At 52.3% G+C, this 57671-nt stretch carries 54 protein-coding genes and 1 pseudogene (1 of these 55 running past the window's edge); 38 read left to right on the top strand and 17 right to left on the bottom strand.

Annotated elements, in window-relative coordinates:
- Together ABYK60_RS04125 and dinG are read right to left on the bottom strand one after the other, a co-directional pair.
- Window positions 1-329: the 5' end (the start) of a TSUP family transporter gene (locus ABYK60_RS04125; protein ID WP_372870664.1), read on the bottom strand. 445 nt of this gene lie to the left of the window's left edge; the window shows 329 of its 774 coding nt (coding positions 1-329); its start codon is at window positions 327-329; the stop codon falls past the left edge of the window.
- An 8-nt stretch (window positions 330-337) separates the two neighbouring features.
- A complete protein-coding gene (gene dinG / locus ABYK60_RS04120; RefSeq protein ID WP_372870689.1) occupies window positions 338-2413 on the bottom strand; it encodes an ATP-dependent DNA helicase DinG in 2076 nt (691 codons plus the stop codon).
- Window positions 2414-2514: 101 nt separating this feature from the next.
- Between dinG and ABYK60_RS04115 the strand changes: the two genes are divergently transcribed.
- The 9 genes from ABYK60_RS04115 to ABYK60_RS04075 all read left to right on the top strand — a co-directional run bounded on the left by ABYK60_RS04115 (window position 2515) and on the right by ABYK60_RS04075 (window position 15715).
- A complete protein-coding gene (locus ABYK60_RS04115) occupies window positions 2515-4947 on the top strand; it encodes a DNA polymerase II (protein WP_372870663.1) in 2433 nt (810 codons plus the stop codon).
- A 214-nt stretch (window positions 4948-5161) separates the two neighbouring features.
- On the top strand, window positions 5162-6370 hold the full coding sequence (locus tag ABYK60_RS04110) for a porin (protein ID WP_372870662.1): 1209 nt from the start codon (window positions 5162-5164) through the stop codon (window positions 6368-6370).
- Window positions 6371-7031: 661 nt separating this feature from the next.
- Window positions 7032-9875, top strand: coding sequence for a TonB-dependent receptor (locus ABYK60_RS04105; RefSeq protein WP_372870661.1), 2844 nt, complete (start codon window positions 7032-7034; stop codon window positions 9873-9875).
- Window positions 9876-10759: 884 nt separating this feature from the next.
- Complete coding sequence (locus tag ABYK60_RS04100; protein ID WP_372870660.1) at window positions 10760-11542, top strand: DUF3450 domain-containing protein; 783 nt, start codon at window positions 10760-10762, stop codon at window positions 11540-11542.
- Complete coding sequence (locus ABYK60_RS04095; RefSeq protein ID WP_372870659.1) at window positions 11542-12897, top strand: MotA/TolQ/ExbB proton channel family protein; 1356 nt, start codon at window positions 11542-11544, stop codon at window positions 12895-12897. Before ABYK60_RS04100 ends, ABYK60_RS04095 begins: the two co-directional genes overlap by 1 nt.
- Complete coding sequence (locus ABYK60_RS04090) at window positions 12897-13424, top strand: MotA/TolQ/ExbB proton channel family protein (protein ID WP_372870658.1); 528 nt, start codon at window positions 12897-12899, stop codon at window positions 13422-13424. Before ABYK60_RS04095 ends, ABYK60_RS04090 begins: the two co-directional genes overlap by 1 nt.
- Before the next feature lie 13 nt (window positions 13425-13437).
- Window positions 13438-13842: an ExbD/TolR family protein gene (locus tag ABYK60_RS04085; protein WP_372870657.1), complete on the top strand. Its 405-nt coding sequence runs from the start codon at window positions 13438-13440 to the stop codon at window positions 13840-13842.
- Between the two features lie 2 nt (window positions 13843-13844).
- Window positions 13845-14459, top strand: a complete 615-nt coding sequence (locus ABYK60_RS04080; RefSeq protein ID WP_372870656.1) for an energy transducer TonB — start codon at window positions 13845-13847, stop codon at window positions 14457-14459.
- A 2-nt stretch (window positions 14460-14461) separates the two neighbouring features.
- Entirely contained in the window at window positions 14462-15715 is a 1254-nt protein-coding gene (locus ABYK60_RS04075) for a tetratricopeptide repeat protein (RefSeq protein ID WP_372870655.1), read from the top strand.
- A 118-nt stretch (window positions 15716-15833) separates the two neighbouring features.
- Here ABYK60_RS04075 and ABYK60_RS04070 read toward each other — a convergent pair whose 3' ends face one another.
- A complete protein-coding gene (locus ABYK60_RS04070; RefSeq protein WP_372870654.1) occupies window positions 15834-16343 on the bottom strand; it encodes a diguanylate cyclase domain-containing protein in 510 nt (169 codons plus the stop codon).
- A gap of 76 nt (window positions 16344-16419) precedes the next feature.
- Here ABYK60_RS04070 and ABYK60_RS04065 point away from each other — a divergent pair, with 76 nt between their 5' ends.
- The 10 genes from ABYK60_RS04065 to ABYK60_RS04020 all read left to right on the top strand — a co-directional run bounded on the left by ABYK60_RS04065 (window position 16420) and on the right by ABYK60_RS04020 (window position 28876).
- Complete coding sequence (locus ABYK60_RS04065; protein WP_372870653.1) at window positions 16420-18243, top strand: DUF885 family protein; 1824 nt, start codon at window positions 16420-16422, stop codon at window positions 18241-18243.
- 128 nt (window positions 18244-18371) lie between these two features.
- Window positions 18372-18650, top strand: a complete 279-nt coding sequence (locus ABYK60_RS04060; RefSeq protein ID WP_372870652.1) for a peptidylprolyl isomerase — start codon at window positions 18372-18374, stop codon at window positions 18648-18650.
- A 92-nt stretch (window positions 18651-18742) separates the two neighbouring features.
- Window positions 18743-19285, top strand: coding sequence for a GNAT family N-acetyltransferase (locus ABYK60_RS04055; RefSeq protein ID WP_372870651.1), 543 nt, complete (start codon window positions 18743-18745; stop codon window positions 19283-19285).
- Window positions 19286-19354: 69 nt separating this feature from the next.
- Window positions 19355-19585 (top strand): RNA-binding S4 domain-containing protein, encoded by a 231-nt coding sequence (locus ABYK60_RS04050; protein ID WP_372870650.1) that lies wholly within the window; start codon window positions 19355-19357, stop codon window positions 19583-19585.
- 10 nt (window positions 19586-19595) lie between these two features.
- Window positions 19596-20006: a ribonuclease E inhibitor RraB gene (locus tag ABYK60_RS04045; protein ID WP_372870649.1), complete on the top strand. Its 411-nt coding sequence runs from the start codon at window positions 19596-19598 to the stop codon at window positions 20004-20006.
- Window positions 20007-20151: 145 nt separating this feature from the next.
- The gene (locus ABYK60_RS04040; RefSeq protein ID WP_372870648.1) at window positions 20152-22134 is read left to right on the top strand and encodes an NERD domain-containing protein kinase family protein; all 1983 of its coding nucleotides are present in this window, start codon (window positions 20152-20154) and stop codon (window positions 22132-22134) included.
- A 168-nt stretch (window positions 22135-22302) separates the two neighbouring features.
- Window positions 22303-23073: a TSUP family transporter gene (locus ABYK60_RS04035; protein ID WP_372870647.1), complete on the top strand. Its 771-nt coding sequence runs from the start codon at window positions 22303-22305 to the stop codon at window positions 23071-23073.
- A gap of 99 nt (window positions 23074-23172) precedes the next feature.
- Complete coding sequence (locus tag ABYK60_RS04030) at window positions 23173-24315, top strand: exonuclease SbcCD subunit D (RefSeq protein ID WP_372870646.1); 1143 nt, start codon at window positions 23173-23175, stop codon at window positions 24313-24315.
- Entirely contained in the window at window positions 24312-27374 is a 3063-nt protein-coding gene (locus ABYK60_RS04025) for an AAA family ATPase (protein WP_372870645.1), read from the top strand. The genes ABYK60_RS04030 and ABYK60_RS04025 overlap by 4 nt, the downstream gene beginning before the upstream one ends.
- Before the next feature lie 326 nt (window positions 27375-27700).
- Window positions 27701-28876 carry a peptidoglycan DD-metalloendopeptidase family protein gene (locus tag ABYK60_RS04020; RefSeq protein WP_372870644.1) on the top strand — a complete coding sequence of 392 codons (1176 nt, stop codon included), beginning with the start codon at window positions 27701-27703 and terminating at the stop codon, window positions 28874-28876.
- Window positions 28877-28963: 87 nt separating this feature from the next.
- Here the strand turns inward: ABYK60_RS04020 and ABYK60_RS04015 are convergent, their stop codons facing one another.
- The 4 genes from ABYK60_RS04015 to ABYK60_RS04000 form a co-directional block, all read right to left on the bottom strand.
- Window positions 28964-29368, bottom strand: a complete 405-nt coding sequence (locus ABYK60_RS04015; protein WP_372870643.1) for a hypothetical protein — start codon at window positions 29366-29368, stop codon at window positions 28964-28966.
- Between the two features lie 162 nt (window positions 29369-29530).
- Entirely contained in the window at window positions 29531-30034 is a 504-nt protein-coding gene (locus ABYK60_RS04010; RefSeq protein ID WP_372870642.1) for a YgjP-like metallopeptidase domain-containing protein, read from the bottom strand.
- Window positions 30031-30468 (bottom strand): DUF3010 family protein, encoded by a 438-nt coding sequence (locus ABYK60_RS04005; RefSeq protein ID WP_372870641.1) that lies wholly within the window; start codon window positions 30466-30468, stop codon window positions 30031-30033. Before ABYK60_RS04005 ends, ABYK60_RS04010 begins: the two co-directional genes overlap by 4 nt.
- Before the next feature lie 54 nt (window positions 30469-30522).
- Window positions 30523-31881 carry a DEAD/DEAH box helicase gene (locus tag ABYK60_RS04000; protein WP_372870640.1) on the bottom strand — a complete coding sequence of 453 codons (1359 nt, stop codon included), beginning with the start codon at window positions 31879-31881 and terminating at the stop codon, window positions 30523-30525.
- A 766-nt stretch (window positions 31882-32647) separates the two neighbouring features.
- Between ABYK60_RS04000 and rssA the strand changes: the two genes are divergently transcribed.
- The 5 genes from rssA (at window position 32648) to ABYK60_RS03975 (ending at window position 38251) form a co-directional block, all read left to right on the top strand.
- Window positions 32648-33586, top strand: a complete 939-nt coding sequence (rssA, locus tag ABYK60_RS03995; protein WP_372870639.1) for a patatin-like phospholipase RssA — start codon at window positions 32648-32650, stop codon at window positions 33584-33586.
- Window positions 33587-33877: 291 nt separating this feature from the next.
- On the top strand, window positions 33878-35995 hold the full coding sequence (gene nrdD / locus ABYK60_RS03990) for an anaerobic ribonucleoside-triphosphate reductase (RefSeq protein WP_372870637.1): 2118 nt from the start codon (window positions 33878-33880) through the stop codon (window positions 35993-35995).
- A 13-nt stretch (window positions 35996-36008) separates the two neighbouring features.
- Window positions 36009-36500: an anaerobic ribonucleoside-triphosphate reductase-activating protein gene (gene nrdG, locus ABYK60_RS03985; RefSeq protein ID WP_372870636.1), complete on the top strand. Its 492-nt coding sequence runs from the start codon at window positions 36009-36011 to the stop codon at window positions 36498-36500.
- A gap of 248 nt (window positions 36501-36748) precedes the next feature.
- On the top strand, window positions 36749-37366 hold the full coding sequence (gene ribA, locus ABYK60_RS03980) for a GTP cyclohydrolase II (RefSeq protein ID WP_372870635.1): 618 nt from the start codon (window positions 36749-36751) through the stop codon (window positions 37364-37366).
- Between the two features lie 78 nt (window positions 37367-37444).
- Window positions 37445-38251 carry a hypothetical protein gene (locus tag ABYK60_RS03975; protein WP_372870634.1) on the top strand — a complete coding sequence of 269 codons (807 nt, stop codon included), beginning with the start codon at window positions 37445-37447 and terminating at the stop codon, window positions 38249-38251.
- Between the two features lie 75 nt (window positions 38252-38326).
- Here the strand turns inward: ABYK60_RS03975 and ABYK60_RS03970 are convergent, their stop codons facing one another.
- The 4 genes from ABYK60_RS03970 to ABYK60_RS03955 form a co-directional block, all read right to left on the bottom strand.
- Window positions 38327-38872, bottom strand: a complete 546-nt coding sequence (locus ABYK60_RS03970) for a VF530 family DNA-binding protein (protein ID WP_372870633.1) — start codon at window positions 38870-38872, stop codon at window positions 38327-38329.
- Window positions 38873-39005: 133 nt separating this feature from the next.
- Window positions 39006-40439, bottom strand: a complete 1434-nt coding sequence (locus ABYK60_RS03965) for a carbon starvation protein A (RefSeq protein ID WP_372870632.1) — start codon at window positions 40437-40439, stop codon at window positions 39006-39008.
- Between the two features lie 121 nt (window positions 40440-40560).
- Window positions 40561-41271 carry a two-component system response regulator BtsR gene (gene btsR, locus ABYK60_RS03960; RefSeq protein WP_372870631.1) on the bottom strand — a complete coding sequence of 237 codons (711 nt, stop codon included), beginning with the start codon at window positions 41269-41271 and terminating at the stop codon, window positions 40561-40563.
- Window positions 41268-42974 carry a LytS/YhcK type 5TM receptor domain-containing protein gene (locus tag ABYK60_RS03955; RefSeq protein ID WP_372870630.1) on the bottom strand — a complete coding sequence of 569 codons (1707 nt, stop codon included), beginning with the start codon at window positions 42972-42974 and terminating at the stop codon, window positions 41268-41270. Before ABYK60_RS03955 ends, btsR begins: the two co-directional genes overlap by 4 nt.
- 128 nt (window positions 42975-43102) lie before the next feature.
- Between ABYK60_RS03955 and ABYK60_RS03950 the strand changes: the two genes are divergently transcribed.
- Complete coding sequence (locus tag ABYK60_RS03950) at window positions 43103-43345, top strand: YecH family metal-binding protein (RefSeq protein WP_372870629.1); 243 nt, start codon at window positions 43103-43105, stop codon at window positions 43343-43345.
- A 73-nt stretch (window positions 43346-43418) separates the two neighbouring features.
- On the opposite strand, the gene ABYK60_RS03945 is transcribed toward ABYK60_RS03950, so the two are convergent.
- From ABYK60_RS03945 to suhB, 6 genes are all read right to left on the bottom strand, one after another.
- Window positions 43419-43766 carry a ribbon-helix-helix domain-containing protein gene (locus ABYK60_RS03945; RefSeq protein WP_372870628.1) on the bottom strand — a complete coding sequence of 116 codons (348 nt, stop codon included), beginning with the start codon at window positions 43764-43766 and terminating at the stop codon, window positions 43419-43421.
- Window positions 43753-44421, bottom strand: coding sequence for an AAA family ATPase (locus ABYK60_RS03940; RefSeq protein ID WP_372870627.1), 669 nt, complete (start codon window positions 44419-44421; stop codon window positions 43753-43755). The genes ABYK60_RS03945 and ABYK60_RS03940 overlap by 14 nt, the downstream gene beginning before the upstream one ends.
- 75 nt (window positions 44422-44496) lie before the next feature.
- The gene (locus ABYK60_RS03935; protein WP_372870626.1) at window positions 44497-44799 is read right to left on the bottom strand and encodes a PilZ domain-containing protein; all 303 of its coding nucleotides are present in this window, start codon (window positions 44797-44799) and stop codon (window positions 44497-44499) included.
- Window positions 44800-44931: 132 nt separating this feature from the next.
- Window positions 44932-45336, bottom strand: coding sequence for a phosphate-starvation-inducible protein PsiE (locus tag ABYK60_RS03930; RefSeq protein ID WP_372870625.1), 405 nt, complete (start codon window positions 45334-45336; stop codon window positions 44932-44934).
- Between the two features lie 120 nt (window positions 45337-45456).
- A complete protein-coding gene (locus ABYK60_RS03925; RefSeq protein WP_372870624.1) occupies window positions 45457-46626 on the bottom strand; it encodes an NnrS family protein in 1170 nt (389 codons plus the stop codon).
- A gap of 130 nt (window positions 46627-46756) precedes the next feature.
- The gene (gene suhB, locus ABYK60_RS03920; protein WP_372870688.1) at window positions 46757-47560 is read right to left on the bottom strand and encodes an inositol-1-monophosphatase; all 804 of its coding nucleotides are present in this window, start codon (window positions 47558-47560) and stop codon (window positions 46757-46759) included.
- Between the two features lie 153 nt (window positions 47561-47713).
- On the opposite strand from suhB, the gene trmJ reads away from it, so the two are divergent.
- From trmJ to ABYK60_RS03855, 13 genes and pseudogenes are all read left to right on the top strand, one after another.
- Window positions 47714-48436 (top strand): tRNA (cytosine(32)/uridine(32)-2'-O)-methyltransferase TrmJ, encoded by a 723-nt coding sequence (trmJ, locus tag ABYK60_RS03915; protein ID WP_372870623.1) that lies wholly within the window; start codon window positions 47714-47716, stop codon window positions 48434-48436.
- A gap of 32 nt (window positions 48437-48468) precedes the next feature.
- Window positions 48469-49290, top strand: a complete 822-nt coding sequence (cysE, locus tag ABYK60_RS03910) for a serine O-acetyltransferase (protein ID WP_372870622.1) — start codon at window positions 48469-48471, stop codon at window positions 49288-49290.
- Between the two features lie 193 nt (window positions 49291-49483).
- Window positions 49484-49945: a Fe-S cluster assembly transcriptional regulator IscR gene (iscR, locus tag ABYK60_RS03905; protein WP_372870621.1), complete on the top strand. Its 462-nt coding sequence runs from the start codon at window positions 49484-49486 to the stop codon at window positions 49943-49945.
- 76 nt (window positions 49946-50021) lie between these two features.
- On the top strand, window positions 50022-51236 hold the full coding sequence (locus tag ABYK60_RS03900) for an IscS subfamily cysteine desulfurase (RefSeq protein WP_372870620.1): 1215 nt from the start codon (window positions 50022-50024) through the stop codon (window positions 51234-51236).
- A gap of 30 nt (window positions 51237-51266) precedes the next feature.
- Window positions 51267-51650, top strand: a complete 384-nt coding sequence (gene iscU / locus ABYK60_RS03895) for a Fe-S cluster assembly scaffold IscU (RefSeq protein ID WP_126166414.1) — start codon at window positions 51267-51269, stop codon at window positions 51648-51650.
- 12 nt (window positions 51651-51662) lie between these two features.
- Entirely contained in the window at window positions 51663-51986 is a 324-nt protein-coding gene (iscA, locus tag ABYK60_RS03890; protein ID WP_126166415.1) for an iron-sulfur cluster assembly protein IscA, read from the top strand.
- Between the two features lie 9 nt (window positions 51987-51995).
- On the top strand, window positions 51996-52520 hold the full coding sequence (gene hscB, locus ABYK60_RS03885; protein WP_372870619.1) for a co-chaperone HscB: 525 nt from the start codon (window positions 51996-51998) through the stop codon (window positions 52518-52520).
- A gap of 57 nt (window positions 52521-52577) precedes the next feature.
- Entirely contained in the window at window positions 52578-54437 is a 1860-nt protein-coding gene (gene hscA / locus ABYK60_RS03880; RefSeq protein WP_372870618.1) for a Fe-S protein assembly chaperone HscA, read from the top strand.
- A 23-nt stretch (window positions 54438-54460) separates the two neighbouring features.
- A complete protein-coding gene (gene fdx, locus ABYK60_RS03875; RefSeq protein ID WP_372870617.1) occupies window positions 54461-54796 on the top strand; it encodes an ISC system 2Fe-2S type ferredoxin in 336 nt (111 codons plus the stop codon).
- 164 nt (window positions 54797-54960) lie between these two features.
- Complete coding sequence (gene rimK, locus ABYK60_RS03870; protein WP_372870616.1) at window positions 54961-55866, top strand: 30S ribosomal protein S6--L-glutamate ligase; 906 nt, start codon at window positions 54961-54963, stop codon at window positions 55864-55866.
- A 151-nt stretch (window positions 55867-56017) separates the two neighbouring features.
- Complete coding sequence (locus tag ABYK60_RS03865; RefSeq protein WP_372870615.1) at window positions 56018-56179, top strand: hypothetical protein; 162 nt, start codon at window positions 56018-56020, stop codon at window positions 56177-56179.
- Window positions 56180-56340: 161 nt separating this feature from the next.
- Window positions 56341-56772 carry a nucleoside-diphosphate kinase gene (gene ndk, locus ABYK60_RS03860; protein ID WP_372870614.1) on the top strand — a complete coding sequence of 144 codons (432 nt, stop codon included), beginning with the start codon at window positions 56341-56343 and terminating at the stop codon, window positions 56770-56772.
- 603 nt (window positions 56773-57375) lie between these two features.
- Window positions 57376-57671, top strand: a pseudogene (locus ABYK60_RS03855) (TonB-dependent receptor); the annotation flags it as partial.

The following is a 57671-nucleotide window of genomic DNA, read 5'->3' as shown; positions in this document are numbered from 1 at the left end:
AGAGGCAATAGCTTAGCGAGCAGGGTTTCAGAGGTGAGATAAACCGCCAGGGTGCCAAGGAGGGCGCCTATAAAAGTTGCAATGGCTGCACTGTACCAAAATGCGGGTACAAATAGCTGCTTGCGATAGTAGGTTAAGGCGGACATTGCCGAACCAAAGCAGGCCGACAGCTTGTTGGTGCCCAGTGCCAGGTGTGGCGGTAGGCCGAGGGTCAGCAAGGCCGGAATAGACAGCAGTCCACCGCCGCCCACCACAGCGTCAATAAATCCAGCCAGTATCCCAACTGCGGCCAAGATGGCCACAGAGGTTGGGTCAAGCAATAAGTCCAAATGCAATCCTATTCTATGACCCGTCGGTAGGGCGGCAGGGCATCAAGCAGCGATTTGCCATAACGTTTACTTACCAGACGCCGGTCTAAAATGGTGATCCTGCCATAGTCCTGCTCTTTACGCAGCAGGCGGCCGCAACTTTGAATAAGCTTGCGTGAGGCATCAGGAATGGTCAGCTGCAAAAACGGATTACCACCCTTTGCCTTAATGTATTCGGCGTGGGCCTGCTCTACCGGCGAGGTGGGCACGGCAAAGGGCAGCTTGGTCACAATAAGGTTGGTGAGGTAGTCGCCTGGTAAGTCCAGGCCTTCTGAAAAGCTGCCGGTGCCAAACATTAACGAAGGTTTGCCCTCATCACAGCGCTTCTTGTGGTTTTCAAGCAGCAGCTGGCGCGGTGCATTACCCTGAATAAGCAGCGGTATCTTAAGTTTTGGCCCCAAAAGCTCGGCAACTTTTTCCATTTGCCAGTAGGAGGCGAACAGCACCAGACTGGCCATTTCGTTTTCTGTCAGCTTCAAAATGTGTTCCGCCAGCTCCTCTGTGTAACTGTCCTCAGTAGGCTCAGTGCGCATCTTGGGCAGGTAGAGGGTGGCGTTGTTTTCAAAGTCAAAGGGCGATTGCAGCGCCAGATAACGGCTCCCGTCGTGGAGTGACAATCCAACCTGATGAGCAAAATAATCAAACTGATTCAGTGCCCTCAAGGTGGCACTGCACAGTACCACCCCAGCGGCCTTTTCCCAAAGCATGGATTCGAGCATAAAGCCCACTTCAATAGGGGAGGCGCAAATCAGATAATCCGGCAGCTTGCCGGCGGAAAGCAATTCAATCCAGCGTGCGGTGGGGGCGCCTTTTTTGCTGTCTTCTTTGGCCATCATCTTCCACAGTTTGTGGAGATTTTCCAGCCGTTGCAGCATAAAGCCGGTTTCGGTTTGCAGACTGTCGGCCTGATGGCGGGGGATGTCGCCGTCTTTGATAGCTTCGGCGAGCAGCAACTGCATCTTGTTGAATTGCTTGAGAGCACCACTGCTGGCCGTAGTGAGGTTTTCGGCGTGGCGCTTCAGCACCTCGGGCAACTCACCGTTATTGAAGCGCAGACGGTTTTCCGGGTTATCAAACCTGGCTCGCTCACCATCGCAGTAATGGGCCACCTGATTGAGCATGCCCACCAGATCGCCCACATGATCTTGCATCGCCTGCGCCGGGGCTATGATGTTGTTGCTTTTTATCTGGTTTTGCAGCTTGGCGGCCGTTTTACCGATTTTCTCCAGCCAATCGGCGGCGCCCCTCAGGGTTGCCTGACCACTGGAGAAATCACGGGCCACCACCGGCAGGTGGTGGGCTTCGTCGATAACGTAAAATACCTCTTCGGGATCCGGCAAAATTACCCCGCCGCCCAGTTCCAGATCGGCAAAAAGTAAGCTGTGGTTGGCGATGAGTACATCCCAGGTGTCAACGTCTTCCCGTGCTTTGTGGAAAGGGCAGTTTCGATGGCTGGCATTTTGCCGATGGCAGGAATGCTTGTCGCAGGCGATTTGCTGCCACAGATGATCCGGCAGTGGCGTCTCCAGCGTGTCGATTTCACCGTTCCATAGCCCCTTGTGGTAGTCCTGATGCAGTTTTTGCAGCATTTCAACCTGAGCGGTGTCGGGTTTGGTCTGCCACATGGCCATCTGGGTGCCGTTGTTATCACCAATCAGCATCTCGAGCTTGGCCAGACACACGTAGCGCTGGCGGCCTTTTACCAAACCAAAGCGGAAGTTGAGCCCGGACTGAGCGAGGAAGAAGGGCAGATCCTGATGCAGCAGCTGCTCTTGCAGCGCTACGGTGGCGGTGGCAATGCAGACCTTTTTTTTGGCGCTCAGCGCCAGCGGGATGGTGCCGAGAATGTACGAGAGCGACTTACCGATGCCCGTGCCCGCCTCAACCACAATAATGCGCCTGTGCTTGTCATATTCCCCTGCCAGTGTCTTGGAGATCTCGGCCACCATGTAGTTTTGCTCGCGCCGGGAGCGGAAATTCGGCAGCGCGGCAGCGATGTCCTTATAGATGGCACGAATTTGGGTTTTGACTTTGTCTGGCAGCATGGGGCTCTCTACAGGCGCGATAATGCTGTACATAATAACAGTGATTGCTTAGGCTAAGAACCCTGCATCACTCGAATATGGCTGTTTTTTGCCTCATCACCATGAATTCATCTCCCCAGGCCTCAGGTTCAAACTTTGCCTTAGCCACAACTAATGGCTCTGGTGAGCCTGCACAACTCGTCAAAGGACGGGTGCTGACCCGCAGCCTGAGTCAGCGGGGCGGCGAGATGTTGCTTGAGTATATTATAAAAGCCGAAAACGGGCCGGTGCGGGTGGAAGTGCCGCACCAAAAGGTGCTGGCGTTTTGCCCGCAGGCAGACGCTCCGGCGCTCACAGCTCAGTTCAGCGCGGAGGATGTCAGCGCCAAACCGCTTGAGCTTAAAAGCTTTGATATGCGCAGTGTTAGTGGTCTTTATTGCCGTAATCCGCAGGTGATGCGCCGGTTGGTTGCCCGTGCCGCTGAACTGGATATCCCCCTTTATGAGGCCGATATCAAGGCCGAACAGCGGTTTCTTATCGAGCGCTTTGTCGCTCTCGATGGTGAGTTCTATGGGCAGTTTTCCAAAGATAACAAAAGCTTTGTTGCATCCAGAGTCAGAAATGCACCGGCAGACATTGCGCTGACGGCAGTGTCGCTCGATATCGAGTGCAGCTTTTCAGGCGAGCTGTATTCCATTGGTCTTTACGGTGACTGTGAACCCTTGGTGCTGTTGGTTGGCACAGATACCAGCGGCCCGGCCACACTTATGCATCAGCTCAATGGCGAGCAGCATCAGGTGCCCGTGCAGTGGGTGGCTGATGAGGTGGCGCTGCTGATGGCGTTGCAGGACTGGTTTTATCGGGTGGATCCCGATGTGCTGCTTGGTTGGTCGGTGGTGAGCTTTGATTTGTCTTTACTGTGGCGCAGAGCCAAACACCATGGCATCCGTCTTAATATAGGCCGTTTTGGCCGGGCACTGGGTTGGAAGGTGGAAGACAAGCACAGACCCGAGACTCTGGATTTGCCCGGTAGGGTAGTGCTGGATGGCATTGATTGGCTTAAGGCGGCTTTTTATCAGTTCGACAGCTTTGCTCTGGATGCGGTAGCAAATGAGATGCTCGGCGAAGGCAAAGCCATCCATAATCCGGACGATCGCGGTGAGGAAATTGCCCGGTTGTTTAACGAAGACAAGCCAGCGCTGGCGTTTTACAACCTCACCGACTGCCGTTTGGTGTGGGATATTTTTGTCAAAACCGATTTGATTAACTTTGCTCTTGAGCGGGCGCGGCTTACCGGACTTGAGTTTGGCAGAGTAGGGGCAAGCGTGGCGGCCTTCAATCATCTGTATTTGCCTCACCTGCACCGAGCGGGGTTTGTGGCGCCGGTGATGGCAAAGGAGCCGGGGCCGGACAGTCCCGGCGGCTATGTGATGGATTCGCTGCCGGGTCTTTATTGCAATGTATTGGTGCTGGATTTTAAAAGCCTGTACCCATCGATTATCCGTACCTTTTTGATTGACCCAAAGGGGCTGGTGCTGGGGCTGGCTGAAGATGAGCAAGACACAGTGCCCGGGTTTCGCGGCGCCCGCTTCAGTCGCGAGGCTCCCATTTTGCCGGAGCTGATTAACACCTTGGCGCAGCGGCGCGAACAGGCTAAAGCCATGGGCAATGCCCCCATGTCGCAGGCAGTAAAAATCATCATGAATTCCCTCTATGGGGTACTTGGCTCCCGCGGCTGCGTGTTTCACGATTATCGCCTGGCAAGCTCCATTACCCTGCGGGGCCATGAAATCATGCAAACCACCCGCAAGTGGATTGAGGCCGAAGGCTATACCGTGATTTATGGCGATACCGATTCGACCTTTGTGTGGTTGGGCGATGAAGCGTCCGATGCCAATGCCACCGGCATGCGTCTGGTTGAAATGGTTAATCAGCGCTGGAGTACCACCCTGGCGCAAACGCTGAATGTAGAGAGTTATCTCGAACTTGAGTTTGAACGCCACTATCACAGGTTCTTTATGCCGACGCTGCGACATTCCACAGAAGGCAGTAAAAAGCGCTATGTGGGGCAATATCATAATGGTAATGAGAGGCCATTGGTGTTCAAAGGCATGGAGCAGGTGCGAAGCGATTGGACGCCGCTGGCAAGGCGAGTACAACACGAGCTGTATCGGCGTCTGTTTGCGGATGAAGATGTACTTGGCTTTATGCATGAAACCGAAACCGCGCTGTTTGCGGGGCTGCTTGACCGTGAGCTGGTGTTTAAGAAGCGCCTTAAGCGGGATATCAGCCAGTACACAGCTAAATCGGCACCCCATGTGAAAGCGGCGACTGCCTGGGTAACGGCTACGGGTGATGAATCGAAAGGTAAGAGAGGCAGCAGAGTTGAGTATCTGTTTACCAAAGCCGGCGCAGAGCCGCTGGGATTTACGTCATTGCCTATCGACTATGATTACTATTTCGATAAGCAATTGATGCCTATTCTAGAGCCCATTCTCGCTATTTTGAAAGTAAATTACCAAAAGACAGGTGCGGAGCAACTCTTGTTAATATAGTGTGTTTTCGATGGTGTCGGCCTGGGTTCTGGGTTAATTCCGGGTTAAAATTCTGCTCCAATCCTGTTTTTGCGTGGTCTTTGTGTGATTTTTAACACGTTTGCCATAGTTTTTTCTTGGGTGCTTTGTTCGGTATTTGCTAATCTGCTCGGTATCAGGATGGAAATAAAATTACGGATATGTCCTGCGGCTCAAATAAAAAGGTTAGGCACCCATGAACAAGACCATGTTAGCCAGCAGCATCATAGCGCTGCTGACCATTCCAACTGCTTCGGCCATTGAAATCTACAAAGATGACAAAAATGCCGTATCTATCGGCGGCTTTATCGATGCACGTGTCATCAATACACAAGACACCACTGAAGTGGTGAATGGTGCCTCGCGAATTAATTTCGGCTTCGAACGTCAGCTCAGCAACGACTGGAAAGCCTTCGCTCTGGTGGAGTGGGGCATCAACCCATTCGGTAGCAGCGAAATTGTTTACAACAACAAATTTGAGTCTGTACAGGACGAGTTTTTCTATAACCGTCTTGGCTACGTCGGTTTAAGCCACGACACCTGGGGTACGCTGACCATTGGTAAGCAATGGGGTGCCTGGTACGACGTGGTTTATGGCACCAACTATGGCTTTGTGTGGGATGGTAACGCAGCAGGCGTATACACCTATAACAAAGACGACGGCGCCGTAAACGGTGTTGGCCGTGGTGACAAAGTGGTTCAGTATCGCAACACGCTGGGCGATTTCAGCTTTGCCGTGCAGGCGCAGCTGAAAAACAGCACCTTCTTTACCTGCGATTTTGACGACATCACCCAGGAAGCCTGTGAAGACAAGTGGAATAACGGCGAGCGTGCTGCCCAGCAGGTTGAATACAACTACACCTATGGCGGCGCAGTAACCTGGCAGGCCATGGACAAACTGGCTATTGCAGCGGGTGTAAACCGCGGCGAGTTCGACGTTACCTATGGTAACGGCGAACGTATCACTGCCGTTGACCTGATTTACGGTGTCGGCGTGACCTGGGGTAACTTTGATGCCGATGGTTTCTACGCCTCTGCCAACGTAAACTACAACGAAAACCATGATACCGATAACATTGGTCGTCTGATCAAGGAAGCTTACGGTGTTGAAACCCTGTTTTCGTACAAGTTTGAAAACGGCTTCCGTACTTTCGTGTCCTATAACCTGCTGGATGCCGGCAGCGACTACGTGATCCAGCCAAATTACAATGCTGATCCAAACGACGTGTTCAAGCGTCAGTTCGTGGTAGCTGGCCTGCATTACATCTGGGACAAAGACACAGTGCTATATGTCGAAGGTCGTAAAGACTTCAGCGACTTCTCCAGCGCAGACCAAGAGCAGGAAGCCAGAATGGCCCTGTCAGAAGACGACGGTATCGCCATCGGTATACGTTACACTCTTTGATATCCAGCCCAATTCGGACTTTAGAAAGCCGCTCATTATAAATGAGCGGCTTTTTTATGTTCTGAATGTAAAGCGGGCGTCGGCTTCCACTGATATAAGTCGTTAATGCACGTGTTTAAATGACATTTCTAAAATGCTTATAACAGCAAGCACCAACTAGCTCACAATTTAGGCGCCACTACTTTTATAAATGCCTCTGATTTTCTTATGAATGCTTTTGCTTGGCTAATCTGAATTGGCCAAATCTTACAATTTTAAAAAGTTCTATTGCGCAAGGTTCCGACACAAGTAGCGCGGTTCGCTATTTGCTGTTTGACTAAATTATGCTCGGAAGCGGTTTGTTTAAATCTCCATCAAGCTTATGCGTAAAAAAGCCCTCAATCTGATTTTTATCCATTAAATCGAATCCTGACTATCTGTATCGTTCTGAATTAAAAGAAAATATTATTTCTAGCTTTCTTGCTATGGTCGTACTCGAAATATTGTTGTCGATTTTTGGGGACAGTGGCGTTTTGTGTATTTTGTTATTAGATGTTGAAAAGTTGTGTTTTATGTGTTTCCATCCGTCGGTAGTGGTGACAGGGTGTTTACTTGTGTAACTCCTGCTACACAAGCCCGATGGGCATAAATTATAAAAAATGTTAATCCAGGGAGATAGACGATGCTTAAGAACAGCATTCTGGCAAAATCAGTGCGTTTTGCCTTGGTCGCTGGTGCGGCCTCTTCAGCTTTTGCTCTGCCAGCAGTTTATGCTGCAGAAGACGGTGAAAAAGTAGAGAGAATCCAAATTACTGGTTCTGCCATTAAGCGTACCGATCTGGAAGGTGCTCTGCCTGTTCAGGTAATTGATGCTGCTGAGATTGCAAAATCAGGCGTGACCAGTGTACCTGATCTGATCGCAAGCCTGCCTTCAATGCAGGGCTTTGTTGCAGAAGGTGAATCTGTTGGCGGCGGCGGCGGCGGTGTTCAGACTGCTTCTTTGCGCGATCTGGGTGCTGAATACACTCTGGTTCTGGTTAATGGTCGTCGTCAAGTATCTTCAGATTCAGGTGGTTCTGTAGACATTAACTCCATTCCTCTTGCTGCTATCAAGCGAGTAGAGATTCTGTCTGACGGTGCATCAGCTCTTTACGGCTCCGATGCCATTGCTGGTGTGGTAAACTTCATTCTGAAAGATGATGTTCAAGAGACTACTGTCAGCGCTCGTTATAGCAAGCCTCAGGATACCTCCAGCTACAACTTTAACATTACCACTGGTTTTGGTGATATAAGCACTGATGGCTTTAACATCATGGCTTCTTACAACCACGATGGCAAAGACAGTCTGAAAGCATCTGACCGTGACTTTGCTAAGACTGGTATGGTTGAGTTTGAGCACGCTGGACAGCAACTGATTGCTATTTCTGGTTCATCTAACGCCATTCCTGGTAACGCTTATGTAACCTATAACGTACGCGATGCAGATGGTAACCTGGTTATCGTTGATGGTAAGCAGAAAACAGGTACTTACGCGTTAAACCCATATAAGGAAATGACTGGTTCATGTCATGAGACCAGCGGTCCTTCTGGCAATGCGTGTCAGTTTGACTATACCAGCACTCTGGAAATTCAGCCTGAAAGCACTCGCGACAACTTCCTGTTGCAAGGCGTATTTGCTGTGACTGACAGCATGGAAGTATACGCATCTGCTACTTATTCCAAGTTTGACATGACCTCTCGTATCGCTCCGTACCCAACTGGTACTTTCTCTCTGGGAGCGAATAGTGACCTGGTTCAGGATTACGTAATTCCTTACCTTCCAAGCGATTGGGAAGATGCAAACGGTATTAGTCAAGACGTTGCAGGCGACGCTACAAAATATGCAGCTCGCTGGCGCGTTCTGCCAGGTGGCAACCGTACTAACGAATACAGCACTGTGACCAAGCAGTTTGTTGTGGGTGTTACTGGTGAAGTTGCCGATTGGTCATATGACTTCGCCATCAACAAGGGTGATGCAACCCGTGAAGATAACCGTATCACTGGTTATCCATTGGATGCTGAATTCCGTGCGTTGCTCGCATCTGGTGATCTGAATGTATTCCTGGCTCCTGAAGACATGAGCGCAGAGCAGAATAAAGCTGTTAAAGACACCATGTATAACGGTAACTGGGACACAACCGACACTGGTTTGTTCACTGTAGAAGGTAAAGCTTCTGGTGTTATCGCCGAAATGCCTGCAGGCGACGTATATCTGGGTGTTGGTTTCGATTACCGCGAACAAGAGTACTCAGTAAGTATTTCTGAGGCGAACGAGCAAGAACTGATCTTCCTTGACGGCAAGGGCGATGAGTTTGACCTGTCTCGCAACATGTACGGTGCATTTGCAGAAGTAATTGTCCCTGTTGCTGAAAACTTTGAAGTGACTGGTTCTTTGCGTTATGACCACATTGGCGCAACCAAAGACGATATGCGTGCAGGTGAAAAGACAGTTGGTGATTCACAGGCCGATACCACTTACAAGCTGAGTGCTTCTTATCGTCCTACCGATGAGTGGTTGTTCCGTGCTTCTTATGGTACTGGTTTCAAAGCACCAACTATGCGTCAAATTGCTGAGCCTCGTGTTGAGTTTGGCGTAACAGCAACTGCATATGATTGTCCAGAAGGCCTGCCAGCTGAAAAAGCTCAGTACTGCTACACCGATAAGTTGCAGTACGATGTGTACCGCGAAGGTAACGGCGATCTGAAGCCTGAAAAATCAACTCAGTATACAGTTGGTTTTGTATGGTCTGGCGACAGCGGTACCAGCTTCGGCGTTGATTACTGGAACGTTGAGATGCAGGATCAGGTGAGCCGTCTGACTCAAAACCAGATTTTCTTCGAAGCTGACCGTTATAGTGACCTGTTTGTTACCAAGACTGACAAAGGTACCGGTGACACCATTCTGGCAATTGTGCAGGCTCCAGATAACATCGGTAAGTCAAAGACTTCAGGTATTGACTGGTCATTCGACTTCAGCAATGAGCTGTCTTTCGGTACCTGGAACACCAATGTTCAGGGCACTTACATGATTGAAAGTAAGAACCTGCGTATTGGTACCACCGATGTGTGGGATACCAGTATGGGCAAAGTAGGTCCAAACGAAGCTGTTACATTCCGTAATCAGATTCGTATTGCGAATACTCTGACCATGGGTGATCTGACTCAAAGCCTTTATGTTAACTATCGTAGTGGTTACCAAGATGCGGCGGCAGACGTAGCATTTTACGTTGCCCAAGCAGCGGATTGGGATGAAGCAGTTGATGGTAGCCTGGTTCAGAAGCATGTACCACACTACTTCACTATCGACTACCGTATGTCATATGCGCTGGGTGATTCAGCCAACCTGATCTTTGGTATCAAGAACCTGCTGGACGAAGAGCCTCCATTTACTCTGAATGCTGCTGCTGGTCACCAGGTCGGTTATGATCCACGCTACGCCGATCCATACGGCCGTACCTTCTACGTACAAGCTGACTACAAGTTCTAATTTGTTCAGCAGATGTAGTTGTGATTAGCTAGATGAAAATCATCTACTAGTCCTGTAAACAGAAGCCACCTCCTGAGAGGTGGCTTTTTTACATATAAGTCCACTTTTCCACAAACGTTGTGCATTGGTGGGGGATTGTAAAGAACCGTCATATGCTCAACGGAGCTTCGACTGGTCTGAGTAACTCGCAGACAAGTTCTTTATCAAAAGAATTTTTTCTCACTGATACAACCGCTAAAAAATGACATTAAACTTAGGTGATTGATTTAATGTTAAATTCGCTAGCGAAATCGGCTTGATTCTTTCAGATTCTTTAAAATATAAGGGGCTGGTGCCGGTGCATATACTATAAGTCCACCAGGTGCTTCTATCTACAGACGGCTCTAAGGCCTAAAGCTTTTGGTCGGCATGCTTATGTCTGCATTCTTCCGCTATTGTTATTTCTTATAACAAACAACAAGTCATACGGACTCCTGCAAAGAAACAAAATTTTCTATTGCAAAAGCGATTAGGTAATCGGCACTGTTAGCTTTAGGCCACAAGACCTAATAAGTGGTATTCAGTGGCGTGAAAAAAGCGCCAGATTGTCATATTGAACATACCGTTTGTTGGTGTTGTATGTAAAACGACCAGCGTGCGAGCGTTCGTTGTTATTCCCTACATTGTGGGATAGATTCGGTGTCAAAGGCCATGTTGACACAGGTCAACATTTTGTGAAATGATGCGAGCGGGTCTATGCCTCTCGGGGCATGGAAAAGGGAAGAAAACTCTAACAATCACAAGAGAAAGACCAACTTATGTGTGCTAAACAAACGTTTGATGTATCAAATAGTCTGAGTTACGCATAAGTTACACCTTTATTCACTTCAAATTGGTTGGGAACTATGTCCAAGGTAAGCAATAGAACCAAAATCGCTACTGCACTTGTTGGCGCGTTGGCTCTGGCCGGCAGCAACCTGGTAGTTGCTGATCCTCTGAAAGAGGTTCAGAAAGCCGATGCCCAGATCCACGCCGACGCGGCTGCATCTCAGAAAAAAGTAGATGGCTACTTTGATCAGGCTCAGGACATGCTGTTTGAATACGGCTCTGTAGCCGATGAGCGTGAAGCTCTGAAAGCCTATAACGACTACTTGGCTTCGCTGGTTGCTGACCAGCAAAAGACCATGAACTCTATCCAGGATGATATCAACGGTGTTGATAAGCTGCGTCAGGGCGTAGTGCCTTTGATGTTTAAAATGGTTGAGTCACTGGAGCAGTTTGTTGCTCTGGATCTGCCATTCAACACTGAAGTTCGTAAAGAGCGTATCGATAACCTGAAGGGTTTACTCAGCACTGCTGAAGTTACCCTGGCTGAAAAGTATCGTCTCATTCTGGATGCTTACAGCATCGAGCGTGAGTATGGCACTTTCGTTGCAGTTAACACTGGTAAATTGAATCTCGACGGCAAAGAAGTACTGGTTGACTTCTTCAACCTGGGACGCGTTGCGCTGTACGCGCAGAGCTTGGACCAGAAGACCGGTTGGATGTACAACACTGACACCAAAGGTTGGGATAAACTGGAAGACAGCCACCTGCGTGAGCTGACCAAAGGCATCCGCATTGCCCGTAAGCAGGGCGCTCTTGACCTCTTTGCGTTACCAATTCCAGCTGCGGAGACTGCAAAATAATGAAGAAGCTAATTTCTACCGCCGTTGTTGCGGCCAGTCTGTCACTCACTGCCGGTATGGTTAGTGCTGCCGACGCGCCAAAGACTATCGATCAGCTGCTGCAGCAGGTGAAAACCGAGCGTGTAGCTGAAGGTAAAGTCAACTCTAAGCGCGAAGCCGAATTCAAAGCTGAGCGTGGTGATAAAGCTGCTCTGCTGCAGCGTGAAAAATCAGCCCTGGCTGCCGAAAAGCAGCGTGGCAAAGACCTGAACCAAGCTTTTATCGACAATGAGCGTAAAATTGCTCAGCTCGAAGAAGATCTGAAAACTGCTCAGGGTGACCTGGGTGAGATGTTCGGTGTGGTTAAAGGTGAAGCCGGTGATTTCGCTGGTAAGCTGGTAGGTTCTAACATTTCTGCTCAGTACCCTAAGCGTGACGTGTTCATCGCTGACTTGGGCTCTCGCAAGCAGCTGCCAAAAATTGAAGAGCTGGAAAAGTTCTGGCAAGAGCAGCTGTTTGAAATGGCTGAGTCAGGTAAAGTAGTTAAGTTTGACGCTGCGGTAACCGACATCGACGGTAACGTTGTTAACACCACTGTACACCGTATCGGTGCATTCAACCTGACTGCTGATGGCAAGTACGTTGTTTACAACCCAGAACTGGGTCTGATCCAGCAGCTGTCTGCTCAGCCAGATGGTTATCAGGTTGCGCCAATCGCCAAGTGGGAAGCCGCTACCAGCGGTGCTGAAAAGGTATACGTTGACCCTGCTCGCGGTACTTTGCTGAACATTTTCACTCAGAAAGCCTCTTTCGAAGACCGTATTGAAGCCGGTGGTCCTATCGGTTACATCATTATCGGTATTCTGGCTCTGGGTCTGCTGATTGGTCTTGAGCGTCTGCTGACTCTGTTCGTGATCGGTTCTAAAGTTAAGGCTCAGTCCAAGAACGTGGCTAACCCAGGTAACAACGCTCTGGGCCGTATCCTGAAAGTGTATCAGGACAACAAAGACGCCGACGTTGAAACTCTGGAGCTGAAACTGGATGAAGCCATCCTGAAAGAAACTCCAGCGATTGAGACTCGTATCTCTATCATCAAAGTACTGGCCGCTATTGCTCCAATGATGGGTCTGCTGGGTACCGTAACCGGTATGATTGCAACCTTCCAGAGCATCCAGCTGTTCGGTACTGGCGATCCAAAACTGATGGCTGGCGGTATCTCTATGGCGCTGGTTACTACCGTACAGGGTCTGGTTGCTGCACTGCCACTGATGCTGGTTCACGCTATCGTGGTTGCTCGCAGTAAGACTATCGTACAAACTCTCGAAGAGCAGAGTGCGGGTATCATTGCTGAACACGCTGAGAAGAGGGCTAACTAATGATGCTATTCCTGATGGATGTATGGGATTCCGTCAGGGGCTTCATGGCCACCGGGGGCGACGTCCTCTGGCTTGTAGCGGTTGTACTGTTTCTCATGTGGGTGTTGATGTTGGAGCGCTTTTGGTACCTTAACTGGGTAGCACCAAAAGAGCATCTGGCCATCATCTCTGCATGGGAAGCCAGGGAAGAAACCACTTCCTGGTATGCACACCGTATCCGTGAAGCTTGGGTATCCCAAGCGAAGCAAGATATGAACGCGCGTATGCTGATGATCAAGACCTTAGTGGCGCTTTGCCCGATGATAGGTCTGCTGGGTACTGTAACCGGTATGATCACAGTGTTCGATGTGATGGCAGTACAGGGCACCAGTAATGCTCGTATGATGGCGGCTGGTATTTCTCAGGCAACTATGCCAACTATGGCTGGAATGGTTGCGGCACTTTCCGGGGTATTTTTCAGTACCCGTTTGGACGCCAAAATGAGAATTAGCCTTGAGCGGCTGAAAGACAGCCTGCCACACCACTAAAGAGAGATTTAACATGGCTCGTAAAAAGCATTCCAGCGTAGACGAGGAAGCTCAAATCGACATGACTCCGATGCTCGACATCGTGTTCATCATGCTGATCTTCTTCATCGTAACTACATCGTTCGTGAAGCCATCTGGTTTGGACTACAACAAGCCTCCGGCGGCACAGGCGACCAAGCAGCCATCTGCTAACATCTTTATCGGAGTTAGCAAGACTGGTGTGATTATGATGGAAAACCGTCAGGTTGACATTGAGCGCGTGACAGCAAACGTTGAACGTATGTTGGCTGAAGCGCCGGAAGCCTCAGTACTGATCCAGGCTGACAAAGAAGCCCAACACGGCATCGTTGTTAAGGTTCTGGATCAGGTGAAGGCTGCCGGTATCGATAAGATCGCGGTTTCTGCGGGGAACGACTAATTATGTTGAGAGCACTAGTATCTATCATTATTGGTGCTTTGGTGACATTTGGTTTGTTCTGGTTCATGGCTGCCTTGGTCGGAGGTGGTGCAACGCGCCACGATAACTCCGCCGAAACTCCGGTGATTGAAATCACCATGGATAGGCAGGATGCGAAGGCGCAGAACAAGCCAAGGGTGGTGCCTAAGCCACCCCCACCACCAGAGCAGCCACCAAAGCCGGACACTACTCCGCCTGACGCATCGACCAACATCGATGGTGGCATCACCTTTAACATGGGTGGTCTAGAGTCAGGAGGTGCCAGTACTGGGTTTAAGCTGGGTAATATGATGACCCGCGATGGTGACGCCACGCCAATCGTGCGTATCGAACCTCAGTATCCTATCGCCGCGGCGCGCGACGGTAAGGAAGGCTGGGTAAGGCTTCGTTTTACAATCACCGAAATCGGTGGTGTAGATGATGTAGAAGTTATCGAAGCTGAACCCAAGCGTTTATTCGATAAAGAAGCGATACGCGCGCTTAAAAAGTGGAAGTACAAGCCAAAAGTTGTCGATGGTGTTGCCCAGAGGCAGCCAGGAATGCAGGTACAGCTGGACTTTACACTGGGAGGTAAATAAGGATGCGTCAAGTCAATAAACTTGCCAGCGCTTTGTTGCTGTCCCTGACTGCCAGTGCATTGGTTGTGCCGATGGCACAGGCAGCAGACAAGTGTCCAATGGATCAGCGTCAGGCCCGCGCCGTTGGTGAAAGTGTGGGTAAGAAGGTACAAAAATCCTTTGAAGCCTATACCGATGGTAAGCTCGATGAAGCGATTGCCATTCTGCTTGAGGCCAATGCCAAAGGTGACTTTGACAAGGCATATGTTGCTCGTATGTTGGGTAACTTTTATGCCGAAAAGAGTCAGATGGGCACTGCTGTCAAGTACCTTAAGCAAGCAGTAGATGCTGATGTGCTTGGTGGTACAGACCATGCGGCGACTATGAAGTTATACGCAGATTTGCTTATCCAGGATAAAAAGTGGAAAGAAGCAATCGCAATGTACTACAAGTGGATGGAGTTTGCCTGTAAGCAAGACGACCCAGTTGTGTACCGCCGTATCGGTATTGCTTATAGCGAACTTAAGCAGTGGGACAAGGTTATTGAAGTAGCCGATAAAGGTCTGTCTCACGCTAAAGAGCCTGATAAAAACCTGTATCAGATGAAATTGACTGCTTACTTCGAGAAGAAGCAGTACAAGAATGCTGTGAAGGTGCTGGAAACCATGATTCCACTGTTCCAGGACGATAAGCGTCTGTGGATCCAGTTGGCACAGTTCTACCTGTTGACCGAGGATTTCCCTCGTTCACTGCAGACCTATGACCTGTGTTATCGGAATGGGTTCCTGAAAGATGACGGTAGCAATTTGGTTCGCTATGCGCAGCTTTCAGCAAGTCAGGGGGCTCCCTATCGCGCTGCGACTGTCATGGAAAAACACATGAAGTCAGGTGTGATAGAGTCAAACGCGAAAAACTTTGAACAGCTGGCGGATTTTTTCCTTAACGCTAAGGAAGTCGATAAGTCTGCTGAGTACTACGGTAAGGCTGCAGAGGAAAAGAAAGATGGTAAGCTTTTCCTCAAGCAGGGACGTATGCTCTCTCTGGCAGAAAAATACTCAACTGCAATTCCGGTGCTTGAGAAAGCCCTGAATGCCGGAGTAGAGCACGCCGGTGAAGTTCAGTTTGAATTGGCTTTGGCTCACTTGCACCTAAAGCAATATAAGTCGGCTCATCGCTACGCTAAGCTGGCCGCTCAGGATAAGAAGACTGAGCGAAGTGCAAAAAGCTACGTTGCTTATATCGAAGAAAAAGCGCGTATCAACAACGTTACTCTTTAATGTCAGTTGATTTGCAATAGTAAAAAGCCACCCTTGGGTGGCTTTTTCTTTTTGGCTATGCTGAGGTTTATTCTTACTGAAATTTTTAAAGGTTCCTGGTTGGCAACCTTAATCGTACTCAATGCAGACACTCTATTGCTGATTGTTTGCCTTTATCCTGTTCAAGCAGCCTGGCCATGGTTTCTGTATTGGTAAAAAGCTTTTCAATACGTTGCTCTCTGGTTGGGCTACATATACATGTGGCCAGTTTATATTCCATCCTGACACTGTGGTCTTTTTCATATCTCTTAATAAATTCACTGATTGCCTGTTCGATTCGTTCGGCCACCACAGAAGCACCTTGGGAATCAATATTGAACAGGCCAAATGCAAAGCAGTCGTCGTTCATTCTGGCCAATAAATCTGTAGCACGAAGCAGAGTACCTTCGATCTCTTTTGTAAAGAGTTCCAATATACCCGGATGTTTAATGGTTTCGCGCAGGTGAGGGTAAAGATACAATAGCGCCAGACTTTGTTGTTCACGTATATGTCTGTGCCATTCACGATTAAACACTTCCAGAAAGTAAGTTTGATTGTAGACACCCGTTTCCGGATCCCGGAATCCGGAATTACGAAATGAATAAATCATAAGGCGAACTCCTGCAAAGGTGATGTTTTCATTATAGGTAACTTTGCAGTGATTATAGTCAAAGGGAGAAAAGACAATGCAAAAAGGTATATTGGCTCTGGCGGTTTCGGCGGCTCTTTGCTTGGGTGGTTGCGGAGAGGCCCAGACGGTGGCCCCAGCTCAGGCACCGGCCAAAGCCGAGGCGACAAGCAGCTTGGAGGTGTCAGCCGAGGCCCGCTATCTGGCGATGGTCGACAATTACTTTAAGGACTACCTCAAGCTTGAGCCTATTTACGCCACCTTCTTTGGCGTGAATGACTACAACGACCAGTTTGGCGGCGATTTGTCCGATGAATACCTTAAGGGCCGTCACGACTTTAATACCCGCTACCTGGCTGAGGTAAACAAGATAAACCGCGACGCCTTACCTGCCGATTTGCAGCTGTCCTACGACCTGTTTGTGTACGATCGCAATATCGCCCTGGTGGATGAGACCTTCCCGGCGCGTTTCCTGCCGATGAACCAGTTCTACAGCACAGTGATCACCATGATCCAGCTGGGCAGTGGCGAAGCAGCGCAGCCTTTTGCGACCAAACAGGACTACCTGAATTGGGAGTCGCGGGTTGATGGCTTTATCGCCTGGCTCGATAGGGCAGAGGCACGCATGAAAGAAGGCATGGCCAGCAAAGTGGTGTTGCCACGGGTGTTGGTGGAGCGGATGATCCCCCAGTTTACAGCCCAACAAGTGGCCGATGCCAAAGACAGCATCTTCTACGCGCCCATTAGCAAACTGCCTGAGTCCTTCAGCGCCGAAGATAAGCTTGAGCTTGAAAACCGCTATCAGGCGCTGATTAGCGAGCGCCTGCTTCCGGCGCTTGCCCGTATGGAAGGTTTCCTCAAAGAAAGTTATCTGCCTGCTGCCCGCGCGTCTGACGGCTGGTGGGGGCTGCCCAACGGTAAGCTGTGGTATCAGCACCTGGCCAATCTGCACACGACTACTAACAAGTCTGTGGACGACATTCATGACATCGGCCTTGGCGAAGTGTCCCGCATCCTGTCTGAAATGGATAAGGTGCGTCAGCAGGTTGGTTTCGAAGGTGACCTTAAGGCTTTCTTCGCCTCACTTTCCAGCGAGCCGCAGTACTTCTTCAATGAGCGTCAGGGCTTGGTCGATGGTTACATGGCCATCAAGGATGACATCAACAAAGTGCTGCCCAAGTACTTCAACGTAATGCCAAAAGCCGATTATGTGGTTAAGCCGGTGGAAGCCTTCCGTGAGCAATCCGCCGCCGGAGCCTCCTATGAGTCGCCCGCAGTGGATGGCAGCCGTCCTGGTGTGTTTTATATCAACACCTACAACCTCAAGGCTCAGCCTAAGTGGGGCATGACGACTCTGTCATTGCACGAGGCGGCCCCCGGCCACCACTTCCAAATCGCCATCAAGCAGGAGCTGACGGGCGTGCCTGAGTTCCAGCGTTTCAGCGGTTACACCGCCTTCGAAGAAGGTTGGGCGCTCTATGCCGAATATCTGGGTATCGAGATGGGGCTGTTCACCGACCCTTATCAGTACTTTGGTAAGCTCTCTGATGAGATGCTGCGCGCCATGCGTCTGGTGGTGGACACAGGGCTGCATGCCAAGGGCTGGAGCCGTGAGCAGGCCATTCAGTATATGAAGGACAACTCGCCCATGGCCGAAACCGATATCATTGCCGAGGTGGAGCGCTATATGGCCATCCCTGGGCAAGCCTTGTCCTACAAGGTTGGCCAGCTGAAAATCCTGGAGTTGCGTGCCGATGCCGAGAAGCGCCTGGGAGACAAGTTCGATCTGCGCGGCTTCCACGATCAGGTGCTGACCTCGGGTTCGTTGCCGATGGCGGTGATGGAGCAGAAGATCAATCGCTGGGTGGAAAGTCAGCTTTGATGTTTTTTTCATCAGCGGCTTTTTTATTCGTACGAGGATCCCTATACTGGATTTCCTGCTGCTGTGTGCAGGCCATGAGCCGTTAAAAAAGCCGGGGTGGCAGCCCCGATACTGATAAGGAGAAAGCTATGGTTCGGGCAACAGCGAGACACCTTTTGGTCAGCTCTGAGGAACACTGCGAGATCCTGAAACAACTTATTCAAAGCGGTGCGGATTTTGGCGATATCGCCAGACAGCACTCAGTCTGTCCTTCGGGCACTCAGGGTGGTGAACTGGGGGCGTTTGGACCGGGCATGATGGTGCGGGAATTCGATGAAGTGGTATTCAGCGCCCCCATCAATGTGGTTCAGGGACCGGTCAAAACCCAATTTGGTTACCATCTGGTGGAAGTGACCAGTCGGGGATGATAGATTAAAAAACGGCTGCATCGGCAGCCGTTTTCTTTTCTTCAACTTTTTGTTGCCTGCTAATTTATTGTCCACCACAGTAAGGATACCCCGTGCACATTGAGCTTTTCACCGACCGCCTGAAACTGCGCCCCCTCGGGCCTGATGACAAGGCCAATTTTGTGGCCATGCAAAGCGATGCCGGCGTAAACCGATATGTTCGGGTGTGTGAGAGTGTAGAGCTGGTTGAGGCCAAGTTTGCAGCCCGCTTGCTGCCCTGGGAGTATGACAGTGGCGACTGGCTTACTTTGGTGATTGAAACCCTTGAGGGCGATTTTGTTGGCTACTCAGGTTTTCATCAGGACTGTCCGCTGTCGCGGCGCGCCGAAGTGGGCTATATGCTGAGCCCGGTAATGTCCGGCAAGGGCTTTGCCACCGAGGCCACCCGCGCCGTTATCGATTGGGGCGCTCACCTTTTTAATATTCATAAATTTGTAGCCTGGTGCAGTGAGCAAAACCTCGGCTCACGCGCCGTGCTTGAGCGGCTAGGCTTTCAGCTCGAAGGTGTGCTGAAAAACCACAGCCTTATCGGCGATGAATGGCACAACGACTGCGTTTATGGTCTGCTGGCCGCAGATCGCGGTGATGTAAATTAACCGCAACTTCACGCGACAGGCGGCGGTTATGTGTATAATGCAGCGGTTTATAATCAGTGGAGAGCGGCATTGAGCGGTTCAGCATCCAGCCTCACCCTGCATGCGGGTGAAGACTATATTGAGCTTTATAAAGTACTGAAGGTAGAAGGTATGACCGGAGACGGCGCCGAAGCCAAGCGTGTCATTGCCGAAGGCATGGTACTGGTGAATGGTGAAGTGGAAACCCGCAAGCGTAAGAAACTGGTTGCCGGTGACACAGTCGTATTCAATGGTGAAACTGTCGAGATCCTCGCACCCTAAGGAGTAAAAAATGCATTTCCCAGAAGACGATAACGGCCAGATGCTCAAAGCCATGCACGAATCGGGTATCGATTTGTCCAAGCCGCTGGACGTGGATTTTTTCCTGGTGTTTGACGACAAACGCGATGCCGAATCTGCACTTGAAGACTTGGTTGCCCAAGAGGCTGATGGTGAGATTGAGCTGAACTTCAACGAAGAAATCGACAAGTGGGAGCTGATTGTCTGCATCAACATGTTGCCTGAATACGGTGCGCTCGTCGCCAAAGAACTTGAGCTGAACAACTTTGCCGGTCAGTTTGACGGTCAGAGTGACGGCTGGGGTGTGATGCAGCATCAGGAAGGTGATGATGAGTTCATGGATGACGATGACCATGACCACGATCATGACCATCACGGCTGTGGCCCCGGCTGCAACCACTGATAGACCTGAGTAATAACTCATGAAAGCCACCGCTTGCGGTGGCTTTTTATTGCCGTAAACTCAGGTGCTTATAAACAGAATGTGGCATATGCGGCCAGGGCAGGCTTCAGGGCGAAGCAACCGGTCAGCGTGAAAGGAGGCCGAATTGGCAAAACACATCAGCTTTGGAACCCCGGTAAACGATGCCGAGCGCTGGGCCTTTGGTCTGCTGGCCGATGAGCTTCCCACCGATTACTTCTTGCTGACCAATGTGGAGATCCCCACCAAAACTGGTCAGGCCATGGAGGTCGATGCGCTGGTGGTAGGGCAGTGGGGCGTGTATGTGGTCGATGTCAAAGGCTACATCGGCAGGCTCGATGCCGGGCTGCACGCCTGGTTGCTGGATGGCCGCGATGTCGATAACAGCCTTTCCAAAGCCAACTATGTGGCGCGGGTGCTGGCGGGCAAGCTTAAGCACAAGGTGCCTGTTGGCGTGTATGCGCCCTGGTGTCAGGGCATGGTATTCGTTACAGGCCGCAAGGGTGAAGAAATCCAGCTGGATAAGTCCGGCGAAAGCCTCAGCATTTACACCCCCACAGAAATCATTGCCGCGCTGACCAAAGAGTGGGGGCTGACTGCACCACACAAACATCCTGTGACCCAAGCTCAAAAAGAACTGGTGCTGGACACCATAGGTCAGGTTGCCCTGGTGGAGAGCCGCAACAACAAAATCCAGGACTTCATTAAACTTAAGTGTCTGTTTTTACAAAAGGGGCTGGAAGTCTGGCAGGCGGAATATAATCCCGGCGGCTGGAGCGCCCCCTGGCTGCTGAAAATTCTTCATCCCATCGAATTTGAAGACGCCAGTGAGGCCGCTCGCCATGAAGAGCGGCTGCGGGAAGAGTTTAAGCGGCTGCAGGCGCTCTCCGGCCTTGGCGCCGTACCTTACAGCGCGCCGCTTATCCAGGATGGTGAGCAATTGGTGCTGCCTATTCGTATGCCCCGGGGGCTGCCTTTGAATCTGCTGCCGCTGGAACCCTTGTCAACCTATCAAAAACTGGAGATATTGCGCCGCTCGGTCACTGGACTGCAGCAAATCCATCGCCGCGGCCACACGGTGGGAGGCTGGGCTGAAAACTGTGTGTTTGTCAGCGATAGCGGCGATGTGGAGTTTATTGATATTCGCAGTGATGTCAGTGAGTTTGATGATCTGAAAGCCTATGCAGCCGTGTTTCTGAATATCGCCCAGAGCACCAGGCAGCCGCGGATATTTCACTGGTACAGGGCCGCTTCCAAAGGTATGACTGTGGATTTGGATGCGATTCGGGCCGACCTGTCGGCACTGATTGAGCTTGGGGTATGTGACTACGACGAAGCAGCCTTTGAAATTAAACCCGGCGCCGTGATTGAGCATCATTTCAGCCTTATTGAGCAAACCGCGCGGGGGGATCGCAGTGAACTGTGGCGCGCCAAACACGTGCTGGGTAACTTCCCGGTGGCAGTGAGCCTGTATCACAGCACAGAGGCCTCCTGGCCCATGCTGTCCAGTCTTTATCGCAGCCTGAGTCGTATCAGCCATCCCAACATTGAGCGGGTACTGGCCTTTGGACAGCTGCCCCAAAGCGACAGCCTGTTTATTGTGCGAGAGTGGGAACAGGGCGAGGCCCTTAATGCCTGTGGTCCCATAGAACCCGGGCAGCCAATGCGTTGGTTTGCCAAGCTGCTTACTGCGCTCAACTATTTGCATCAGCTGGATATCTACCACGGGGCCATTTGTCCGCAGAACATTATTATTGATGCCGATAATGCCAGTTTGGTGAACTTTGGTGTTGGACTCGATATCGCCGCCAGCTGCTACGCCAGCCAGTATGCCGACCCGGCTTTGTGGGAGCATGAAGGCGAGGCCGAGCGGGATATTTATGGCCTGGTGGCGAGCTTTATCGATGTGCTGACCCCCATAGAACTCAAAGGCGACATGGGGCCTGAGGGAATGCTCAGTGCCCTGCATGCTTTCGATAGAGACTATCTTGGCAAGACGTTGTTTGATTATTGTGAAGCTGTGCTGACCTTTAAGGCACAGGTCGACCCCGATACCTGTTACCTCAAGCAGTTCGGCCTAGAAGACTACAGCGACGTGAACTTTTGCTGATTGAAAACTGTCGCAATTGTCCCTTTGCTCCGGGGGCAATTGCGTGCTTGCCTGCCTTTGCCTTTTACGGCAAAAAAGCGTTAAATGCTGGTTTCGAATTTCCCAATACCGACACCCGACGCCCGCCGGTTTGTGTCGATTTCGCTTGACTGACCTTTGGATATAAACATGGATTTTTCGCTGACCCTTGAGCTTGCTGCGGTGCTGTTTGTGGTGGCTATGGTGGCCGGTTTTATCGACGCCATTGCCGGTGGCGGTGGCTTGCTGACCATTCCTGCGCTGATGTGGGTGGGCCTGTCTCCGGCGGCGGCGCTTGCGACCAACAAGTTGCAGGCCTGCGGTGGCAGTTTCTCGGCCAGTTTGTATTTCGTTCGCAAAAAGATGGTAGATTTGCGCACTCTCAAGTTATCGATATTCTGTGCTTTTTTAGGCTCGGCGCTGGGAACTATTGCTATTCAACTGATTGATGCCGGGGTACTGGAGAAATTGTTACCCTTTCTGATCCTGGCCATTGGTGCGTACTTTTTGTTTTCCAAAAAAGTGAGTGAAGACGACAGACACAGGGTCTTGGCGCCAACGGCTTTTGCCTTTACTGCGGCATTGGGCATAGGTTTTTACGATGGCTTCTTTGGCCCCGGCACCGGCAGCTTCTTCGCGCTGGCCTTTGTGAGTCTGGCAGGTTTTGGCCTTGCCAAGGCCACTGCACATGCCAAGGTGCTTAACTTTGCCACCAATATCTCGTCGCTTATCTTTTTTGCCCTCGGCGGTAAGGTGGTCTGGCTATTGGGTGGCCTGATGCTGGTGGGGCAGGCGCTGGGTGCCACCTTGGGTTCGAGACTCGTCATCACCAAGGGCACGGCCATTATCAAGCCGCTGGTGGTGACCATGTCGGTGGCGATGAGTGTTAAGCTGCTGGGCAACGAATTCCAGTGGTGGTGAAGCCGCAGGCAGATAGCGGCAAAACGCCGTTTTCTGCCTTCACAGCGCTGTGCTAATCCCCTAGTATGAGTCTCAATTTCAAAGCAAAAAGGCGTTTTCATGAGATTCATCCATACCTCGGATTGGCACCTTGGCCGCACGCTGCACAATCAATCGCTGCTGGACGAGCAGGCCGGGATGTTGCAAAGCCTGCTGGAGCTTATCCGCATCCATGAGGTGGACGCCTTACTGATATCCGGCGATATCTTTGACCGCTCAGTGCCGCCTGCGGCCGCGGTAACCCTACTGGATGATTTTCTGGATCAGGTCACCACAACCCTGGGGGTGGCTGTGGTTGCCATTGGCGGCAACCATGACGGTCAGGAGCGCATTGCATTCGGTGCGCGGCAAATGGCCGGGGCCGGGCTCTATATTCAGGGGCCTGTGAGCGCCGAGGTAAAGCCGGTTCGCATCGATGGCAAAGACGGCAGCGCCTTTTTCTATCCTATTCCCTACGCCGAGCCAGCGCTGGTCAGGCATCTCCTCGATGAAGATGTGCACACCCACGAAGAGGCCATGGCGGCGCTGCTTGGGCAGGTACAGGCTCACGACAGCCAGGGCTTACCCAAAGTCGTGCTCAGCCACTGCTTTTTGGACGGCGGCAGCGAGTCGGACTCAGAGCGGCCGCTGTCCATCGGCGGCGCCGATCGTATCTCGCCATCGCTATTTGCACCCTTCGATTATGTTGCCCTCGGGCACCTTCATGGCCCTCAATACAAGGGAGCCGAGCATGTGCGTTACTCGGGCTCGCCACTCAAATATTCCTTCAGCGAGCAAAACCAGAAGAAATCGGTGACCCTGGTGGAGCTTAAGCCCAATCAGCCACCTGTTATCGAGCTGCTGCCGATTACGCCAAAACGCGATGTGCGGGTGATTGAAGGCCTGCTGGCTGAGCTGCTTGAACGAGGGAAAACCGATGCCACCCGGGAGGATTACCTGATGGTGCGGCTGCTGGACACCCAGGCGATTCTGGAGCCCATGGCCAAACTCAGGGCCGTGTATCCCAATGTGCTGCATCTGGAGCGCACGGGGCTGATGCAGGCCCGCCAGGTGGATGGGCCGGGCAGGGAGCGCATTCAAAAGAGTGAACTGGCCATGTTTGAAGACTTCTTCAGCCAAGTACAGGGTGAGCAGATGACAGAGCCCCAGCGGCAATTGATGACAGAACTTATCTCGTCGCTGCACAAGGGGGATGCCCAATGAAGCCGCTGACCCTTGAGATGACCGCCTTTGGCCCCTTTGCTGACACCCAAAGGCTGGATTTTACCGCCCTTGGCGACTGGCCGCTGTTCCTGATTAACGGCCCTACCGGCGCAGGCAAGACCACTATTCTCGATGCCATTTGTTTCGCACTGTATGGCAAGACCACAGGCAACGAGCGCGAAGGTACCCAGATGCGCTGCGACAGTGCCCCCGACAGCCTGCTCACCGAAGTGGTGTTTGAGTTTGGTCTGGCGGATAAGCGCTATCGGGTCAGGCGAACTCCCGAGCAGCAGCGGGCCAAAAAAAGTGGTGATGGTTATACGGTGCAAAAGAGTGAAGCTTTCCTCGAGCGGCTTGAAGGGGACAGCGCCGTGCCCATGGCCTCGGCCAAGGTCACCGAGGTGACCGCCGAGATAGAAGATTTGCTCGGGCTTGAGGTTGAGCAGTTTCGTCAGGTGATGGTGCTGCCCCAGGGGCAGTTTCGAAAGCTGCTGCTGGCCGACTCCAAAGAGCGCGAGGCCATCTTCGGCCAGCTGTTTCAAACAGGCATTTATAAACGTATCGAAGACAGCCTTAAGCAGCGGGCGTTGGAGCTCAAAGCCAAAGCCCGTGAACTCGAGGCGCGAAGAGCTGGGATTCTGGAAACCGCAGGCGCCGAAAGCCTGGATGCGCTCAACGCCGCTATATCAGCCCTTGCGCCTGAGCTTGCCAGCGCTGCAGACGCCAAACTCGCCGCCGAGACCAAACTCGCCGCCGCCAAAGCCGGGCGTCAGGCGGCAGAAGCCAGGCTGCGTGAATTTAGCGCCCTGAATGACACCAAGGCGCGGCTCGAGGCCGAAAACGCCAGGGCCGAGTCTATGGCTGCTCTGGGCATTCAGCTTGAGCGCGCGACACTCGCAGAGTCCCTTGCTGGTGCATGGCATGCCTGGGAAGAGCGTGAAAAAGAGCGCGTAAGCGCTGAAACCGCGGCTATGCAAGCCGTTGAAGAGGCAAAACAGGCCGAGACTGCGCTGGCGCATGCCAGAGAGGCGGCATTCGCTCTGCCCGAGTTGGATGCAAAACGCCAGCAGCTCAGGGCGGACGCCGAGCGACTGGCTGAGTGGCGCCCAAGAATGAGCAGACTGTCGGCGCTGAGTGAGGCAATTGCCACGCTTGGACAGGGGCTTAGTGCACTTGATGCCAATCTTGCCCATGTTCGCAGCCAGCTTGGTGATACCCTGGGCCGCATGGCGCAGCTTACCCAGCAGCGGCGTGACCTGTCGGCGCTGGCAAGCAGCGCCGGGAGCCTTGAGGCCGCGCTGGTGCAGCAAACTCAGGCGTTCGAGCGTCAGCAGCAATTTATTGAAAAAGAGCGGCAGGCGCATAAGCTTGGTGCCGAGCTTTCACGGCTTGAGGCGGACGGCCGTCAGGCCAAGGTCAATCAGGAACGGCTCACCCATGCCCGCGAACTGCTGGAGCTTGCCTGGCATCAGGGGCAGGCCGCGATTCTGGCAGCAAGGCTTTTACCCGGCGAGCCGTGTTCTGTGTGTGGCAGTAAGGATCACCCAAATCCTGCTCACCATGAAGGGATGCTGCCGGGTGATGATGAACTTGCCGCAGCCAGAGACGCCGAGCAGCAGGCGAGGGAACTGCTTAGCCGCGCCCGCTCGGATTACAAGGCGCAAAAGCAGCGTCTCGATGCCATGGCGCAGGAGCTTGCACATGATGCGGCGGCTTTGGGAGATGCGCTTGCTTCCAGTCTGGAGCAAAAGCAGCTTGTTCTTCTCAAGAGCCGCGAGGCGTGTCAGAACGCCAAAGCGGCTCTGCACTCGTTGCAGGCATTGGAAAATGAGCTGGAGCAGTTGGGCCATAGTCAAAAGCAGTTACAGGCTCAGATAGAAGAACTGCAGCGTCAGCGCGAGCAGCAATCCGGAGAGCTGCAAAAAGCCAGCGGTGAAAAAGAGAGTCTCAGCAGTGCCATACCTGAGCTGTGTCAGCGCCTTGGCAGCGAGCAGGCTTTTGATGAGCACCTTGCCACGCTTGCAGAGCAATTCAATGCGCTCAGTGCGCAGATGGATGAGCTGCAAGTCCGGCTAAAAGAGGCCGAAACCCGTCAAACCCAATGCAATGAGCGCAGGGATGCATTGCAGCAGGCCCTGACCGGGGCATGCAGCCGCGCCGCCGCGGCGAAGTCGCGTCTCGATAGTGAACTTGTTGCAAAGGGCTTCGCTGATACGACGAGCTTTAATCAGGCACGTATGAGTGCTGATGAGATGAGCGCTGCCAAAAACAGTATCGCCAGCTGGCAGCAGCAGCTCGCAGGACTGAAAGAGCGGCTCGCGGCTCAGCAGGAGGCCCTGGGCGATGCTCTGCCACCGGATTTGACAGAGCTGGCCGCCGCAGAAGCCTGTGCCCAGGAGGAGTTTGGCCAATCCAACCAGCGCTGGCAGTCACTCAACGACACCCAGGTAATGTACAGCCGGGCCCGGGCGCAGCTTGGCAGCGAAGCAGAGGCAGCAGCCAGACTCGATGAAGATTATGCACTTATTGGCACGCTCTCCGATGCCGCCAGCGGTCAGACGGGGGCGCGTATCAGTCTGCAGCGTTTTGTGCTCGGCGTCTTGCTCGATGATGTACTGATTGAAGCCAGCAGCCGTTTGCATCTGATGAGTAAGGGGCGCTACCGACTTATTCGCAAAGAAGACAAAGCCAAAGGTAACCGCGCTTCCGGCCTGGATTTGGATGTGGAAGATGCGTACAGCGGTAAGCTTAGGCCTGTCGCCACCCTCAGTGGCGGTGAGAGCTTTATGGCGGCATTGTCGCTGGCATTGGGGCTTTCTGATGTGGTGCAGGCCTATGCCGGCGGCATCAAGCTCGATACCCTGTTTATCGATGAAGGATTTGGCAGCCTGGATCAGGACTCGTTGGAGCTGGCCATCCGAACCCTGGTAGACCTGCAGTCGGCTGGGCGCATGATTGGGGTGATATCCCATGTCACCGAGATGAAAGAGCAGATCCAGACCCGGGTGGAGATAAGTAAAGGGAGTGACGGCAGTAACATCAGCCTGACCATACCCTGAGCTTCGTTTGATTACCGCTGAAAGCATTCTTGTGTCACATTTTTCCCCGGTCGCTTTTGCTAATGTCCGATGGGCTGAAAGACAGGCTTGGCGCTGCCATGCAGGAAAAGGCTTGTGTCGGGCTGGTTTTTTGGTATAACAAGGTGCAATCCCTGCAAAATAGCAGGGTTTTATACCTATAAGAATGACTGGCAGTACAGGAAATTTCAGGGTTGATTAATCAAATCTCTAATAAAAACAATGTGCTTTTTTCGCATATTGCCAGTTTGCCCAGCTTTCATAAGCGTGTCCTGCTGTTGGGCGGTTTACTGGTTGGTGTGTCTTTAATGTGGCCATCGGTTCAACAACCTGTTACGGACCGTATTCCCATTCATCTGGACATAGATTCCTTATTACCTGAGGTGTCCGATGCGCCTCTGCCATTGGCTGCTGGCGAAACAGTTGCTGATTTCGATCATCTGATTGTCTCCGGCGATACCCTGAGTGGACTTTTCTCCCGTGCCGGTGTGGACCAGCAGACCATGTACAAGGTGCTGGAAGCCGATATGAGTATTCTGGCACTCGATACCCTGATGCCGGAAAACCGCATCAGATTCTGGCTGGATGATAAAAATGAGCTGCAAAAATTGGAGCTGTATTTCAGCCCCGCCCGTCAGGTGGTGTTCAGCCGCTTTGAAGACGGCAGCTTTAACGTGGATGAAATCGTTGTTGATGGCCTTTGGCAGAATCGTATTGCCAGTGGTGAAATTCGAGGCTCTTTTTACGTATCTGCCCAGCGTATGGGGCTCTCTGCAGGTGAAATCGCCAAAATTGAGTCGTTGCTGAAGGAGAAAATGAATTTCTCCCGCGATTTGCGAGCAGGGGATACCTTCTCTGTATTGGTGAATGATCAGTATGTGGAAGGTGTTGCCACGGGTGCCAGTCAAATCCTGGGTGTCCAAATTAAAAGCGGTAAGCGCGAAACTACCGCGTTCCAGCACAACGATGGTAACTTCTATGATGCAAAAGGCCACAATCTGGCCAGAGCGTTTCAACGGGTGCCGCTGGAAAAGTCCTATCGCATGAGCAGCCGCTTTAATCCCGTCCGTAAGCACCCGGTTACCGGCCGTGTGTCACCCCATAATGGTGCCGATTTTGCCACTCCGATTGGCACTAAGGTGGTGGCTCCCGGTGATGGTGTGGTGACTATGGTGACCGACCACAAGTTTGCCGGAAAGTATGTAGTAATTGAGCATGGTAACAAGTTCCGCACTCGGTTCCTGCATCTCTCCAAGGCTCTGGTACGTAAGGGTGACAGAGTCAGCCGTGGCCAGGTTATCGCTCTTTCGGGCAATACAGGCCGTTCCACCGGGCCACATCTGCACTATGAATTCCACGTAAATGGCCGTCCGGTCGATCCTATGAAGGTGTCGCTGCCGACTTCGACCCAGCTGAATTCATCTGAGCTGTCTGAGTTTATGTCCATTGTTCGAAGCCGACAGATGCTGATGGATCTGGGTTAATCCCAACGCAGGCAGCCAAATAAAAAGCGACCTCAAGGTCGCTTTTTATTTGGCTGTTTACAGAATTTTAAGGTAACTGCCTTTGTATTAACCGGCTTTGCGCTTGGCGAGCTTCAACGCGCACTGACATAAACCACCGCGTTTGGCTGCGCAGCCACCGCAGGGCTTACGTTTAAGTGGCGTCAGGGCGAAGGCCATGGTGCCGATGGCCGGACGCAGCATTCTTACTGCTGGCAGAGTGTCGTCATTGGCACTTTGGGGAAATGCTTTGAGATTGTCTGCCGCCATTTGTTTCAGCGTGCGGCGGGTAGCCTTCTTTTCGGCTTTGCTATGGAGCGCGGGGGCCTCTGGCAGGGCATTTTGCAACAGGCCAGCAAGCTCACTTACCTTGGCTTTCAGAGCCTTATCCCTGATATCACGCTTTTTAAACCCCAATGATTTACGGGCTGCCTTGCGGCACATTTTTTCCAGGCGTTTGTCGGCTTTGGCCATGGGACTCCTGTTGTGACGTTTATGGTCATAACACAGTGACTATGCAGTTTATTCTAAATGAAAATCGTTATCAGTCAATGCTGTGTCTGCGGTGTGAGTCACAAAGGCAGCGGGCATTTGGGCGGGCTTGGCGTGTGGGATGCTTGAGATGCGGGTTTAGCGTCAGCCCGGAAACGGCGATTGGCCTGCATCGATAGCGGTCAGCAGCAGACGCAGATCAAACTCCAGCTGGTGATAGTCACCATCCATATGGCAGCAAAGCTGGTAGAAGGCCTTATTGTGGTCGCGCTCTTTGAGGTGCGCCAGTTCATGAATGACCACCATCCGCAGCAGAGGCTCTGGTGCGGTTTTCAGTCTTGAGCTGATGCGGATTTCCCGTTTGGCCTTAAGCTTACTGCCCTGAACCCGGGAGATACTGGTATGTAAACCAAGGGCCTGCTGTTTTAGGCTGATTTTGTCATCGAAACAGACTTTGGCGAGGGGATCTGCGCGCTTAAGGAAGCGGTTTTTCAGGGCCTGGGTGTAGTCGAACAGGGCTTTGTCGGTGCGGATGCTGTGGTCGGCACGGTAACGCCGTGCCAACACATCGCCAAGTTTACCCGCATCGAGCAAGGCGGCCACCTGGGCACGCACCTGCTCGGGGTAGTGAGCCAGATATTGGCTCACAGCTTGCCGTAGATTTTACCGTTGAGGAAGGCATAAGCCGCTTCAAAGGCGGGTTGCTGGAAACGCTTGAGGCCCAGCACTTCAAAGTCCACTTGAGGTGGATTGCGCTTGCACAGTTCACGGATGGCGGTTGGCTTCATCAGCTGCACCGGCAGGCCGCACAGCTGAATGGCGGTTTCCAGTTTAAAGCTGATGGCGCTGCCAGCGGCCTTGCCTTTGTGCTCACGTTCAATCAGGGCGACAGCCTCGATTTTGTAGTCTTCCATCAGCTTGCTGAACGCAAAATGGAACTCGGTCATGGCTTCCTGTGCGCTGGCATTGGAGATGGTGAAGGTGTGCTTACGGCACTCAGGCACGTTGAAGGCTTCCCGGTCATAACTTACCAGGCTGATAATGGCCTCTGCGCCTTTAAGCTCTACGCCACATACTTTCATTTTTGGACCCTTATTTTCAAAACTCTTAACTGGTTAACTTCGCCTGTCAGGCGCTTATTCCGACTCGTCTTCCGGCGTGTCAATGACCGACGCTTCGGGTTTGGGCTTTTTGCGGATCATTGGCGCATCGCCTACATCCACGCCCGTGATAAAACGGCGATCCCTTGCTTGGACTGGACCTTTGGCTTTGCTGCTGTCACTGCGCTTTTTCACAGGTTTGTCAGCGTTTTCCGCCTTTTGCGGGCGAACCCGCTTGGGCTTAAGGCCGGTAAAGCTGGCTTCAAGGCCTGGTAAGGTGCTGAATTCGAAAGTTTTACGAAGCAACAGCTGCACCTTGAGGAAGTTGTCCCAGTCTTTCGGGCCAACCAGAGACACGGCACTGCCTTTGTTACCGGCGCGGCCAGTGCGACCAATGCGGTGCACGTATTCTTCAGCAAATTTGGGCATGTCGAAGTTAACCACCAGCGACACAGTGCCAATGTCCAGGCCGCGGGACGCCACATCTGTGGTTACCAGAATGCGGCAATGGCCACGGCTGAAACCATCCATGATCTGGTTACGCTGACTCTGGCGCAGTTCACCTGAGAGAGCCGCGGTATTGTGGCCCTTGTCGGCCAGCAGGCTTGCCAGTCTCTCTGTGTCCTGACGGGTGGCAGTGAAAATCATCACCTGACGGAAATCGTCCTGTTCCAGCAGTTTTTCAAGCAACGCCTGCTTGTGGTCCAGATGATCCGCAAGCAGAATTTTCTGGTCGATATCGGCGTGTCCCAGATGCACCGCATCGATGGCAACATGCTCCGGGTTTTCCAAAAGTTCGCCCGCCAGCTCCTGCACTTCACCGTGATCCAGTGTCGCCGAGAACATCAGGGTCTGGCGGCGGCGGTGGTCGGCGGCTGCATTGATGGCTTTGAGCTGCGGGGCAAAACCCAAATCCAACATACGGTCTGCTTCATCCAGTACCAGCAGTTCCAGGCCATTCAGGAACAGGTGCTTTTGCGACAGGTGGTCGGCAATTCGGCCCGGGGTAGCCACGATAAAGTGCGGATCCCGTGCCAGTGCCTTGGCCTGGTCGTTGAAGTTCTCTCCGCCGAGCACGCTGATGGCACGGTATTGAGTATTGGCCACCAGAAGACGCAGCTGGGCGTACACCTGCTGCGCCAGTTCGCGGGTTGGCAGTAGGATCAGTACCCGCGGATCGCGCTTGGACAAAGACTTGGTGGAAATCACCCGTTGCAGCGCCGGCAGCAAAAATGCCAGCGTCTTTCCCGACCCCGTCTTGGATGAGGCCATTAAATCTCGGCCACTCATGGCAACCGGAATGGCCTGACTCTGGATGGGAGTAGGCGTCTCTATGCCCATATGTTTGAGGCTTTGCAAGAGGCGCTTATCGAGGGAAAAATCAGAAAATTGCAATGGATGGTCTCCGGAAAAATTTAAGCCAGCAATTATAGCGCCAACGGTCCCTTGGCGCTATGGCAACCTGTGAGTACTGGGTATACGCAAGTCTGCGTCTAGCGCAGAGCTGTGCTGATATCTGTGATCGACGTCGGAAAAGCGGCCATTTAACTTTATTCGATTGGGTATTTGGCTTAAGTTTGGCCAATCGTAAATTACTTGAACCCCGCAGGGTATCGGCCCCACCGGAGCTGTAAATGGACTTTTGGATTGCACTTGCAATAGTTATCTTTGGATGGATGATACCGGTGTTACATATTGGGCTTTCTGATGTGACCCCTCCACGACAGAAAGGCTTGTGGATACTTGCCGTCACATTGTCGTCCTGGTTAGGCTGGTTTGGTTATCTTGTTAAGACCCGTGATTCCTGAACCTGACACTCTGTTTTCTCAGGGCGTAATACGTTTATAGTCAATTAGGGAAGGTGCGAATACATCCTGTGTTTGCTCTGCGTGTGCTTAAAATGGATAGATGCAAGGCACAGTTCGCATCGCAGCGAATCGCCCTAGTCCTTCGCAAGAACTGCAACGCAGCAGATGCTGCTGTAAGCCACGTCCTGTGGGGCTTTGATTGCAACACCATTTCGGCATTATTCAACTTCAGCACGCCTCGGCATGCCCTCAGTTGAATGCCTTGAACTGTCGCTGCTATCAAAACCAGAGCGGTGCGACGACTTATTCGCACCTTCCTTAGAACAACCCAACCCCTACTCTGGAGAATTGGAATGCCTGCTAATCGTATCGGTATAGCCTTGGGCAGCGGCGCTGCCAAGGGCTGGGCACACATCGGTGTTTTAAAGGCATTGGCTGAACTCGGGGTCAAGCCTGATCGCGTTGCAGGTTGTTCCATTGGTGCCTTGGTGGGCGCGGCCTATGTAAACGGCCATCTTGACGCCCTTGAAGAATGGGTGCGCAGTTTTTCCAGCTGGGATGTGCTGGGGCTGATGGATTTAAGTTGGCGCCGTGGAGGCCTCATCCGTGGTGAGAAGGTATTCGATGTCATGCAGAATCGCATTGGCGTGATGGATATTGAGACCATGGGCATGCCCTTTATTGCGGTGGCAACTGACCTTTACACTGGTCAGGAGATTTGGTTTCGTCAGGGTGATTTACGCCATGCAGTGCGTGCTTCCTGCTCAATGCCGGGGATTTTGCCGCCGGTGCGTCAGGGGCACCGATGGCTGGTGGATGGTGCTGTGGTCAATCCTGTGCCGGTATCTGCCTGTCGTGCGTTGGATGTAGATGTAGTGATTGCGGTGGATTTGGATGGCCAGCGTCGCAGCCGCATTCAGGCGTTGCCGGTTGACCTTCGCAGCGAGGCTATTTCGCCCCAGGAGGAAACCCAGGCGCTGGCCGAGCAAGAGGGCGGTTTTATGGACTTGCTGGCGCGGGGGCGGGATTATGTGGCCAGTCTGTCGGATAAGTTTTCCCTCGGCAGTCGCGACGACCCCGGGATGCTGGCAGTGATGAGCCAGTCGATGGAAATTGTCCAGCAGCGCCACAAGCGCTCGCGCCTTATGGGGGACCCCCCAGATGTGTGTTTGGTGCCCAAGGTGGCGGACATTGGCACCATGGAGTTTCATCGTGCATCTGAGGCTATCGATGCCGGATATACCGCTGTGATGGCCCAGGCCCATTTGATTGAGACAGGCCTCGGACAATAGCGCTGGTACATTCGCTGCAAAAGCCGGTTTTAACCGGCTTTTGGCTATTTGGCGGCTGGCGGACGGATATTTTTTGCCTCTGTGTGCCTGCTGTTTTGCCGTGGGTCAAGGGGCAGTTTTTTAAAAGGCTACCTGCCACAGATTTTAAAAAAAGGGAGATTTATCTTTTTTCCAAACATGATCCATATCAAGGCATAACGCTGGTATTTGTCGCCTAATACACTACATTTTGTATCTGGATAAAAAACAAGCTCAACATATAGTGTTGGCTTCGACAATGAGGAACTAGCGATGCCAGTGGTGATTAAGCGGGATGGGTGCCGTGCTGCGTTCGATGAAACCAGACTCAGGGATGCTGTGATTGCGGCGCAGGGTGCTGCCGGTGTTATCGATAACGACTATGCCGCAACCGTAGCTGCCATTGTAGCGGCGCAGGTTGCCGGTAAAGACGAAGTGGCCATCCATGAGCTGCAGGATGCAGTGGAAAACTGCCTGATGGAAGGCCCTGACAAGGAGGTTGCCCGTCACTATATTGAGTATCGTCATGACCGCGATGTTTGCCGTGAAGCCACCAGTCGCCTCAATCTGGAAATTCGTTCCTTGGTGGAGCAAACCAATGCCGCCTTGCTCCATGAAAATGCCAACAAAGACTCAAAGGTGATCCCCACCCAGCGGGATCTGCTGGCGGGCATTGTGGCGCGCCATTATGCCAAGCGCCATATTCTGCCCAAGGAAGTGGTGGCCGCCCACGAGGCCGGTGAAATTCATTACCACGACCTCGACTACTCGCCTTTTTTCCCCATGTTCAACTGCATGCTGATTGATTTGGGTGGCATGTTGACCAAAGGCTTTAAGATGGGCAATGCCGAGATTGAAACGCCAAAGTCTATCTCCACGGCCACCGCAGTAACGGCGCAAATCATCGCCCAGGTGGCGAGCCACATTTATGGCGGCACCACCATTAACCGCATTGACGAGGTGCTGTCGCCCTACGTTGCCAAGAGCTATGACAAGCACTATCAAACTGCGCTGCATTGGGGCATTACCGATGCGGTGGCTTACGCCCGCGCCCTGACCGAGAAAGAGTGTCACGATGCGTTCCAATCGCTGGAATATGAGGTGAACACCCTGCATACCGCCAACGGTCAGACGCCTTTTGTAACCTTCGGTTTTGGGCTTGGCACCAGCTGGGAATCGCGGCTTATTCAGCAGTCCATTCTCAAAGTGCGTATGGCCGGTCTTGGTAAAAACCGTAAAACAGCGGTGTTCCCCAAACTGGTGTTTGCCATCCGTGATGGTATCAACCACAAACAAGGCGACTGCAACTACGATATCAAGCGCATGGCTATTAAGTGTGCCTCCGAACGCATGTACCCGGATATTCTCAACTATGAACAAGTGGTGCGGGTAACCGGCTCCTTTAAGACGCCGATGGGTTGCAGAAGCTTTTTGGGTGTGTACGAAAAAGACGGTGAAATGGAGCACGAAGGGCGCAATAACCTTGGAGTGGTAAGCCTTAACCTGCCGCGTATCGCCATTGAAGCAAAGGGCGACGAGAGCCGTTTTTATGCACTGCTGGAGCAGCGGTTGCAGATAGCCCGTCAGGCTCTGGATAGCCGTATTGAGCGTCTGAAAGGTGTAAAGGCCCGGGTTGCACCCATTCTGTACATGGAAGGAGCCTGCGGCGTACGTCTTCGCCCTGATGATAACATTGAACCCATTTTCAAGAATGGCCGTGCGTCCATCTCTTTGGGTTACATAGGGCTGCATGAGACAGTAAACGCCCTTTATGGCACAGATACCCACGTATATGACTGTGAAGTGCTGCGCCAAAAAGCCCTCGCCATTGTGGCGCGGCTTAAGCAGGCTACAGTGCAGTGGAAGCAGGAAACCGGCTATGGCTTCAGCCTTTACAGCACTCCGAGTGAGAGTCTGTGCAGCCGCTTTGCCAAGCTGGATACCAAGGCCTTTGGGGTGATTGCCGGGGTGACTGACAAGGGCTATTACACCAACAGTTTCCACCTGGATGTGGAAAAGAAGGTGTCGCCTTTCGATAAAATTGACTTTGAGGCGCCATATCCAGAACTCGCCAGCGGCGGATTTATCTGTTACGGCGAATATCCCAACATGCAGCATAACCTCGAGGCGCTGGAGGATGTGTGGGACTACAGCTACAGCCGCGTGCCTTACTATGGCACTAACACCCCTATCGATGAATGTTACGACTGCGGCTTTACCGGCGAATTCGACTGCACCAGCAAAGGCTTTGTCTGCCCGTCCTGTGGCAACCACGAACCCAGCCGAGTATCGGTGACCCGCCGGGTGTGTGGCTACCTTGGCAGTCCGGATGCGCGTCCGTTCAACCACGGAAAGCAGGAAGAAGTAAAGCGCCGGGTCAAGCATCTCTGAAGGCGGAAATCAGGTGAACTATCATCAGTATTTCCCGCTGGACGTGGTTAACGGGCCGGGCACCAGGGCGACCCTGTTTGTGTCCGGCTGCGAACATCAATGCCGTGGCTGTTATAACCAGTCCACCTGGGATGAAAGAAGTGGCCTTGTCTTTGATGAGGCGATGACTTCGCAGATTATCGCTGATCTTAACGACAGCCGCATTCGTCGCCGTGGACTCAGTCTTTCGGGTGGCGATCCACTGCTGCCAGCCAATGTAGAGGCAGTGCGAGCCCTGGTGCTCAGGGTTCGTGAGCAATGCCCCACAAAGGATATCTGGCTGTGGACCGGTTATCGCCTGGAAGACTTTACCCCTGCCCAGGCCAGTCTGGCGGCGCTGGTGGACGTGATAGTGGATGGCCGCTTCGAGAAGGCGCTGTTTGACCCCAAGCTGCGCTTTCGTGGCAGCAGCAATCAGCGGATTTTGGCCCGAATGCCAGGTGGTTTTGTGCCCTGGGAGGGCTAACGGCAGCGGATTTATCTCAATATCGGCTAAGTTCTGTTGGTTGACGCGTCCCGCTGGTATACTCCAGCCAATTGCGCTGCCATTTCCCCAGTGAATAGCAGGTAAAGCCCCGGTTATTCACTTGGGTATTCCTGCGAGCGGTAAAAGCGCTTAGAATAGGCCCCCCGGTGAGGCTTCTCACCAAAGATGTTGAGTTGTCATGGAAAGTTCTGGTCTCACGGATTGAGCGTTGTCGTTAGGATAAATTCATGTCGATAAAGTATGTCGCCACTTCCAAGTTGCCTACGCCCTGGGGCGTTTTTGCCATGCACGGTTTTGAAGATACCCAAACCGGTAAAGAGCATGTGGCGCTGACCTTTGGCGAACTCAGTGGTGATGAGCCTGTGCTTGGCCGGATCCACTCCGAGTGTTTAACCGGTGACGCCTTATTCAGCCTGCGCTGTGACTGTGGTTTTCAGCTGCAAACGGCACTGCAGCGCATTGCCGAAACCGGCCGTGGTTTTATCCTGTATCTGCGTCAGGAAGGGCGTGGTATTGGTCTGCTTAATAAAATCCGTGCTTACGAGCTGCAGGACAAGGGCGCCAATACCGTAGAAGCCAATGAACAGCTTGGCTTTGCTGCCGATATGCGCAAGTACGATATGATTGCGCCTATGCTTGAGCATCTGGGCATTTCGCGGGTACGCTTGATGACCAACAATCCACGCAAGGTGAGAGCCATGCAGGATGTGGGTATGGATGTGGTGGAACGGGTACCGCTGCAGGTGGGTAAAAACCGCTACAATGAAGCCTATCTGAAAACCAAATCTGACCAATTGGGTCACATGATGTCCGAAGTGCATTTCAGCACTGACCACCAGGACTGAGCCGGACGGCGTTCTCTGGTTTTCGTCAGAAAAACCTTTTATAGTCGGTGCATTCAACACTTGGGTGTGCCGACTGCCTTGAAGCAAACTCTCTCTTTTCTCTGCTTATTTATCAGTGTGTTGGTGCAGGCTGAAGATACGGCTGACATCCAGCATTTCGCCTTCGCCAATTACCTTGGCAGCGGTATCTACAGCAGCACCGGCGACAGTGCTGCAGTTATCAATGTGCCTTTGTCCTTCACCATCGAAAAGAGCGACGACAGTGAGTTGCTACTGCGTATGCCACTCTCGCTTGGCTTTTTTAATTATCAGTGGGATGACTTGCCGGAAGGGGAGTTGCCCGACAATGTCGGCACCCTGACATTAACCCCCGGCATCGAATATCACTGGCAGGCCACTGACAAGCTGGCGATGGAGGCCTATCTCGACATTGGATTTGGGCATAACTTTGCTGACAGCACCAATGTGGGCATATTGTCGGCGGGTGTGTCTGCCTTGTATGGGTTTGGCAGTGAAGATTACCGCCCCTTGTGGGTGACTCGCTTTTACAGCGCCGGCTATCGCAGCATGGCGGGGGATGCCCAAGAGCGCTATTCTGCCCTCACCAGCGGGGTGGATTCAGGCCTTGGGCTTGGTTTTTCGGCACTGGATGTGTGGATGGAACCAAGGTTTTTCGGCGCATTGCACTGGGTGTTTGGCCGCGGCGAACTGGCCGATGAATTGGTAGGCGCCCTGATGGATGACAGTACTCTTGAGTTGGGTTTAAGCCTGGCATTTGATAAACCCTTAGGTATAAAACCGATCACCATTGAGCGCGTCGGGCTCAGTTATAGCCTGCTGGGCAGTGAAGGCGTGTGGCGTTTATTCTTCAGCCAACCGCTTTAGCGATTTGCTTCTCGAAAACTGAAAAAGCGCCTTATGGGCGCTTTTTTCGTTGAGGAACGGGGGATCACCCAGCGCTCAGTCCTTTGATGCCTTACCCCACACGCTGGGATTGACGGGGGCCGTGGCTTCGGCGCTGCTATCCTCAGTTTTCTTTTTTAAACTCAAGGTATTCTGCGAGGGCTTCTTCGGTTTTGGCGTCACTTTCGCGGCAGTCACGGGCGGCTTTTTGGGGTTGTCTATTCTGACTGGTGCCTTGCTTGGTTTTGCTGCTGCTTTTGCTGAGCTTTTGGCCTTAGCTGCGCTTTTTGTATTTGCTGCGCTGTTTGCAGTTGCTGTGCCTGGGACCTTTGCGGCTTTGTCGGCCGCTTTACGGGCTTCTCTGGCCTTGGCTTTACTGACTTCACGGCAAAGGTACAGCGATTCGACTTTGGCACGGGCCCAGGGGGTGCGGCGCAAAAAGGTCAGGCTGGATTTGACCGAGGGGTCATTGGCAAAGCAGCGAATGCGGATTTCATCAGCAAGGCGTGGCCAACCAAGCTCTTTCACCAGGGTTTCCAGCATCACCTGAAGTGTGACACCGTGGAGGGGATTATTGGGCTGTGAAGATGTGGGTGAAGACATGGATTGAGCAGAGCCTTGGGCTGAGATTGATTCAAGCGGCTATTGTACCTTGGCTGTAGTAATAAACACAAAGGCCGGCGCGGGGCCGACCTTTGTGTTTCAGCGCCCGGAACTGTTCCGGGTTTGCTGAGGATCAGGCTTCTTCAGCCAGTTCCACTGCCTTGCCTTTGGTTTTCACAATAAGCAGGGTTGCCACGGCGAAGGCTGTTACTACGCCGACAACTGTGGAGAGGGTCATTGGCAGGCCAGCGCCAAGCGTAGAGGAGTTCAGCAGGAAGCTCACTACCACTGTGGTCATAAACATGGCCGGAATGGTGCAAATCCAGTGCAGTTTGTTGTGGCGCAGCAGGTAGGCTGAGGCTGTCCAGAGCATGAGTACAGCAGTCGCCTGGTTGGCAACACCGAAGTAGCGCCAAATCACCCCAAAGTCGACCTGAGTGAGGATGCCACCGATGATAAACAGCGGAATGGCCAGCATCAGACGCTTGGGCAGGGCAGTTTGTGGCAGGTTGAAGAATTCAGCCAGGATAAGACGGGCAGAGCGGAATGCGGTATCGCCTGAGGTGATTGGCAGAATAATCACCCCCAGTACGGCCATAAAGCCACCCACAGTACCCAACAGCCCAGTTGAGGCTTCATACACCACGTTGGCAGGGTTGCCGGCCATGCCGGTGGCCAGACCTTCTACACCGCCGAAGAATGACAGGGCGATGGCACACCAGATAAGGGCAATGATACCTTCGCCAATCATGGCGCCGTAGAACACGAAGCGACCGTTGGATTCATTTTCCATGCAGCGGGCCATCAGCGGTGACTGGGTGGCGTGGAAGCCGGAGATGGCACCACAGGCGATGGTGATAAACAGCGCAGGCCACAGCGGCATGTCGTTGGGATTTAAGTTGGTCAGGAAGTCACTGGTGGTCACACCGGGCAGCAGGCTGTGCTCGGAAGAAACAATCAGGGCGATGGTCAGGCCCACAGACATAAACAGCAGTAAGGCGCCGAAGAAGGGGTAGAGGCGACCAATAATTTTGTCCACCGGAACGATAGTGGCAATCAGGTAGTAAACGAAGATTATGCCTACAAACAGGGTGACACTGAGGCCTGTGAGTTTACCCAGCAGCCCAGCAGGAGCCGAGATAAATACCACACCCACGAGCAGTAACAGTATGGTGGCGAACACGTTCATAAAGTGCTTGGCACTTTTGCCCAGATACTTGCCTGCCAGATTGGGAACCGACTGACCGCCGTTGCGTACCGACAGCATGCCAGAGAAGTAATCGTGCACCGCACCGGCAAAAATGCAGCCAACCACAATCCACAGCATGGCGGCAGGGCCATACAGGGCGCCGAGGATGGGGCCGAAAATCGGACCAACACCGGCAATGTTCAACAGTTGAATAAGGTACACCTTGCCCTTTGACATGGGCACATAGTCCACGCCATCGGTTTGAGTGAAGGCCGGCGTTTGCCGGGTGGTGTTGATACCAAACACCTTCTCAACGAAGGTGCCGTAGATAAAGTAGCCGGCCAGCAGCAGGCCGACACAAAGCAGGAACCAGGTCATTTTGTTTGTCTCCCCTTTTTTGAGTACTGACATTCTAAGGGGAGTAAAAACAGCAGGGGGATCCATTTGGGTGAGCGGTTGAATTGAAGGGTTAAGCGGTTGTTATCAGCCACGAGCGGTTTTACTGAAAACCGAAGCGCTGTTTCAGCTCCTTAAGAAAACGTCGTGACACAGGCACCCGGGTGCCGCTGCGGGTAATAATTTCGCCGCCGCCATCCTGAAGCTCAATCTCGGCAATGGCCGAGGGGGATATAAGATACTGGCGGTGGCAAAACATCAGCGGTGTTTTTTCTTCCAGGGTTTTGAGTGTCATATGGGTGTGCACCATGCCGCTCGCTGTGGAGACGTGAATGCCACCCACATCGCTGAAAATGTACTCAACCTCCTCCACAGGAATGACCCGCAGGCGATTGCCACTGTAGCAGGGCAGGTGTGGCAATAGGGTGGGGCTGATGGCGGCCAAATCCTTTGGCGTTAGGTCTTTTCGCACCCGCTCGAGGGTTTTATTAAGCCTGGCCTCATCGATGGGCTTGAGCAGATAGTCAAAAGCATGATGCTCAAAAGCCTTGATGGCGTATTCATCGAAGGCGGTTACAAACACCACCCGGGGCATCGCGTCTTTGTCCAGCATGGCAATCAGCTCCATACCACTGATTTTGGGCATTTGAATATCCAGGAAAACCAGCTCAGGCTTGTGGCTGTTAATGGCCTGCATGGCTTCGATGGCGTTACTGGCAAAGCCGCAAATATCGATATCGACATGGGTAGCGAGCAGCTCGGCAAGCTCGTCTCTGGCAAAGGGTTCGTCATCAATAATAATGCAGGAAATCAATTGGTTGCTCCTGTATGTAGGGTTGCTCCCAGTTCATTATCTGTGGCTGGTAAGCGAATGCTGACCCGAGTAAATACGTCGGCCTCGCAGTTGACCTCTATGCCATATTGGGCTCCGAACTGATTCTGGATCCGTTTGTGAACCAGATTCATCCCCAGGCCTTCGCTGCTTTCGCTTGGGCGATATAGGCCAGCGTTGTCGGTGACGTCCAATATTAGTAAATCCCCGCTTTGCGTGCCATGCACCTCGATACGTCCCGGAGACAGCAGCTGTGAGGTGCCGTGCTTGACCGCATTTTCGATAATCGGCTGCAGGGTGAATGCGGGCAGTCTGTGGTGCATCAGGCTGTCGGGAATTTGGATATCCACTGTCAACCGGTCGATAAAGCGTGCTTTTTCAATGCCAAGGTATGCGTCTATGTGTTCGAGTTCATCCGCCAGGGTCACCATCCCTGGGCTGCGTTTGAGATTTATCCGCAAAAACTGCGACAGTTTTTGCAAAAGCCCCCGCGCCATATCGGGGTCACGGCGAATGATGGCGCCTATGGTGTTTAGGGCATTGAACAGGAAGTGCGGGTTCACCTGAGCCTGCAATAGTTTAAGTTCGGTTTGAGTCAGTAAGTTCTTTTGGGCTTCGACCCGGCCATAGAGGATTTGGTTTGACAGCAATCGTGCTATCCCTTCACCCAGGGTGCGATTGATGTTTAAAAACAGCTTATTTTTGGGCTCATAAAGCTTAATGGTGCCTATGACTTCAGTATCGCTTCGTAGTGGGATCACAAGACTCGAACCTAAGCGGCATTGGGGTGAAATAGAGCAGGCATAGGGCGTTTCGACACCATCGGCAAACATTACCTTGTTGTCCTTGATGGCTTCGAGGGTGATCTGTGAGGCGATTGGGGTGCCCGGCAGGTGATGGTCGGCGCCGATTCCGATAAAGGCCAATAGTTTGTCTCTGTCGGTGATGGCCACGGCGCCCACATGGGTCTCTTCAATCACTATGCGTGCCACCTCGGCGCTGGTGCGTTCGTTAAAGCCCTGGGATAGTAGCCCAACGCTGCGCTCGGCAATTTTCAGCGCCTTGGTAGAAAAGGCGGATGACAGCTTATCGAACATCGCCTTCTGGTCTTTAAGCATGCTCATAAACAGCGCCGCGCCCATGGAGTTAACCAGCAGCATCGGCGGCGCAATTTGCTGCACCAGCGCCCAGGCATCATCGAAGGGTTTGGCAACCAGCAGGATGATAAGCATCTGCATGATTTCGGCATAAAAGGTCACAAAGCCTGCCACCAGAGGATGATAAATCAGCTCGGATTTACCTGCCCGGCGCAGCGTCAGGCTGATAAGGCCCGCAGACAGCCCTTCCAATGTTGTCGAGAGGGCACAGGCCACATCGGTGAAGCCGCCCATACTGTATCTGTGCAGGCCGCCGGTAAGCCCCACCAGAAAACCTGTAACCGGGCCGCCGAGCAGGCCGCCAAGCACGGCGCCCATGGCCCGAGTGTTGGCGATGGCACCGTGGGTTTGCTCGCCAAAGTAAGTTGCCATGACGCAAAAGGCGGAAAAGATTACGTAGATAATGATTTTGTGGGGAAGCCTTGGGGCGCTTTCGGTCAGCACCTTGAACAGCGGTGTTTTACTGACGAGATAGACTATGACCAGGTACAGACACATCTGTTGGGTTAAAAGCAAAATCAGCGGCATAGCTAAAAGCTCCTACAGTGGCCCTGGCATTACGGATATTTGCGCTGGCGCAGGGAAAGGTGATCCCCTTCGTTATAAGATGCGCCTAAATTGCGCCATTCGGCGTAAATCAATCAGCGGAGAAATAAATGACCCAATCCGTCCACGGCCATGAAGTGATGGCAATGATGTTAGCTCACGGTAAACCTCTGACTCAAGAAGCGCTTATTCATTTGATTGCAGATACGTTCGGAGCAGATACCCGGTTCCATACCTGCAGTGCACAGAATATGAGCGCGGCTGAGCTGGTGGCATTTTTGAAACAGAAAGGAAAATTTATTGATTCAGGTGAAGGGCTCGAAACAGAACAGGCAAAAATCTGCAACCATTGAGCCATTACCAGCCGATAACCAGCCTTGCTGAAATAAACATACAGCAAGGCTAAATCAGACTTCTGACCTTTGGTTAGTTGTCTTCTTCGCCGCGAAGCAAAATATGATGCTGCTCGCCTGTGCTTTTATCGTGGAACTCTTTGATTAAAATCCGCAGTAACTTGGACTTTGCTATACCAGTTTGTTTGGCAAGGTCATCAAGTTGATCTATGGACTTGGTCGTAAGGCTGAAGGTGGCGTGCCTGTATACCTTGGTGGTTGACTTGTCGAGGCCGAGTTTCACTCTCAGTTTACGCCCTTCTTCATCTATCATGGTCGGGCGACCGAAAGCATAGTTATTGGCGTCTTCAATAAAGTCTTCCACTGAAATCTTGTCACGATCCAGCTTTGGCTTCTTACGCTTGAGATCAGTTAAGCTCATAACAATTTTCTGGCGGTATGGCTAAAAGTTCATCCGCAATCGCGCGGATTTCTTCGGCAGCTTTGCCATCGGGTTCTATCTCGATGACCGATGAGCCTTTTTCTTCACTGTCGTCGTATATATTCCGGCTGAAGGTAACCGAGTCCAGTACTCTTAAGCCAAATGAGGTGACAACTTCCTTGGCCTCCAAAATACGTTTGCCCTGTGTTGGCAAGGATGGACATTGCGTTAACACAACGGTGGCTACCATCTTGGGGTTAACCATTTTACAGGTGCTGAGCATATCCTCCATGTGAGGCAGGGTTTTCAAGTCACGGCGCTTGGGGCGCAGCGGAACTACAACATATGTAGCAACTGACATGGCAGCACGCATGGCGAGGTTATCCTGCCCACCGCAATCTACAATAACGTAGTCGAATCTTTCATTGAGACTCAGGAGGTCGTTACGGATCTTGCCGTAAAGCTGGATGCAATTAATTTGAGGCAGGCTGGGATCGTTGTTCCGTGCCTGTATCCAATCAGAGGTGGTTCGCTGCGGATCGCAATCGACCATCAACACATTAGCATCAAACTTTTGGGTTATATGTACCGCAATGTTTTGCGCGAGGCAGCTTTTGCCGCTGCCACCTTTTTCCCCACCAACCAGCAAAATCATAAATTGTGCTCCGATTAACCCAAGCTTTAATCACAAGTATAGAACAGCATCTCAAGAACAATAAAAAAGTGACGTTTAAATCAACTGCATAGCTATATGATAGCTTTGTCCGTTGCACTCAGAGCAGCGGCAAACCTGACCTTGAACCCTGTTTTCTTTGTCTGTACCGGGGTTAAAGGTGACTTCCAACAATTCGCCCAGAACAAATGGCTGCCGATATTCAATCAATACACCCCGTCGGGACAGATCCACACAAATACCATCTTCGCAGCGTTCCTGGCCATCCTTATCGGTCCAGCGGAGCGAAACGCGTTCTGCTTCCATGTCGACTCTGAGTGATCTGCGTTTTTCTTCGTAATCTTTTGGATTGTCATCCATTGCTGCCGTCTCCTCTGGCACGTAACAAGCGCTTAAAAATCAGCATAATTGCTTTTGATAGAGAATACCAATGCTGAACAAAAACGGAATAAAAAAAAGCCGGCAATTGCCGGCTTAACAGGAAGGGAAAGATCAATTGTCATATTCCTGATTTTTAGGGTAGGGCATCTTCAATTGACCCCAGCGAATGACAATAACCGTCCCCGCCAGTACAACAGTGGAGAGGGAGATTGCCAAAATGCGCCAGTCGTCCATGCTCTTCATGTCCAAAATCAAATAACGGGCCAATGCAACTATTGCTATATACAGGGGCATGCGCACCGGCAATTTGCCAGACTCAGCATAGTTGGCGACCATGGCCAGCACCTCAAGATAAATGAACAGCAACAGTAAATCAGCAAGTTGCACCTTTCCCATATTAATAATATGGGAGATCTCCTGACCGATAGCTGCAACAGTGGCTATGGCAATGATAAGCAATACCAAATTTTCAGTCAGTTTCAGCAGCTTCGAGCCATATTGGCGATACAGATTCATTCCAGTCTCCCTACAATATTTAAGGGGAATGGTATCAGTGTTTGCTCTGAAAGCTTGTGAAACCCGCGTGACAGGCGTCACAAAGGCTGTAACTGATCGAAACTGGGTTGCAATCGTTTGCTAACCGGGGCGACCATCCGCTCGTGGTTTTAACAGCATTGGGCCGTAAAACATGATGAATATCCCGAAGGCCAACACCCAAGCCAGAGCCGACAGGCCAATAAGCGTGAAGTAAAACTCACCGATAAGCCCTGCAAGTACACGCATAACCACCGCAAAAATCATAATGCCAAAGCCAAATACCATTGGCTTTGGTGGCGTTAGCGTGCGCCCTGTGTGCCCCAGTGATACACGGGCCATCATTGCCAGGATCATTCCGCCCATACCACCGGCTGCCATGGCGTGAAAACCGGCTGAAAAGGGTAGGCCCAGAGCTATCAATAACAGGCCGACAGGGATAAACACATAGCTTAAGTGGAGTGACCACAGAAGGGGGACTCCGAAGCTTTGCATCCAACCCCAGCGATGCCAGCGCAGCAAAATAATTACCGCTGCCAAACCGGCCATTGGCCGTACCATGGTATCGACAGAAAAGACGATAGCTATCAGTAGCGCCAGAAGTGAAGCAAAAGAGCCTGCATCCAGGTACCAGAGATTTGGTTTGCGCTGATATGCACTGGCGCGTTCGCTAAAAAAAGGAATTACCCGGCCACCGAGCAGCGCCACTATGACTATGATTGCCAAGGCACCACCATGGAGCGCTTTTTGAGCCAGGACCGGATTGCCTTTAAGCAGTGCAAAATAAGAAAGAGCGTTGCAACTGGCCAGCAGCAGTAGAATGGGAACGAAAACAAGATTACGCCATTGCTTTACCCTGACCACACTGGTGCCAAGGGCAATGGCGGTGACGGGCAGGAACGCCAAATCGAGCGCCATGACCAGTTCCAGGGGGACTGAGGTCAATGGCAGAAGTAATCGAGGGGCAAGCCATAATACTACGAGTGCCAGCAGAGGTTTGCCGCTGAGTCCGGGCACACCGGTCCAGTTTTGAACGGCGGTTAACAGGAAACCAGCGATAATGGCAACAACAAACCCGAACAGCATTTCATGACCATGCCACCATAGACCACTGCCATGGGGTGTAAAGTGAAATGCACCAGAGAGGGCTAACACCCAAACAGAAATACCGGCGAGGCTTGCCAGCGAGCCCAGCAGGAAAAAAGGTCTGAACCCCAGGCGCAAAATAGCGGGGGTCGTCTGAGTTACACGGGGATCATCTATATTGAGCATGGCGCACCTAAACCTGAGTAATTTTGTTGGTTATTATAAGGTGCGTAAATAATGCATGTAAATTGATGTGGCGCACAAAAACAAAAACCGCCGTGAGGCGGTTCGTGTTTTTTGCTGCAAATCGAGGCTATCAGCGCTTGAGAGCTTCGTTCAGCAATGGGCGCAAGGTCTTGACCAATGCCGTGGTGGCTTTGGGCGTACCAGCAACGATGTTACCCGATACCAGATAGTTATGACCGCCGGTAAAGTCGGTCACAGTGCCACCGGCTTCACGGCAGATGAGGTCACCGGCAGCAATGTCCCATGGCTTGAGACCCAGTTCAAAGTAACCATCCATACGACCGGCAGCAACGTAGGCCAGATCCAGAGAGGCAGCACCGGCGCGGCGCAGATCGCCACACAGACCGAATACTTCATTCAGAACGGCCATGTAGGTTTGGGTGTGCTGACGGGCTTTAAAAGGGAAACCAGTGGCGATAATGGCGCCGCCCAGTTCCTGGGCGTTGCTTACACGGATACGGAAGTCGTTTACTTTGGCACCCTGACCACGTACGGCGCTGAACAGCTCGTCACGAACAGGATCGTAAACCACGGCAACTTCAGTCTTGCCTTTGTATTGCAGGGCGATGGAAACGGCAAAGTGAGGGATACCACGCATAAAGTTGGTGGTGCCATCCAGTGGATCAACAATCCAGATATAATCTTTGTTGGTGCCGCGGTTTTCGCCCTGCTCCTCACCAACGATGGTGTGGTCGGGGTATGACTTGCGGATCTGGTAAACGATAGCTGCTTCTGCTTCTTTGTCTACGCTGGTGACAAAGTCATTGATACCTTTGGTACTTACCTCAACACGGTCGAGATCAGTATAGGCACGCATAATAGTTTGGCCTGCAGCGCGGGCAGCGCGCACGGCAATGGTCAGCATCGGATGCATTGCAATCCCCTGGATGTTAAAGAACGAAAAATGAGCGGCGCGCATTATACCTCATTCGCCAGTTATATCAATTACAGATTTTCATATAAGGTTTTACCCGCCCCTGTGGTAGACTGCTTTGCTTGGAATTTGTGAACTAAATTAAGTCGTTTCATGCTCAGTAATATCCGTGTTGTCCTGGTGGGCACCTCTCATCCCGGTAATATTGGCTCAGTGGCAAGAGCCATGAAAACCATGGGGTTATCAAATCTTTATTTGGCAGAGCCCCGCTGCGAAGTGGATGGCCAATCGGTGGCTTTGGCTGCCGGTGCCTGCGATATTTTAAAAGATGTCACCATAGTGGACTCTCTGGCCGAAGCCATTAAAGACTGCTCGTTGGTGATTGGTACTTCGGCCCGCAGCCGTACCCTTGACTGGCCTATGCTCGACCCCCGTCAGGCGGGCACCAAGCTGGCCGCCGAAGCGGTGGACAGCTCGGTTGCCATTGTGTTCGGACGTGAAAACCATGGTCTCAACAACGAAGAGTTGCAGGCCTGTAATTACCATGTGTTCATTCCCGCCAACCCCGAGTATATGTCGCTGAACCTGGCGCAGGCGGTGCAGATAATCTGCTACGAAACCCGTATCGCTCATTTAACGCAGCAAGAAGCGCCGACTGAGGTCGCCGAATATCCCTTCGCCGAAGAAAATGAGCGTTTCTTTGAGCACCTCGAAAGAACCTTGCTCGGTACTGGGTTTATTATCAAAAACCATCCGGGGCAGGTGATGACCAAACTGCGCAGGCTGTTTACCCGTGCGCGCATCGAAAGTCATGAAATGAATATCCTGCGCGGTATCTTGAGCTCTATCGAAAAAGCAGTAAGCGGCAAAAAGTAATAGCGTCTTGGCAGCAACATTAGGGAAACGACATGGGTGTGATATCCAGGCTCAAAGAAGACATCAACTCCATTTATCACCGGGATCCTGCAGCACGCAGCGCCATTGAGATCCTGCTGAACTATCCGGGCATGCACGCCATTTGGTTGCACCGGATAAGCCACAAACTGTGGAAGCGGGATTGGCGTTTTCTGGCCCGATGTTTGTCGACCTTCTCGCGCTGGCTTACCGGGGTAGAAATTCACCCGGGCGCCACCATTGGCCGCCGCTTCTTTATCGACCACGGCATGGGCATTGTGATTGGTGAAACTGCTGAAATTGGCGATGATTGCACCCTTTACCATGGTGTGACACTGGGCGGTACTACCTGGAACGCGGGTAAGCGTCACCCGACCCTTGAAAACAATGTGGTTGTGGGTGCCGGTGCCAAAATCCTCGGACCCATCACCATGAAAGAGGGCAGTCGTGTGGGCTCCAACTCGGTGGTGGTAAAAGATGTGCCTGAGCATACCACAGTGGTGGGGATCCCCGGTCGCGCAGTGGCTCAGCCATCCAGTCAGTCAAAGGAAACCTCTGAGCGGCGCTCGGCCATGGCCAAGAAATATGGCTTCGATGCCTACGCTGTGGCGCCGGATAATCCGGATCCTGTCGCCAATGCAATTGGCCAGATGCTCGATCATATGCATTTGATGGATTCTAAAGTGCAGGACCTTTGCCAGGAGCTGCAACGCCTCGGCGGAAATGTTTGTACCGACAAGCTACCTGAGCTGGATGTGGGTGAATTCAGCGAGGCAGAAGCGGCAGCAGCAGAAAAGCGCCAGAAAGTTTTAGATGAGTTTGATCCCATAATCTGAAAACTAAGGCCGTGAAATCGGCCTTTTTACATTGAAACTCACCCTAAAAAAAGGTTAAATACCCCAGCTGAACGAGGGGGTATTGTCGATTCACGTTAAGATAGTACCTGAGTAAATCAGTAGGACTTATACTTGACTGAATTACTCGGATATGTTCAAATGTTCCCAGATTCAGACGGGAGCTATGGTAGTTATGAAACTGACATCGAAAGGCCGCTATGCAGTCACAGCCATGCTGGACGTGGCTATTCACTCAGCCCAAGGGCCTGTGCCGCTGGCCGACATCTCAGAGCGCCAGGGCATTTCGTTATCCTACCTCGAACAGCTTTTCGCCAAATTGCGCAAGCACGGTCTGGTGGCCAGTGTTCGTGGCCCCGGTGGCGGTTATCGCCTGGGACTCGAAGCCGAAGGTATTTCCGTGGGCATGGTTGTACATGCTGTGGATGAGTCGGTTGACGCTACCCGCTGCCAGGGTGCTGGTAATTGCCAGGGCGGTCATCGCTGCCTGACCCACTCATTGTGGGGCGATCTCAGTAAACAGATTTCAGACTTTTTAAACGGTATCAGCCTCGCAGCCTTGATGAACAAGCGGGATGTTCAGTACATCTCTTTGCAGCAGGATGAGATTCAGAAAGGGCACAGGGCTTCTGCTTGAGTCCTGCGCATCGATAAAAATAAAGTATGTACGTTGTAAGTAGCCTCTGATGAGACTGCGAAGTACGGAGTGTGTGATGAAGCTTCCTATCTATTTTGACTACGCCGCCACGACCCCGGTAGATCCGCGAGTTGCGCAGAAGATGATGCAGTTCATGACCATGGACGGTGTCTTCGGTAACCCGGCTTCCCGTTCTCATCGCTATGGCTGGCAAGCCGAAGAGGCGGTAGACATTGCCCGTGCCCAGGTGGCCGAGCTGATCAACGCCGACCATCGCGAGATTGTGTTTACCTCAGGCGCGACCGAGTCAGACAACCTGGCTATCAAGGGTGTTGCCCACTTCTATCACAAGAAAGGCAAGCACATCATCACCAGCAAGACCGAACACAAAGCCGTGCTCGATACCTGCCGTCAGCTTGAGCGGGAAGGTTTTGAGGTGACTTACCTTGAGCCAGCGGAAAATGGCATCATCCCAATGGAGCGCCTGGAAGCGGCCATGCGCGATGACACCATTCTGCTGACCCTGATGCACGTGAACAACGAAATTGGCGTAGTGCATGACATCGACGCCATTGGCGAGCTGTGTCGTAGCAAGGGCATCATATTCCACGTCGATGCCGCTCAAAGCGCTGGCAAGCTGCCAATCGATGTACAGAAAACCAAGGTGGACCTGATGTCCATCTCCGGCCACAAGATGTATGGCCCCAAGGGTATTGGTGCATTGTATGTGCGCCGTAAGCCACGTATCCGTCTGGAGTCCCAGATGCACGGTGGTGGCCATGAGCGCGGAATGCGCAGTGGCACCCTGGCAACCCATCAAATCGTAGGTCTGGGTGAGGCTGCTGCCATCGCCAAGGCTGATATGGAAGCCGATAACGCCCGTATCCACGCACTGCGTGACCGCCTGTGGAACGGCATTAAAGACATCGAAGAAACTTACGTAAATGGTGACTTTGAGCAGCGTTATTGCGGCAATCTTAACGTGAGCTTTAACTTCGTTGAAGGCGAATCTTTGATGATGGCCCTGAAAGACCTGGCGGTATCGTCCGGTTCGGCCTGTACCTCCGCCAGCCTTGAGCCCAGCTACGTGTTGCGTGCCCTGGGTCTGAGCGACGAGATGGCACACAGCTCCATTCGTTTCTCTATCGGTCGTTTCACCTCCGAAGAAGAAGTGGACTATGCCATCGACATTATCCGTAACTCTATCGGCAAGCTGCGGGAAATGTCTCCTCTGTGGGAGATGTTTAAAGACGGCGTAGACCTGACCAAGGTTGATTGGGTTCACCACTGATAGTGGTTTGAGAGATTTGGAGCAGTAATCATGGCTTACAGTGAAAAAGTAATTGATCATTATGAGAATCCACGCAATGTGGGCTCTTTCGACAAAAACGATCCCAGCGTAGTAACCGGCATGGTAGGCGCGCCTGCCTGTGGTGACGTGATGAAGCTGCAGCTGAAGATCAACGACTCAGGCATTATTGAAGACGCCAAGTTCAAAACTTACGGCTGTGGTAGCGCCATTGCTTCCAGCTCACTGGTTACTGAGTGGGTAAAAGGCAAAAGCATCGAAGAAGCCGCTGCCATCAAGAATACGGACATCGCCGAAGAGCTGGCTCTGCCACCGGTGAAAATCCACTGCTCCATTCTGGCAGAGGACGCCATCAAGGCCGCCCTGGAAGAGTACAAGCACAAGCAAGCCAAGTAATTCGGAGTTCGTATGGCGATTTCTATGACACCAGCAGCCAATGAGCGGGTTAAAGCCTTCCTGGCCAACAGGGGAAAAGGCGTTGGTCTGCGTCTCGGACTTAAAACCTCCGGCTGCTCGGGTATGGCCTACGTGCTGGAGTTTGTGGACGATGTGAACGACGATGATGAAGTTTACGAGATTGATGGCGTGAACATCATCATCGACGCCAAGAGCTTTATCTACCTTGCGGGTATTGAGCTCGATTTCGTCAAAGAAGGCCTCAACGAGGGCTTCAAGTTCAACAACCCCAACGCCAAAGGGGAGTGCGGTTGCGGCGAGAGCTTCACCGTCTGATCCGGTTTTATGAATTACTTCAAGCTGTTTGATTTTCCCGTCACCTTCGAATTGAATAGCGCCGAGCTTGCGGAAAAATACCGCGAGCTCCAGCGCGCTGTGCATCCCGACAAATTTGCTGCCGCCAGTGAGCAGGAAAAGCTGCTTGCCGTGAGCCGGACCGCTATGGTCAACGACGGCTTCCAGACCCTGAAAGACCCGATACTGCGCGCCGAGCACATGTTGACCTTAAAGGGTGTGGACATTCGCCACGAAACCCAGACTGTGCGTGACACTGGCTTTTTGATGCAGCAGATGGAGTGGCGCGAGGCACTGGAAGACATTGCCCATGCCAGCGATCCCCACAGCGAGATTGAAGCCCTGTACCAGTCCTTCGGCGAGTTTCAGCAGCAGGTGACAGCCAGGCTCAAGCCTTTGCTTATCAGCGACAATCAGGATGACTGGCAAGCTGCGGCAGATCAGGTACGCAAGCTCAAGTTTATGGCAAAATTGCATCAGGAACTCGAGCGGGCTGAAGATGCCCTGCTGGACTGACAATTCTCATTACCCCGTGGCGGCCCTGGCCGCCATTGCAAGTTAAGTTGGAAACCTATGGCCTTATTGCAAATCGCCGAGCCCGGCCAGAGCGCCGCGCCTCACCAGCATAAACTCGCCGTTGGCATCGACCTTGGCACCACCAATTCCTTGGTGGCCGCCGTTCGCAGTGGTGAAGCCAGTACTCTGGCGGATGCCGAAGGCCGTCACTCGCTGCCGTCCATCGTGCGTTTCGGCCAGGATGGCATTGAAGTGGGGCAGGCTGCCGAGGCGTTCAGTGCTATCGATCCTGTCAATACAATAGTGTCTGTGAAGCGCTTTATGGGCCGAAGCCTTGCCGATATCCAATCCGGCAGCCAGCGCTTTCCTTACCAGTTTTCTGCCAGCGACAATGGCCTGCCATTGTTCAATACTGCCCAGGGCGTATTCAACCCGGTGCAGGTTTCCGCTGAAATTTTACGGCCGCTTATCAGCCGCGCCGAGGAGACCCTTGGTGGTACTCTCGAAGGCGTGGTGATCACTGTGCCTGCTTACTTTGATGACGCCCAGCGTCAGGGCACCAAGGACGCGGCTTCGCTGTTGGGTGTGAAGGTATTGCGTCTGCTGAACGAGCCTACTGCTGCCGCCATTGCCTACGGCCTGGATTCGGGGCAGGAAGGGGTGATTGCCGTATACGACCTCGGCGGCGGCACCTTTGATATCTCTATTTTGCGCTTAAGCCGCGGCGTATTTGAAGTGCTGGCCACCGGCGGTGATTCAGCCCTTGGCGGCGATGACTTTGATCACCTGCTGGCAAACCATCTGGCAGCCCAGTGGGGCCTCGATGGTGACAGCGGCGAGCTGGGCCGTAAGCTGATGATTGAAGCGCGCCGGGTGAAAGAAGCCCTGACTGACGCCGATGCCACTGAAGCCCGTTTAAGCATCAATGGCCAGGAGTACGCCTGTGAGGTATCCCGCGAGGCGTTTGATGGCCTGATTTCTGCGCTGGTTAAAAAGACCATTGCCGCCTGCCGCCGCTCGCTGCGTGATGCCGGCATCGATGCAGATGAAGTGCTTGAAACCGTGATGGTAGGCGGCTCGACCCGTGTGCCTCTGGTGCGCAGCGAAGTGGAAAAATTCTTCGGTAAAATCCCGTTGACCAGCATCGACCCTGACCGCGTGGTGGCCATTGGTGCCGCTATTCAGGCCGATATTCTGGTGGGTAATAAGCCAGAATCTGATCTGCTGCTGTTGGATGTGATCCCGCTGTCGCTGGGTATCGAAACCATGGGCGGTCTGGTTGAAAAAATCGTGTCCCGCAATACCACCATTCCCGTGGCCCGTGCCCAGGAATTTACCACCTTTAAGGATGGTCAAACTGCCATGGCCTTCCATGTGGTGCAGGGCGAGCGCGAACTGGTGCAGGATTGCCGTTCACTGGCACGCTTTACCCTGAAGGGCATTCCGCCGCTAGCCGCTGGCGCTGCCCACATTCGGGTTACCTTCCAGGTAGATGCCGACGGTTTGCTCAGCGTCACTGCGATGGAGAAATCCACCGGGGTGAAATCCAGCATTCAGGTGAAGCCATCATTTGGTCTGTCGGACACAGAAATCGCCACCATGCTTAAAGACTCCATGAAGCATGCCAAGGACGATATCAGCCGCCGTATGTTGGCCGAGCAGCAGGTAGAGGCCGCCCGGGTGCTGGAATCGTTGCATTCGGCACTGGCCAAAGATAAAGCTCTCTTGTCTGAGGACGAGCTCAAAACCATCACCGACGCCATGGCTGAGCTTGCCACTGTGGCCGGCGGCGAAGATACTGATGCCATTCAGGCAGCCATTGAACGTCTCGACGGTCACACTCAGGAGTTTGCCGCCAGACGTATGGACAACTCCATCCGTGCCGCCCTCAAGGGGCAGTCGGTCGACACTATTTAGCCAAACATCAAATAGGTAACATCATGCCGCAAATCGTATTTTTGCCCCACGAAGAACTGTGTCCCGATGGCGCAGTGGTTCAGGCCGAAGTGGGTGAGTCCATTCTGGATGTGGCCTTAAGAAACGGAATTCATATCGAACACGCCTGTGAAAAGTCCTGTGCCTGCACGACGTGCCATGTCGTAGTGCGTGAAGGCTTTGACGAGCTGGAGCCGTCTGACGAGCTGGAAGACGACATGCTGGATAAGGCATGGGGGCTGGAGCCTGAGAGCCGTTTATCCTGTCAGGCCAGGGTTGTCGATAGCGATTTGGTGGTGGATATCCCCAAATACACCATCAACATGGTAAGTGAAGGCTAACGCCTCAACTGAGATTATTTCTGCAGAAGCCGGTCACTCGACTGGCTTTTTTTTATCCCAGCTCGTTATAGTTATTCCCATTCACTACATTGCGTTACAGGCGCGATTGCTTTTATGCCCAAGGCGCGTATGATGCGCTCGTTTTTGTCATTTCGGAGTTATGCATGCGGATCGCCGTTTTGTCTCAGGGCCCTGAACTTTATTCCACCCGTCGTCTGGTTGAAGCTGCCAACGCGCGGGGCCATGAGGTAAGGGTTATCAATCCCTTAGAGTGTTATATGAACATCAATATGCGAGCGTCCAGCATTCATATTGCCGGCGAAGAGCTACCGATGTTTGATGCGGTGATCCCGCGAATTGGTTCCTCCATTACGTTTTATGGTTGTGCGGTTCTTCGGCAGTTCGAAATGATGGGTGTCTATACCCTCAATGAATCGGTGGCGGTGACCCGCTCCCGTGACAAGTTGCGCTCGATGCAGTTGATGTCCCGCCGTGGCATTGGTCTGCCCATCACGGGTTTTGCCAATAAGCCGTCTGATATTCCTGACCTGATTGAGATGGTCGGCGGCGCGCCTCTGGTGATTAAGCTGCTCGAAGGCACTCAGGGTATAGGGGTAGTACTGGCCGAGACCCGCAAGGCCGCTGAGAGCGTAATTGAGGCCTTCATGGGCCTTAAAGCCAACATCATGGTGCAGGAATATATACGCGAGGCCAATGGCGCCGATATTCGCTGCTTTGTGCTGGGCGATAAAGTGATAGCAGCCATGAAGCGTCAGGCGGCCCCCGGCGAGTTTCGTTCCAACCTCCACCGGGGAGGCAGCGCCACTTTGGTTAAACTTTCCCCCGAAGAGCGCTCTATTGCCATACGCGCCGCCAAAACCATGGGGCTGAGTGTGGCCGGTGTGGATTTGCTGCGCTCCAACCACGGGCCTTTGGTGATGGAGGTGAACTCTTCCCCCGGGCTTGAAGGTATCGAAGGTGCAACCAGCAAGGACGTGGCCACATCCATCATTACCTATATTGAAAAAGCAGTGTTGAAAAAACCTAAGCTGGTGGGTGCACGGGGCTGACAGACGCTTTTGTGATCTCTGCACGATTTTTGGGTTAAGTCTTTGTTGGTGAATGTGAACTTTGATCGTTATCAAGTTAATCACAGCTCGTCAGCGTAAGCTGGTTTCATAGCTGCCAGAAGGCGGCCAGAACGCTTATAAGGATAACGCCATGAAATCTGTACTGCCCCTGCTGCTCCTGGTTCCTGCCACCGCTATGGCCCATGAAGGTCATGGTGGAGTAGGGCTGTTTCACCATCTGATGGATTTACTGCCTGCCATTGCACTGGTTGCCATAGCCGGCACCTGGTGGTGGGCCAGGGGACGCAAATAGTCGACTCGCCTTTTTACTTCCGGGCGCTGCGTTGTGGCCATTTAAATGTGATCAGATGACAGTGCCTGGGGTTTGCGTGTGTGATAAAAGTAGGATTTACGAAAGAAATCCCTTATAATCCGCGCGAATTTTTCCAACTTGCTTATCAAAGGAAGCTAGTTATGGCGATCGAACGCACTTTTTCTATCATCAAGCCTGATGCCGTTGCTAAAAACCACATCGGTGCTATCTACAACCGTTTTGAATCTGCTGGCCTGAAAATCATCGCTGCCAAGATGGTTCACCTGACCAAAGAGCAGGCTGAAGGTTTCTACGCTGAGCACAGCGAGCGTCCTTTCTTTGGCGCGCTGGTATCTTTCATGACTTCTGGTCCTATCATGGTTCAGGTTCTGGAAGGTGAGAACGCTGTTCTGGCTAACCGTGAAATCATGGGTGCCACCAACCCAGCTCAAGCTGCCCGCGGTACTCTGCGTGCTGACTACGCTGCCAGCATCGACGAGAACGCCGTTCACGGTTCTGACGCTCTGGCTTCTGCTGAGCGCGAAATTGCTTACTTCTTCGCTGCCGAAGAGCTGTGCGCACGCACTCGTTAATTCGGTAATGAGATATTAAAAAGGAGCCTGATGGCTCCTTTTTTGTTCCTGAAAATTTCTGTTGGTCACATCCTGAATCGTTCAGTCCCATTTAAGCAGAATAAACAGCATGAAATCTGTCGTCTTTCCACCGCGGCAGTATTTATAGCTTAGCCACAGGGCATGACTGTTTTTTCTTGTTATCCTGGTTTCTTTTCGCTATTTCAGCTTTTAAAGTCGCAAGTCCTTTTTAAGGAATTCTCATAAGATTTGATTAAATATCTTCTTATTTAATCTAGTGTCATCTGGATAATGTTTTTACATCTGTATTGATATTGTTAATTTAATTTCAGCCAGTTAAAGCGTGCAAAACATATGTATTTATATGTAACTATACTGATTGCTGATGCATTTAAAAGTCTGTTTGAAACAATGTCTTGCGTTGATCTCGTTGAAATTTTACGTTTGTTTCAATTGGTTTCAGCGACTTTATTTTTTGGTTGATTATGTTGACGCTGTAGTTGGTTGGTTGGGATATTACACGTGGGTCGCAACACCCAATTAATAAAAATAATAAGCGTATTTAACTAATAAGTTTTAATCATAAATTCCAGGGAGACATATATGACCCAAATATCTTTGGCTGCGCGTGCAATCAGACACACTTTATTGGTATCGACGGCAGCATCGCTGACATTGGCTTATGGTGCTGTTGCCGGGGAAGAGAACGCTAAAGTAGAACGTATCGAAGTAACGGGCTCCCGCATCAAGCAAGTGGATATGGAAACCGTATCCCCGGTCACCGTTATCGACGCTGCCGCCATTAAGATGAGCGGTGAGAAAACCGTGGCTGACGTGCTGAACAACTCTGCCATCAACAGCTTTGGTTCCTGGCGTGGTATTTCAGGTTATGGCTCCGG

The sequence above is a fragment of the Shewanella sp. genome, assembly GCF_041630135.1.
Classification (GTDB): Bacteria; Pseudomonadota; Gammaproteobacteria; order Enterobacterales; family Shewanellaceae; genus Shewanella.
Note: the sequence above shows the minus strand (reverse complement) of the source record. Positions and strands in the feature narration are given on the sequence as shown.

Coding starts and splice junctions, on each gene's coding strand:
- dinG (WP_372870689.1), bottom strand. CDS start 2,413: ATGCTGCCAGACAAAGTCAAAACCCAAATTCGTGCCATCTATAAGGAC.
- ABYK60_RS04115 (WP_372870663.1), top strand. CDS start 2,515: ATGAATTCATCTCCCCAGGCCTCAGGTTCAAACTTTGCCTTAGCCACA.
- ABYK60_RS04110 (WP_372870662.1), top strand. CDS start 5,162: ATGAACAAGACCATGTTAGCCAGCAGCATCATAGCGCTGCTGACCATT.
- ABYK60_RS04105 (WP_372870661.1), top strand. CDS start 7,032: ATGCTTAAGAACAGCATTCTGGCAAAATCAGTGCGTTTTGCCTTGGTC.
- ABYK60_RS04100 (WP_372870660.1), top strand. CDS start 10,760: ATGTCCAAGGTAAGCAATAGAACCAAAATCGCTACTGCACTTGTTGGC.
- ABYK60_RS04095 (WP_372870659.1), top strand. CDS start 11,542: ATGAAGAAGCTAATTTCTACCGCCGTTGTTGCGGCCAGTCTGTCACTC.
- ABYK60_RS04090 (WP_372870658.1), top strand. CDS start 12,897: ATGATGCTATTCCTGATGGATGTATGGGATTCCGTCAGGGGCTTCATG.
- ABYK60_RS04085 (WP_372870657.1), top strand. CDS start 13,438: ATGGCTCGTAAAAAGCATTCCAGCGTAGACGAGGAAGCTCAAATCGAC.
- ABYK60_RS04080 (WP_372870656.1), top strand. CDS start 13,845: ATGTTGAGAGCACTAGTATCTATCATTATTGGTGCTTTGGTGACATTT.
- ABYK60_RS04075 (WP_372870655.1), top strand. CDS start 14,462: ATGCGTCAAGTCAATAAACTTGCCAGCGCTTTGTTGCTGTCCCTGACT.
- ABYK60_RS04070 (WP_372870654.1), bottom strand. CDS start 16,343: ATGATTTATTCATTTCGTAATTCCGGATTCCGGGATCCGGAAACGGGT.
- ABYK60_RS04065 (WP_372870653.1), top strand. CDS start 16,420: ATGCAAAAAGGTATATTGGCTCTGGCGGTTTCGGCGGCTCTTTGCTTG.
- ABYK60_RS04060 (WP_372870652.1), top strand. CDS start 18,372: ATGGTTCGGGCAACAGCGAGACACCTTTTGGTCAGCTCTGAGGAACAC.
- ABYK60_RS04045 (WP_372870649.1), top strand. CDS start 19,596: ATGCATTTCCCAGAAGACGATAACGGCCAGATGCTCAAAGCCATGCAC.
- ABYK60_RS04035 (WP_372870647.1), top strand. CDS start 22,303: ATGGATTTTTCGCTGACCCTTGAGCTTGCTGCGGTGCTGTTTGTGGTG.
- ABYK60_RS04030 (WP_372870646.1), top strand. CDS start 23,173: ATGAGATTCATCCATACCTCGGATTGGCACCTTGGCCGCACGCTGCAC.
- ABYK60_RS04025 (WP_372870645.1), top strand. CDS start 24,312: ATGAAGCCGCTGACCCTTGAGATGACCGCCTTTGGCCCCTTTGCTGAC.
- ABYK60_RS04020 (WP_372870644.1), top strand. CDS start 27,701: ATGTGGCCATCGGTTCAACAACCTGTTACGGACCGTATTCCCATTCAT.
- ABYK60_RS04015 (WP_372870643.1), bottom strand. CDS start 29,368: ATGGCCAAAGCCGACAAACGCCTGGAAAAAATGTGCCGCAAGGCAGCC.
- ABYK60_RS04005 (WP_372870641.1), bottom strand. CDS start 30,468: ATGAAAGTATGTGGCGTAGAGCTTAAAGGCGCAGAGGCCATTATCAGC.
- rssA (WP_372870639.1), top strand. CDS start 32,648: ATGCCTGCTAATCGTATCGGTATAGCCTTGGGCAGCGGCGCTGCCAAG.
- nrdD (WP_372870637.1), top strand. CDS start 33,878: ATGCCAGTGGTGATTAAGCGGGATGGGTGCCGTGCTGCGTTCGATGAA.
- ribA (WP_372870635.1), top strand. CDS start 36,749: ATGTCGATAAAGTATGTCGCCACTTCCAAGTTGCCTACGCCCTGGGGC.
- ABYK60_RS03970 (WP_372870633.1), bottom strand. CDS start 38,872: ATGTCTTCACCCACATCTTCACAGCCCAATAATCCCCTCCACGGTGTC.
- ABYK60_RS03965 (WP_372870632.1), bottom strand. CDS start 40,439: ATGACCTGGTTCCTGCTTTGTGTCGGCCTGCTGCTGGCCGGCTACTTT.
- ABYK60_RS03955 (WP_372870630.1), bottom strand. CDS start 42,974: ATGCCGCTGATTTTGCTTTTAACCCAACAGATGTGTCTGTACCTGGTC.
- ABYK60_RS03950 (WP_372870629.1), top strand. CDS start 43,103: ATGACCCAATCCGTCCACGGCCATGAAGTGATGGCAATGATGTTAGCT.
- ABYK60_RS03945 (WP_372870628.1), bottom strand. CDS start 43,766: ATGAGCTTAACTGATCTCAAGCGTAAGAAGCCAAAGCTGGATCGTGAC.
- ABYK60_RS03940 (WP_372870627.1), bottom strand. CDS start 44,421: ATGATTTTGCTGGTTGGTGGGGAAAAAGGTGGCAGCGGCAAAAGCTGC.
- ABYK60_RS03935 (WP_372870626.1), bottom strand. CDS start 44,799: ATGGATGACAATCCAAAAGATTACGAAGAAAAACGCAGATCACTCAGA.
- ABYK60_RS03930 (WP_372870625.1), bottom strand. CDS start 45,336: ATGAATCTGTATCGCCAATATGGCTCGAAGCTGCTGAAACTGACTGAA.
- ABYK60_RS03925 (WP_372870624.1), bottom strand. CDS start 46,626: ATGCTCAATATAGATGATCCCCGTGTAACTCAGACGACCCCCGCTATT.
- suhB (WP_372870688.1), bottom strand. CDS start 47,560: ATGCATCCGATGCTGACCATTGCCGTGCGCGCTGCCCGCGCTGCAGGC.
- trmJ (WP_372870623.1), top strand. CDS start 47,714: ATGCTCAGTAATATCCGTGTTGTCCTGGTGGGCACCTCTCATCCCGGT.
- cysE (WP_372870622.1), top strand. CDS start 48,469: ATGGGTGTGATATCCAGGCTCAAAGAAGACATCAACTCCATTTATCAC.
- iscR (WP_372870621.1), top strand. CDS start 49,484: ATGAAACTGACATCGAAAGGCCGCTATGCAGTCACAGCCATGCTGGAC.
- ABYK60_RS03900 (WP_372870620.1), top strand. CDS start 50,022: ATGAAGCTTCCTATCTATTTTGACTACGCCGCCACGACCCCGGTAGAT.
- iscU (WP_126166414.1), top strand. CDS start 51,267: ATGGCTTACAGTGAAAAAGTAATTGATCATTATGAGAATCCACGCAAT.
- iscA (WP_126166415.1), top strand. CDS start 51,663: ATGGCGATTTCTATGACACCAGCAGCCAATGAGCGGGTTAAAGCCTTC.
- hscB (WP_372870619.1), top strand. CDS start 51,996: ATGAATTACTTCAAGCTGTTTGATTTTCCCGTCACCTTCGAATTGAAT.
- hscA (WP_372870618.1), top strand. CDS start 52,578: ATGGCCTTATTGCAAATCGCCGAGCCCGGCCAGAGCGCCGCGCCTCAC.
- fdx (WP_372870617.1), top strand. CDS start 54,461: ATGCCGCAAATCGTATTTTTGCCCCACGAAGAACTGTGTCCCGATGGC.
- rimK (WP_372870616.1), top strand. CDS start 54,961: ATGCGGATCGCCGTTTTGTCTCAGGGCCCTGAACTTTATTCCACCCGT.
- ABYK60_RS03865 (WP_372870615.1), top strand. CDS start 56,018: ATGAAATCTGTACTGCCCCTGCTGCTCCTGGTTCCTGCCACCGCTATG.
- ndk (WP_372870614.1), top strand. CDS start 56,341: ATGGCGATCGAACGCACTTTTTCTATCATCAAGCCTGATGCCGTTGCT.